General features: G+C 41.5%; 52 protein-coding genes (2 of these 52 only partly in view). 33 read left to right on the forward strand and 19 right to left on the reverse strand.

Going from position 1 to position 57,671, the window contains the following annotated elements:
* The 6 genes from BXY41_RS04945 to BXY41_RS04970 all read left to right on the forward strand — a co-directional run.
* A protein-coding gene (locus tag BXY41_RS04945) for a GNAT family N-acetyltransferase (RefSeq protein WP_104435301.1) crosses the window boundary here: on the forward strand, window positions 1-35 show its 3' portion. 484 nt of this gene lie to the left of the window's left edge; only the last 35 of its 519 coding nucleotides appear in the window; its start codon lies off the left edge, out of view; its stop codon occupies window positions 33-35.
* Between the two features lie 35 nt (window positions 36-70).
* Window positions 71-814 carry a nickel pincer cofactor biosynthesis protein LarB gene (gene larB / locus BXY41_RS04950; RefSeq protein WP_104435304.1) on the forward strand — a complete coding sequence of 248 codons (744 nt, stop codon included), beginning with the start codon at window positions 71-73 and terminating at the stop codon, window positions 812-814.
* Between the two features lies 1 nt (window position 815).
* Complete coding sequence (larC, locus tag BXY41_RS04955; RefSeq protein ID WP_104435307.1) at window positions 816-2,150, forward strand: nickel pincer cofactor biosynthesis protein LarC; 1,335 nt, start codon at window positions 816-818, stop codon at window positions 2,148-2,150.
* Between the two features lie 6 nt (window positions 2,151-2,156).
* Complete coding sequence (gene larE / locus BXY41_RS04960; protein ID WP_104435309.1) at window positions 2,157-2,978, forward strand: ATP-dependent sacrificial sulfur transferase LarE; 822 nt, start codon at window positions 2,157-2,159, stop codon at window positions 2,976-2,978.
* 27 nt (window positions 2,979-3,005) lie between these two features.
* Window positions 3,006-4,097: a DUF871 domain-containing protein gene (locus tag BXY41_RS04965; protein ID WP_104435312.1), complete on the forward strand. Its 1,092-nt coding sequence runs from the start codon at window positions 3,006-3,008 to the stop codon at window positions 4,095-4,097.
* 75 nt (window positions 4,098-4,172) lie between these two features.
* On the forward strand, window positions 4,173-4,532 hold the full coding sequence (locus BXY41_RS04970; RefSeq protein WP_104435315.1) for a cupin domain-containing protein: 360 nt from the start codon (window positions 4,173-4,175) through the stop codon (window positions 4,530-4,532).
* A 49-nt stretch (window positions 4,533-4,581) separates the two neighbouring features.
* On the opposite strand, the gene BXY41_RS04975 is transcribed toward BXY41_RS04970, so the two are convergent.
* The 9 genes from BXY41_RS04975 to BXY41_RS05015 form a co-directional block, all read right to left on the reverse strand.
* Window positions 4,582-6,942 carry an ABC transporter permease gene (locus tag BXY41_RS04975; protein ID WP_104435318.1) on the reverse strand — a complete coding sequence of 787 codons (2,361 nt, stop codon included), beginning with the start codon at window positions 6,940-6,942 and terminating at the stop codon, window positions 4,582-4,584.
* The gene (locus BXY41_RS04980; protein WP_104435321.1) at window positions 6,926-7,621 is read right to left on the reverse strand and encodes an ABC transporter ATP-binding protein; all 696 of its coding nucleotides are present in this window, start codon (window positions 7,619-7,621) and stop codon (window positions 6,926-6,928) included. The genes BXY41_RS04975 and BXY41_RS04980 overlap by 17 nt, the downstream gene beginning before the upstream one ends.
* Window positions 7,622-7,690: 69 nt before the next feature.
* Window positions 7,691-8,914: a sensor histidine kinase gene (locus BXY41_RS04985; protein WP_104435324.1), complete on the reverse strand. Its 1,224-nt coding sequence runs from the start codon at window positions 8,912-8,914 to the stop codon at window positions 7,691-7,693.
* Window positions 8,911-9,612, reverse strand: coding sequence for a response regulator transcription factor (locus BXY41_RS04990; RefSeq protein ID WP_104435327.1), 702 nt, complete (start codon window positions 9,610-9,612; stop codon window positions 8,911-8,913). The genes BXY41_RS04985 and BXY41_RS04990 overlap by 4 nt, the downstream gene beginning before the upstream one ends.
* Window positions 9,613-9,643: 31 nt before the next feature.
* Window positions 9,644-10,567, reverse strand: a complete 924-nt coding sequence (locus BXY41_RS04995; protein ID WP_104435330.1) for a ketopantoate reductase family protein — start codon at window positions 10,565-10,567, stop codon at window positions 9,644-9,646.
* 117 nt (window positions 10,568-10,684) lie between these two features.
* Window positions 10,685-11,701, reverse strand: a complete 1,017-nt coding sequence (locus tag BXY41_RS05000; RefSeq protein ID WP_104435332.1) for a saccharopine dehydrogenase NADP-binding domain-containing protein — start codon at window positions 11,699-11,701, stop codon at window positions 10,685-10,687.
* A gap of 20 nt (window positions 11,702-11,721) precedes the next feature.
* A complete protein-coding gene (locus BXY41_RS05005) occupies window positions 11,722-13,158 on the reverse strand; it encodes a methyltransferase (RefSeq protein WP_104435334.1) in 1,437 nt (478 codons plus the stop codon).
* Window positions 13,159-13,319: 161 nt separating this feature from the next.
* Window positions 13,320-14,258, reverse strand: coding sequence for an FAD:protein FMN transferase (locus BXY41_RS05010; protein ID WP_104435336.1), 939 nt, complete (start codon window positions 14,256-14,258; stop codon window positions 13,320-13,322).
* Window position 14,259: 1 nt separating this feature from the next.
* Complete coding sequence (locus BXY41_RS05015) at window positions 14,260-15,198, reverse strand: LysR family transcriptional regulator (RefSeq protein WP_104435338.1); 939 nt, start codon at window positions 15,196-15,198, stop codon at window positions 14,260-14,262.
* Window positions 15,199-15,371: 173 nt separating this feature from the next.
* On the opposite strand from BXY41_RS05015, the gene BXY41_RS05020 reads away from it, so the two are divergent.
* The 4 genes from BXY41_RS05020 (at window position 15,372) to BXY41_RS05035 (ending at window position 19,971) form a co-directional block, all read left to right on the forward strand.
* On the forward strand, window positions 15,372-15,971 hold the full coding sequence (locus BXY41_RS05020) for an NADPH-dependent FMN reductase (RefSeq protein ID WP_104435340.1): 600 nt from the start codon (window positions 15,372-15,374) through the stop codon (window positions 15,969-15,971).
* Between the two features lie 14 nt (window positions 15,972-15,985).
* Window positions 15,986-18,409 carry a flavocytochrome c gene (locus tag BXY41_RS05025; protein ID WP_104435342.1) on the forward strand — a complete coding sequence of 808 codons (2,424 nt, stop codon included), beginning with the start codon at window positions 15,986-15,988 and terminating at the stop codon, window positions 18,407-18,409.
* A gap of 207 nt (window positions 18,410-18,616) precedes the next feature.
* On the forward strand, window positions 18,617-19,459 hold the full coding sequence (locus BXY41_RS05030; protein ID WP_104435345.1) for an SGNH/GDSL hydrolase family protein: 843 nt from the start codon (window positions 18,617-18,619) through the stop codon (window positions 19,457-19,459).
* Between the two features lie 29 nt (window positions 19,460-19,488).
* Complete coding sequence (locus BXY41_RS05035; protein ID WP_104435347.1) at window positions 19,489-19,971, forward strand: hypothetical protein; 483 nt, start codon at window positions 19,489-19,491, stop codon at window positions 19,969-19,971.
* A 38-nt stretch (window positions 19,972-20,009) separates the two neighbouring features.
* Here the strand turns inward: BXY41_RS05035 and BXY41_RS05040 are convergent, their stop codons facing one another.
* Window positions 20,010-20,954: a LysR family transcriptional regulator gene (locus BXY41_RS05040; protein ID WP_104435349.1), complete on the reverse strand. Its 945-nt coding sequence runs from the start codon at window positions 20,952-20,954 to the stop codon at window positions 20,010-20,012.
* Window positions 20,955-21,135: 181 nt separating this feature from the next.
* Between BXY41_RS05040 and BXY41_RS05045 the strand changes: the two genes are divergently transcribed.
* The 8 genes from BXY41_RS05045 (at window position 21,136) to BXY41_RS05080 (ending at window position 30,804) form a co-directional block, all read left to right on the forward strand.
* A complete protein-coding gene (locus tag BXY41_RS05045) occupies window positions 21,136-21,969 on the forward strand; it encodes an ABC transporter permease (protein ID WP_104435351.1) in 834 nt (277 codons plus the stop codon).
* Window positions 21,962-22,744 carry an ABC transporter permease gene (locus BXY41_RS05050; protein ID WP_104435353.1) on the forward strand — a complete coding sequence of 261 codons (783 nt, stop codon included), beginning with the start codon at window positions 21,962-21,964 and terminating at the stop codon, window positions 22,742-22,744. The genes BXY41_RS05045 and BXY41_RS05050 overlap by 8 nt, the downstream gene beginning before the upstream one ends.
* Before the next feature lie 12 nt (window positions 22,745-22,756).
* Window positions 22,757-23,794 (forward strand): ABC transporter ATP-binding protein, encoded by a 1,038-nt coding sequence (locus BXY41_RS05055; protein ID WP_104435355.1) that lies wholly within the window; start codon window positions 22,757-22,759, stop codon window positions 23,792-23,794.
* 46 nt (window positions 23,795-23,840) lie between these two features.
* Window positions 23,841-24,947, forward strand: coding sequence for an ABC transporter substrate-binding protein (locus tag BXY41_RS05060; protein WP_104435358.1), 1,107 nt, complete (start codon window positions 23,841-23,843; stop codon window positions 24,945-24,947).
* Between the two features lie 11 nt (window positions 24,948-24,958).
* Window positions 24,959-26,671 (forward strand): adenine deaminase C-terminal domain-containing protein, encoded by a 1,713-nt coding sequence (locus tag BXY41_RS05065; protein ID WP_104435361.1) that lies wholly within the window; start codon window positions 24,959-24,961, stop codon window positions 26,669-26,671.
* 5 nt (window positions 26,672-26,676) lie between these two features.
* Window positions 26,677-28,017: an amidohydrolase gene (locus BXY41_RS05070; RefSeq protein WP_104435655.1), complete on the forward strand. Its 1,341-nt coding sequence runs from the start codon at window positions 26,677-26,679 to the stop codon at window positions 28,015-28,017.
* A gap of 188 nt (window positions 28,018-28,205) precedes the next feature.
* Window positions 28,206-28,472: a 30S ribosomal protein S15 gene (gene rpsO, locus BXY41_RS05075; RefSeq protein ID WP_104435364.1), complete on the forward strand. Its 267-nt coding sequence runs from the start codon at window positions 28,206-28,208 to the stop codon at window positions 28,470-28,472.
* A gap of 193 nt (window positions 28,473-28,665) precedes the next feature.
* A complete protein-coding gene (locus BXY41_RS05080) occupies window positions 28,666-30,804 on the forward strand; it encodes a polyribonucleotide nucleotidyltransferase (protein ID WP_104435366.1) in 2,139 nt (712 codons plus the stop codon).
* Between the two features lie 53 nt (window positions 30,805-30,857).
* On the opposite strand, the gene BXY41_RS05085 is transcribed toward BXY41_RS05080, so the two are convergent.
* Both BXY41_RS05085 and BXY41_RS05090 read right to left on the reverse strand, forming a co-directional pair.
* Window positions 30,858-31,556 carry a hypothetical protein gene (locus BXY41_RS05085; protein ID WP_104435368.1) on the reverse strand — a complete coding sequence of 233 codons (699 nt, stop codon included), beginning with the start codon at window positions 31,554-31,556 and terminating at the stop codon, window positions 30,858-30,860.
* Entirely contained in the window at window positions 31,540-32,943 is a 1,404-nt protein-coding gene (locus BXY41_RS05090) for an AAA family ATPase (protein ID WP_104435370.1), read from the reverse strand. Before BXY41_RS05090 ends, BXY41_RS05085 begins: the two co-directional genes overlap by 17 nt.
* Before the next feature lie 321 nt (window positions 32,944-33,264).
* Between BXY41_RS05090 and BXY41_RS05095 the strand changes: the two genes are divergently transcribed.
* Together BXY41_RS05095 and BXY41_RS05100 are read left to right on the forward strand one after the other, a co-directional pair.
* Window positions 33,265-33,762 (forward strand): DUF2628 domain-containing protein, encoded by a 498-nt coding sequence (locus BXY41_RS05095; RefSeq protein WP_104435372.1) that lies wholly within the window; start codon window positions 33,265-33,267, stop codon window positions 33,760-33,762.
* Between the two features lie 9 nt (window positions 33,763-33,771).
* Complete coding sequence (locus BXY41_RS05100; protein WP_104435375.1) at window positions 33,772-34,356, forward strand: hypothetical protein; 585 nt, start codon at window positions 33,772-33,774, stop codon at window positions 34,354-34,356.
* A 52-nt stretch (window positions 34,357-34,408) separates the two neighbouring features.
* Here the strand turns inward: BXY41_RS05100 and BXY41_RS05105 are convergent, their stop codons facing one another.
* Entirely contained in the window at window positions 34,409-35,473 is a 1,065-nt protein-coding gene (locus tag BXY41_RS05105; RefSeq protein ID WP_104435378.1) for a helix-turn-helix domain-containing protein, read from the reverse strand.
* Window positions 35,474-35,686: 213 nt separating this feature from the next.
* Between BXY41_RS05105 and BXY41_RS05110 the strand changes: the two genes are divergently transcribed.
* Genes BXY41_RS05110 through BXY41_RS05130 form a run of 4 tightly spaced genes read left to right on the forward strand, consistent with a single transcriptional unit; the run spans window position 35,687 to window position 38,574 of the window.
* Window positions 35,687-36,493: a DUF3784 domain-containing protein gene (locus tag BXY41_RS05110; protein WP_242980041.1), complete on the forward strand. Its 807-nt coding sequence runs from the start codon at window positions 35,687-35,689 to the stop codon at window positions 36,491-36,493.
* Window positions 36,494-36,520: 27 nt separating this feature from the next.
* Complete coding sequence (locus BXY41_RS05115; RefSeq protein ID WP_104435380.1) at window positions 36,521-36,904, forward strand: SdpI family protein; 384 nt, start codon at window positions 36,521-36,523, stop codon at window positions 36,902-36,904.
* Window positions 36,905-36,924: 20 nt separating this feature from the next.
* Complete coding sequence (locus BXY41_RS27425; RefSeq protein WP_432765496.1) at window positions 36,925-37,866, forward strand: VOC family protein; 942 nt, start codon at window positions 36,925-36,927, stop codon at window positions 37,864-37,866.
* Between the two features lie 15 nt (window positions 37,867-37,881).
* A complete protein-coding gene (locus tag BXY41_RS05130; protein ID WP_104435383.1) occupies window positions 37,882-38,574 on the forward strand; it encodes an aspartate/glutamate racemase family protein in 693 nt (230 codons plus the stop codon).
* A 25-nt stretch (window positions 38,575-38,599) separates the two neighbouring features.
* Here the strand turns inward: BXY41_RS05130 and BXY41_RS05135 are convergent, their stop codons facing one another.
* Together BXY41_RS05135 and BXY41_RS05140 are read right to left on the reverse strand one after the other, a co-directional pair.
* Window positions 38,600-39,433 carry a formylglycine-generating enzyme family protein gene (locus BXY41_RS05135; RefSeq protein WP_104435385.1) on the reverse strand — a complete coding sequence of 278 codons (834 nt, stop codon included), beginning with the start codon at window positions 39,431-39,433 and terminating at the stop codon, window positions 38,600-38,602.
* A 105-nt stretch (window positions 39,434-39,538) separates the two neighbouring features.
* Window positions 39,539-40,177, reverse strand: coding sequence for a glycoside hydrolase family 11 protein (locus BXY41_RS05140; protein WP_104435387.1), 639 nt, complete (start codon window positions 40,175-40,177; stop codon window positions 39,539-39,541).
* Between the two features lie 654 nt (window positions 40,178-40,831).
* Here BXY41_RS05140 and BXY41_RS05145 point away from each other — a divergent pair.
* The 3 genes from BXY41_RS05145 (at window position 40,832) to BXY41_RS05155 (ending at window position 46,797) form a co-directional block, all read left to right on the forward strand.
* Complete coding sequence (locus BXY41_RS05145; protein ID WP_104435390.1) at window positions 40,832-43,435, forward strand: cation-translocating P-type ATPase; 2,604 nt, start codon at window positions 40,832-40,834, stop codon at window positions 43,433-43,435.
* 109 nt (window positions 43,436-43,544) lie between these two features.
* The gene (locus BXY41_RS05150) at window positions 43,545-44,846 is read left to right on the forward strand and encodes a DUF1576 domain-containing protein (RefSeq protein ID WP_104435393.1); all 1,302 of its coding nucleotides are present in this window, start codon (window positions 43,545-43,547) and stop codon (window positions 44,844-44,846) included.
* Window positions 44,847-44,916: 70 nt separating this feature from the next.
* Window positions 44,917-46,797, forward strand: a complete 1,881-nt coding sequence (locus BXY41_RS05155; protein WP_104435397.1) for an ABC-F family ATP-binding cassette domain-containing protein — start codon at window positions 44,917-44,919, stop codon at window positions 46,795-46,797.
* Between the two features lie 57 nt (window positions 46,798-46,854).
* Here the strand turns inward: BXY41_RS05155 and BXY41_RS05160 are convergent, their stop codons facing one another.
* The gene (locus BXY41_RS05160) at window positions 46,855-48,606 is read right to left on the reverse strand and encodes a methyl-accepting chemotaxis protein (RefSeq protein ID WP_104435399.1); all 1,752 of its coding nucleotides are present in this window, start codon (window positions 48,604-48,606) and stop codon (window positions 46,855-46,857) included.
* A 177-nt stretch (window positions 48,607-48,783) separates the two neighbouring features.
* Entirely contained in the window at window positions 48,784-49,968 is a 1,185-nt protein-coding gene (locus tag BXY41_RS05165) for a tyrosine-type recombinase/integrase (protein ID WP_104435401.1), read from the reverse strand.
* 465 nt (window positions 49,969-50,433) lie between these two features.
* Between BXY41_RS05165 and BXY41_RS05170 the strand changes: the two genes are divergently transcribed.
* Window positions 50,434-50,889, forward strand: coding sequence for an NUDIX hydrolase (locus tag BXY41_RS05170; RefSeq protein WP_104435662.1), 456 nt, complete (start codon window positions 50,434-50,436; stop codon window positions 50,887-50,889).
* A gap of 322 nt (window positions 50,890-51,211) precedes the next feature.
* Entirely contained in the window at window positions 51,212-52,537 is a 1,326-nt protein-coding gene (aspS, locus tag BXY41_RS05175) for an aspartate--tRNA(Asn) ligase (RefSeq protein WP_104435403.1), read from the forward strand.
* Between the two features lie 72 nt (window positions 52,538-52,609).
* Here aspS and BXY41_RS05180 read toward each other — a convergent pair whose 3' ends face one another.
* Window positions 52,610-53,191, reverse strand: a complete 582-nt coding sequence (locus BXY41_RS05180; RefSeq protein ID WP_104435406.1) for a class I SAM-dependent methyltransferase — start codon at window positions 53,189-53,191, stop codon at window positions 52,610-52,612.
* Window positions 53,192-53,209: 18 nt separating this feature from the next.
* The gene (locus tag BXY41_RS05185) at window positions 53,210-55,018 is read right to left on the reverse strand and encodes an aminotransferase class I/II-fold pyridoxal phosphate-dependent enzyme (RefSeq protein ID WP_104435408.1); all 1,809 of its coding nucleotides are present in this window, start codon (window positions 55,016-55,018) and stop codon (window positions 53,210-53,212) included.
* A gap of 209 nt (window positions 55,019-55,227) precedes the next feature.
* Here BXY41_RS05185 and BXY41_RS05190 point away from each other — a divergent pair, with 209 nt between their 5' ends.
* The 4 genes in view from BXY41_RS05190 to BXY41_RS05205 are tightly spaced (at most 56 nt apart) and all read left to right on the forward strand, a layout consistent with a single transcriptional unit that may run on beyond the window.
* The gene (locus BXY41_RS05190; RefSeq protein ID WP_104435411.1) at window positions 55,228-55,635 is read left to right on the forward strand and encodes a Fur family transcriptional regulator; all 408 of its coding nucleotides are present in this window, start codon (window positions 55,228-55,230) and stop codon (window positions 55,633-55,635) included.
* Between the two features lie 25 nt (window positions 55,636-55,660).
* Window positions 55,661-55,972 (forward strand): AraC family transcriptional regulator, encoded by a 312-nt coding sequence (locus BXY41_RS05195; RefSeq protein ID WP_146088552.1) that lies wholly within the window; start codon window positions 55,661-55,663, stop codon window positions 55,970-55,972.
* A gap of 56 nt (window positions 55,973-56,028) precedes the next feature.
* The gene (locus BXY41_RS05200) at window positions 56,029-56,961 is read left to right on the forward strand and encodes a metal ABC transporter substrate-binding protein (RefSeq protein WP_104435416.1); all 933 of its coding nucleotides are present in this window, start codon (window positions 56,029-56,031) and stop codon (window positions 56,959-56,961) included.
* A gap of 19 nt (window positions 56,962-56,980) precedes the next feature.
* On the forward strand, window positions 56,981-57,671 hold the 5' portion of the coding sequence (locus tag BXY41_RS05205) for a metal ABC transporter ATP-binding protein (protein WP_104435418.1). The gene runs 17 nt beyond the window's last position; 691 of the gene's 708 nt are visible here — the first part of the coding sequence; it begins with the start codon at window positions 56,981-56,983; the stop codon falls past the right edge of the window.

The following is a 57,671-nucleotide window of genomic DNA, read 5'->3' on the forward strand; positions in this document are numbered from 1 at the left end:
ATATTCGGGATATACTGTTAAAAAAGCTGTTTTAAGCGCATTTAGGTACAGCAGAGGAAAGGTGAGAAGGATGGACATAAAAGAAATGCTTAACCTGGTAAAAAACGGTGAGATGGGGGTAGATGAGGCACAAAAGATCTTAAAGGATCTTCCTTATGAAGATTTGGGATATGCCAAACTGGATCATCACCGGGCTCTCCGCTCGGGCTTTGGAGAAACAGTGTTCTGTCAGGGCAAGCCAGATGAATATCTGGTGCAGATCTACAAAAAATTCTTTGAACGGGACGGAGAGGTCCTGGGAACCAGAGCGACGAAAGAACAGTTTGAGTTAGTGAAAGCGGCAGTTCCTGAAGTTACCTACGATCCTATTTCAAGAATCCTTAAGGTTGAACGGAAGAATAAAGAAAGAACCGGCTGCATAGCGGTCTGCACGGGCGGTACTGCGGATATACCGGTTGCAGAGGAAGCAGCCCAGACAGCGGAATACTTCGGTTCTTACGTGGATCGGATTTATGATGTGGGCGTGGCGGGAATACACCGCCTGTTGTCCAACCGGGAACGAATTGGACAAGCCAACTGCATCGTGGCAGCGGCCGGAATGGAAGGCGCTTTGGGAACTGTCATAGCAGGCATAGCGGAATGCCCGGTAATAGCGGTACCCACATCAGTTGGGTATGGGGCCAGCTTTCATGGATTATCAGCACTTTTAACCATGCTTAATTCCTGCGCAAATGGCATTTCGGTAGTAAATATTGACAATGGGTATGGGGCAGGATACATTGCGACACAGATCAATCGACTGGCGGTAAGATAAAATGAAAAAAATATTATATTTGGAATGTAATTCGGGAATCAGCGGGGATATGACGGTGGGAGCTCTCCTGGATCTGGGCGCGGATAAAGAAGTACTGGAAAACGCGCTGGATAGCCTTAATTTAAGTGGATACCACCTTCATTTTGGAAGAACAAAAAAGTGTGGACTTGATGCGTACGATTTTGATGTTCATCTGGAGACGGAGCGTGAGCATAGCCATGAGCATGAACACAGCCATGAGCATGAACACAGCCACGAGCATGAGCACAGCCATGAACATGAACACAGCCATGAGCATGAACACAGCCATGAGCATGAACACAGCCATGAGCATGAACACAGTCATGAACATGACCACAGTAATGAGAATCATCATTCTCATGAACACAGGAACATAGGTGATATATATAAAATTATAGACCGTCTGGCAGCGGATGAACGGGTAAAAGCTATGGCAAGACGGATGTTTGATATTGTAGCGGAGGCAGAGGCCAAAGCTCATGGTATTCCGTTGGAAGAGGTACATTTTCATGAGGTTGGGGCGATTGATTCCATTATTGACATTATCAGTGTTGCTGTCTGCGTGGATAATCTGGGAGTGGATGCAATCGTTGTTTCACCTTTGGCAGAGGGATTTGGAAGCGTACGCTGCCAGCATGGAGTGATTCCTGTTCCCGTACCAGCCACAGCGAATATCGCATCGGCATATAGTTTGAAACTGCGTCTGACCGATAATGAGGGAGAGATGGTTACCCCTACTGGTGCGGCGATTGCGGCGGCTTTAAAAACAGAAGACAGACTGCCGTCATCCTGTCAGATTCTTAAGACTGGAATGGGGGCAGGGAAAAAGGAATTTAAGCAGGCCAATGTTCTGCGCGCCATGATTCTTTCTGAGGAGGAAGATTCGGCGGGAGATGAGATGTGGGTTTTGGAGTCCAACATTGATGACTGCAGCGGTGAGGCACTTGGCCTTGCCATGGAGTCTCTGCTTGACGCAGGCGCGGCTGACGTGTGGTATACACCAATCTTCATGAAAAAGAACCGGCCCGCCTATATGCTTTCTGTCATCTGTAAAAAAAACCAGATCGAATCCATGGAAGAGATCCTGTTTATTCAGACGACAACCATTGGAATAAGGAGATGCCCTGTTAACAGGACGGTTCTGCCTCGTGAAAAGAGAACAGTGATGACACAGTGGGGAGAAGCAGAGATTAAGGTGTGTAAATATAAAGACAGGGAATTTTATTATCCGGAATATGAGAGTGTAAAAGCCCTGTGCCGAAAGAGCGGACTGGATTATCATACTATTTACCGGAATCTGCAAAGGGAGGATTAAGATCACATGGATGAAAACTTATTAAGTCTTAAGGTAAAACTGGAAGAGGCGATGGGGGAGTACGCCAAAGAAGATATCTGTCTTGCTTTTTCCGGTGGAGTTGATTCCAGTCTCCTGTTAAAAGTTGCGGCAAAAGCGGTGGAAAAGACAGGGAAAAAGGTGTATGCTGTAACATTTGACAGCAGGCTCCATCCATCCTGTGATCTTCAAATTGCTTCTAATGTGGCAAAAGAGCTGGGGGGAATTCACCAGATAATTACCGTAGATGAGCTGGAGCAGGAGGAGATTCGTTTCAATCCAGTAGACAGATGCTATTTATGCAAGAAAAAGCTGTTTTTAAGTCTGAAGGAATTTGCAGGGGAAAGAAATATTCCTGTTATTATGGATGGAACCAATGAAGATGATATGCATGTGTACCGTCCTGGGATCAGAGCTTTAAAAGAACTGGGAATCATCAGCCTTCTGGCAGAACTTCATATCACCAAGGCACAGGTAAAGGCATTAGCCGCGGAATATGGAATCTCTGTGGCACAGAGACCATCTGCTCCCTGTATGGCAACCAGACTGCCGTATAATACAGAAATAGATTATGATATTCTGGGAAAAATCGGTGAGGGGGAGGAGTTCCTCCGATCCCGTTTTAAGGGGAATGTTCGGCTGAGGCTGCATAAGGATATTGTTCGGATTGAAGTGGATCAGGATTCGTTTGCCAGTGTTTTAAAAGACAGGGATGCTGTGATCTCTTATTTAAAAGAACTTGGTTTTGCCTATATTACTTTGGATTTGGAAGGGTTTCGCTCTGGAAGCATGGATGTGGGGATTCAATAATTTGAAATTATTTACAGGGGGGATAGTATGCATAAGTTAGGTATTTCAATTTACCCGGAACACAGTACAAAAAGTGAAATAAAAAGCTACATGAAACTGGCATCAGGGTATGGTTTTAATAGAATTTTCACCTGCCTGCTGTCAGTTCGGAAATCAAAAGAAGAGATAATAAAAGAGTTTGCTGAATTTATGGAACTTGCACACCAATACGGGTTTGAAGTTGCCGTTGATACCAATCCGGCAGTATTTGCATATCTGGGAGCGACTCCCTTTGAAATAAAACCATTTGCTGATTTAGGAGTCGATATTATCCGATTGGATGGACATTTCGGAGATTTGGAAGATATTGCAATTACCAGGAATCCCTATATGATACCCATTGAATTTAATGGATCATCCAATATGGATCTGGATTTATTGGTGGAGCGGGGTGCTGATCGCTGGAATATGGTGACGTGTCATAATTTTTACCCGCAACGATATTCAGGGCTTGGTTGGAAACGTTTTCTGAATTTAACTGAGAAATATAAAAAAAGTGGATTCAGGACCGCGGCTTTTGTTTCAAGCCAGAATAAGAACACCTTTGGACCGTGGCCGGTAAAAGCAGGGCTGCCCACCTGTGAAATTCACCGTAATCTCCCTATAGATTTGCAAATGAGGCATTTGTTAGCCACCAATATAATTGATGATATAATTATAGGTAATTGCTTTGCAACAGAAGAAGAGTTAAAGCTTATGTCTGAAGTGGATTGCAGTAAAATTACGTTTCATATTGAGATAGTGAAAGACTGTACAGAATCTGAAAGAGAGCTTATATTTAAATACAGACATCTTTCAAGAGGAGATGCATCTGATTATATGATACGCTCGTCCTGGCCCAGAGAAGCGTATAGGAATAAAAGTATCCCTTGCAGAGAATTGAAAGGAGATTTCTTTCATAAAGGAGATGTGGTTGCGGTAAACGATAATCTGGCACATTACAGAGGAGAACTGCAAATTGTGCTTCAGGATATGCCAAATGATGGTGAAAGAAACCTGATCGGGAAAATACCGCGGGAAGAATGGATTCTGTTGGAATGTCTGCTGCCTGAATATGAATTTGGATTCATACATAACTGATAACTACAAGAGTGAGAGATTTTTGATCTTTCACTCTTGCAATTGTTTTTGAATAAAACAAAGGGAGAAATAAAAATGGATAAGATCAATTTAGAAGAAAAGTTTCAGCTCTTTCACGAATATTGGAGCCCCAAAATTGTTGGAGAATTAAATGAATCATACGTAAAGATTGCTAAGTTTAAGGGAGAGTTCACCTGGCATACCCATGACAACGAAGATGAGATGTTCTATGTGGTAAAAGGCGTGCTGACAGTAAAATTCAGAGATAAAGATGTATGCCTGAAGGAGGGAGAAACAATTATTATCCCCAAGGGAGTAGAACATATGCCTGTTGCGGAGAATGAAGTTCATGTGCTTTTAATTGAACCTAAAAGTACATTAAATACTGGCAACGTCACAAACAGTAAGACGGTTGTAGATCTGGAGAGAATTTAATAAATAAGGCAGATTCTGTAGAACCTGCCTTTTAAAATTTATGGTATTATTACTGTGCACTTATGGAATCTGCAATGGACATATGGCAGATGCGTTTTACTGGACCTCGTACAGCCAGAATAACGGATAATAAGACAATTGTTATGATAATGGCCATTTGTATAAATGGAACATTCCACTGCTCGCCCCAGTGAGAAGTTACCAGTTTTGCGTACAGGAACTGGTTGAGCATTAACCCGAAAATACTGCCGAAGATACAACCTGTAATCGCATAGGCAGAGGCTTCTGCAACTATCATATTTATCAGCTGGCGGTTACTTAAGCCAATGGCACGAAATGCACCATACTGCTTCATACGGGAGGAGACACTCATGGCAATGCTGTTTACAATATTGAATATGGTAATTAAAGCAATCAAAGCCATGAATCCATAGATAAACAATCCAAAAGAGTAATACGAACCTATTACGCTGCGATTACCGGAGCGTTCATCGGAAAAGGTGACATCCATACCAACTGTTCTGTGAATTTCATCAACATCAGCTTCTGTTGCGTTCTTAGATAGCTTCAAATCAATAATGGTATAATTCGTTTTACCGGTCAGCTGCCGGAATGTATTTTCAGAACAGATGATTGTTCCAATGTCGGGGGCATTGTTAAAGGGGCTGGAAGAAAGAGAACCGACGATTTTTATATCTGCCGTTTGCCCCCCTATGTGCAGAGAGACCGTATCTCCGGTTTTTATGGTATTTTGCGGTTTAAAAACAATCAGTCCGGTATTGTTTTTCTGTTGGACGGAATTGAAAGATCCATCCAGTAAATAATTCTTAGCCCATCTGAATTGATTTTCCTCATAAGAAATCAAATCCACTTTTTTTTCCTGACCATTTACCGTAATTGGTACGTTATAGGCAAACATTCTCCCGTATACCTGCTTAACCGCCGGATTTTCTTTTAATTTTTCCAATAAGCTACCAGGAACCGAACAGGTATTATTAGGGCTTACAATAGATAAATCCGGAGTCCACGGCTTCAAGGGAGTAAGGGAATGATGCATAAAATCAATTGTGACCGAAAACCCCAAAAAAAGAATAATACTGAGTGAAAAGGAAGCTACCATCAAAATAAAGTTTTTTTTGCTGGCTTTCGCATGATGGAATCCAAGAACTGTATCAATTTTAAATAGTGTTGTATTTGCCGCTTTGCGCACAGGCTGCAGAGAATTTGCATTTCCGGATACGGCTGCAAGTGGCGAAACCCCGGCAGCTCTTTTTGCCGGTGAACGAGCCGCCAGCAGAACCGTCAGGATACCAACACAGATGCCGGCCATGATACTGGGCAGGCTTATTCCAAATACCGGCATTTCAGCAAAGTATTCCGGGCTGAGAAAACGTAGTAAGGCGCACAAGATCCAAATAATAACGGCTCCCAAAGAAATGCCCGACGGTATAGCAAACTTACACCAGCCAAGGGCTTCCCTCCGGACGAATCTCATCAACTGCTTTGGGGTGGCACCGATACAGCGAATCATTCCAAAAAATTCCGTGCGCTGTGCCACATTGCTGTTTAGGCTGCTGGCAATCATCATAATGCCTGCCAGCAATACTAATAAAAATAAAACAGCAGCTGAACAATAGATTTGCATCATAAAAGAATTTCCGCTTTGACCAAGTAAGCCCAGTAACTTCGTATTTTCCGAAACCTGTTCGTCCGAAAGTCCCAGTTGAGATTTCATATCGGCAATTGTACTTCGTATATTGCTATGAGTAGAAAACTGTACAAAAAAGATGCTGTTATACTCAGCAGGCTGACCATTTGAGACTCCAGGATATAAAGAGCGAAATGCCTGGGTAGTCAGGCAAACTGCGTAGGAGTCTTCTTTCATTGTTTTAGCAGCATTTTTAGTAAAGCCAGAAATCATGAATTTATAGCTGGTTCCGTCAGGTCCATAGACTGAAATGGAATCTCCGATTTGCAAGCCAAGCATTGTCTTCGCGTTTTCGGTGACCATAGCCTCATGGTCATTCTGTGGAAAGTCTCCGTCCTGAATATCATGAGTTTGCATTTTAGTAATCCAGTCTTTATCACTTCCCACTATAATCACGTTTTTTCCTGATACAGTATAGCCTTGTTCGCCCCTGAAATTAAGGACACCGTACCAGGAAGATGCGGTTACCTCCGGCCGTGCAGAAATCAGGGTGGCTTGTTCTTCGTTTATGTTTCGAAACATCACATGCCAATTACCGTCCTCAATACGGGCCTGCATGATCTGGCTGCGTATAAACATGTCGGCCATACCAAAAATAGTTGTGACCAGAAACACCGCTAAAACAATGCAGAATACAGACATTCTGTTCTGCCTTTTATGGACTTTGGCTGAAATGGGAACAAGGTCAAGATAACTTTTCATTCTCTTTGCCTCCCAAATCCGTCAGAACCCCATCCGAAACCCGCAGCACGCGGTCTACTGAGGTAGTCAGATGATTGTTATGGGTAATCATCAGAATCGTTTGCTGATAAAGGCGGGATGCCTTGACCAGTAAATCAATTACATCCTTACTGTTTTTGCTGTCCAGATTTCCGGTGGGTTCATCCGCCAGGATCAGTTTGGGCCTTGTGATCAGAGCCCGTCCAATGGCAACACGCTGCTGCTGGCCGCCGGATAACTGGCAAGGCAAGTGATGGCGGCGTTCCAAAAGCCCTAAGACTTTTAAAATTTCATTCACAGCCGATTGATCGGGTTTTCTGTAATCCAGAAGAATGGGAAACATAATATTCTGCTCCACAGTCAATTCTGCAACAAGCTGGAAAGACTGAAATACAAAGCCGATATTACGCCGCCTGAAAATGGTACGCTGTTCTTCTTCCATTGAAAATAAATCATTTCCGTCCATATAGATATTCCCGGCAGTAGGGGTATCCAGAGCTCCGATACAATTAAGCAGCGTACTTTTACCGGAACCTGATTCTCCAACAACGGCAGCAAATTCTCCCTGTTCTAATGTAAAAGAGACATCTTTCAGGGCATTTACCTGATTTTCACCTGTTCCGTAGGTTTTTGATAAATGACGTACTTTTAAAATCTGCATATGATGAGTACCTCCTTTCAGAAGAGAATAACAGGTACATCTTACAATCGGGTGAATAACAGCTTACAGTTACGTAAGGAAGGAAATCGTAAAAACGGTCCCTTCCCCCAGTGCGCTTTGAATGGAGATGATACCTCCCTGACCCTCAACAATGGCTTTTGCCAGTGACAGACCCAGACCGATTCCCTGGGTATCCAGAGATTTTTTGCTGCGGTAAAAACGTTTGAATACGTGATGTAAATCTTCCGGTGCAATACCGGAGCCATTATCTGAAATCATGATGCGCAGCATGGCAGGGGTCCGGTTCCAGGAAACGTGGATTGTTCCACCCGAATCGGTATGATCCAAAGCATTTTTAACTATATTTCCAATTGCTTCGCTGGTCCACTGCTTATCGCAAATAAGAGTTTCTTCCGGTACTTCATCTACAATAATTTCTTTTCCCTCACGGGCTGCCCTTGTTGTCAGTTCACTGACAGACTGGGAAATTAATTCCCATAAACCACAGCTTTCTTTTCCAAACACAATACTGCCGGCGTCTAATCGGGTTATTTTCAGCATGACTTGAATCAGTTGTTCCATACGTTTTAGTGCTAATTCTGTTTTTTGGGAGTATTCTATTACGGTTTGAACATGATCCGGCTCCTCAGAAATAATTTCATGATACATAGTAAGAGCCGCAAGTGGTGTTTTCAGCTGATGTGATATGTCTGAAATAGTACTTTTTAAAAAATCTTTCGCTTTCTTCTCAGCTTCGTTTTTTGACTGCAGGATCATAGCAAGCTGATCTACACAGGCAAAGAGACGATATATGGTTCCTTCTTTCATTTGCGGCATGTGGTAAGAAAAATCGCCTTCTGTAAAATTGGTAATTACCTTTGCTGCCTGCAGATAGAGCTGCTCTCTTTTCCAAAAAAAAATAAATGATCCAGCCAAAAGCAAAGAGGACAGAATCACGCTAAAAAGCAGCATACAGTATAAGGAAATCTTATGAAATTCATCAATAAAGGGAAGAAATCTGATTGCGGTATGCTCTGTTACACCTATATCAGCAAGCAGAGCGGCTCCCTCCTGGCTGTTTGTTGTACTGGTAATGGCTTTGGCAATTACATCTTTTGAAACACCCTGTTGAAAAAGAGAAGTCACAACGGCATTGTCGTGGGATAGAAACAGACCATGCATGGCTTTTACCTGAACAGCATTCAAACTAATGACAGAAAGAAAAATCAGCAAAACAAGAGTTAAAATAAACGCGGTATAATGTTTGATTTGCTTATCTTGAAAGAGGTTCATACAGACACCTCATTCCACTGATAACCAAAACCCCGGATGGTGATTAAATGCTCCGGATGGGATGGATCAGCTTCAATTTTTTCCCGGAGCCGGCGAACGTAAACGGAAAGAGTGTTATCGTCCACAAAGTCGCCTGGATTGTCCCACAGTTCATTTAAAATCTGATTGCGGGTAATGACCCGGTTGGAATTTCTTACTAATAAGCAGATAAGACGGTATTCTGCACTGGTTAAATCTAGAGTTTTTTCATTTAACAGCACCCTGCTTCCTAAAAGATCAATCCAAATATCACCACATTCTATAACGGTAAGGTTATTTTGACCGGATTTTCCCGCCCGGCGCAGTAAGGCACGAATCCGGGAACAAAGCTCACCCAGTTTAAAGGGTTTTGTCACATAGTCATCGCCGCCGCTGTCCAGCCCGCGAATGACATTTACCTCTTCATCGGAAGCTGTTAAAAACAGAATCGGAATCGGATATCCCTGTTTTCTCACTTTTTCACATACTTCAAAACCCGTTCCATCCGGCAATGCCACATCAAGAATTAGTAAGTCGTATTGATCCATTTTAGGTAAACAGCCTATGGCTTCTTCTACGGTACGGACGAGTTCAACATCAAAGCCATTGCGCTTTAAAGAATAGTTCAATCCATCTACTAAGCTGATGTCATCCTCTAAAAGTAAAATCCGATTGCTCATCATACCTCCTCCTTTTGTTTCTGGGCTGGATTTAAGAAATATAAGTGGATTCCATATCTTTGATTTTTTTATAAAGCATATCGTTTACTGGAACAGCAAGACCGTGTTTCGCGGCAAGTCTGCGTACTGTGCCCGAAAACATCTCTACTTCCGATGGTCTGTGGGCGATCCCATCCTGGCGCATGGATGGAACTCCCTCAGGTGAAAGGGTTTTTAAAAGTTCTATGTATGCTTCCAGGTCGCCTTCTGTCAGGGTAATGCCTTCTTTTTGCGCCAGCAATATTACTTCTCTCATGGCTCCGACTAATGTATCGTATGGGGTACCTGGAGTAAGAGCCTGGGCATAATTGGCCTCATATGCCATACAGGTCTGATTGATTCCCACATTTAACATGAATTTCCCCCAGAGCCTTTTTGAAAAATCACGTTCGGTACGATAGGAGATTCCGGCGGAATCAAAATATCTGGTTAAGGCATCGAGCCGATTTTCCTGTCCCTTTATTCTGGTACCAAGACATAATTCTCCGGATCTGGTATAAGTTAAATCGGCGCCGAATTTCATGGCATCCATTCCCTGAGCGATACAATAGAGTACTTTTTCATCTCCATACCGTTTGCCTGCTATCGCTTCGCTGTCAATTCCATTCATAACTGAGATTATGGTGGTATCAGGCCCCACTGAGGAAGCCATTAGTTCCAGTGCTGATGGCAGGGCGTTGTATTTAACCGCTATAATTATCAAATCTGCAGGACATGCATTTTCAGGCGCTTTCATGGGAAAAGACCAGGGGGTCCCATTTATTGTAAAAGTCATTTTCTGATAGCGCTGGATTCGTTTCTGGTCAGCAAGAAAATAGACAGAATCAGGTCCAAAAGCAGAGTAGATCTGGCTTGCATATAACATACCCAGTGCACCCATTCCAATGACGGCAGTCTTTTTAATATCTTTGTTCATGTTTTCCCTCCCCAGGATTAAATTACCAAATTATAAGTTATAAAATTAATCTTATCATAGATGTTTTGCTTTTGGAATATGAAGATACATGATCTGGCAATCCAAAAGCAGAGTTACTTACTCTGCTTTTTTCTGAAGGGTTAACTGAAACAAGTCATTGTCTTCGATATCTTCTATATTTATAATATCTGATATTTCCAGAATCCCCTTTTTTAATGTGGGATCTGCCATTCGCTTTGCTGATTCAGCAGCAATCAGTCCGGTAAATCTTCCTTCATCATGTCCCCATGCATACAGGCTTTTCTTACCGGACTGAATAGACACGATAAAAATATCTGAACCAATTTTGGGATTCCGAAGCAATTGTTCTGCCATCTTATATATTTTTTTATTCTTCAATAATCTGAGAAATCCAAGTTTGTTTGCCCAATACAGGAATACAGTGATAATAGACTGATCGAAACCCAGATAAGTGGTAAATATCTTATCTTTAAATTTATTATTTAACATGTGCTGGTCCACAAAGTTAAAATTAAACGAATAAAATCGCTTCTGCATTGTCTCCATTTTGTTTTTTTTAGTAAATGGCTTCATATTACCATGGATGATATGACTGTAGTTTTTCGTAAAATTATCCAGAGTCCATTTTATGGCAGCATCTCCGTGTTTTTCGCCCATCCCTAAGATAAGCTGTATATCAATATATTTTTCTGTGGGATACATTTGGACAAATTTTTCGGCCAGAAGATTTGTAAGTCCAGGAGCAAGACCAATTCCCAGCAAAATTTTGCTTGTGCCCTTAAGTTTAAGTTTACGAATCTTATCAATATATTCTGAATTTGCAGTGACATCCATATAATCGATTCCGTTTTTATCACAATATTCTACCAGCAGGGTATTCTCCTGATCGACACAAACAATAACCCAGCCTACATTTTGTAGCAATGCAAAATCAATGTTAAGAATATCCATTACGCAGATTTCTGCTTTTAGCTGTTCTTTTTGAATGAACCTTTTCATTTTCTCTTCGTTTCGTCCTGCCAGGATCAAACTGTAGTTTTTCAGTTCTTTTGTAATAGACTGGCCTACCTTACCATGCCCGCCAATAATCATGATTTTACGATCTGGATTCATTTTCGCCCTCCTCTTTTGGATTATGAGTGATTTTGTATTAAACCGATAGCATGTTCTAAAAATCCTTTAATAGTTGCTAAATTTTCGCTGGAAGTTCCATTGAGAAAATCGAAAAGTGATTGATCATTATCACTATGATATTTTTCATGAGCCCTGTAGGCAGCATTTCCCTTTTCCGTCAAATAAAGTAAATAGCGTTTTTTATCTTCCGGATCATCTTTTTTTATGATTAAATCTCTCTCTGATAATTTCTGTAAAGTCTTATGAACAACCGGTCTTGTTATACCATATTTCCTCGCAAGCTCAGCACTGTGAATTCCCGGATAATCTCCAATTGTTTTAATCATGTGAATTTCTCCACGATGAAACGTCATATCCTCACTTCCAAAATTGAGAATATTCGTTTTAGAATTTGAAATACTTTCCGTTAATTCAATAAATGAGTTGATTACATCTTTTGAATTCACAGATTCATTCTTTTCCTCTTTTCGGTAAATGTAACCCTCAAACATAGCAACCTTCACCCTGTCCACTGGAGTAAGACCACACGTTTGTAATGCTGTTTCAATATCCTGAGCACCAGGAGGTAAGGGGATGCCATCCAGAAACCCGGACAGCCAGCTTAACATATTTGCAGGAACAGCGTCTTTTTCATCTGCAAACTGCCCTATAATAAACAAATAACCGCCGTCTTCTAATGAATCAGATACTTTCTTTATGAAATCAGTTAAATCACCCTCAACAAAGTTCAGAACGCCTGAGGCAATAACCATATTATAAAGTCCGCCCAAAGGGTCATGATTGAAATCACCTGAAATCACCTGGACCTTTTGCTGTACCCCATATTTCTCCACAATTTCCCTTGTAACCTTAGAAACATCCGGCGTTTCCATGACGGTTGCCTTACTGTTTGGAAAATGTTTGATCAGTTCCACATCCAGAATGCCTGCTCCGCCTCCCAGATCCAGTATGTTGAGATACTCGTTATGATCAGGAAATAACTTGTCCACTTGATTTATAAATGCCTGTACACGTCCGGAGTACATTTCAGGAATAGACAAACGGGCAAGTTCAGAAAAATCATAAGTCTCATTATTTGCGGAAGGTACTGACTTTATCTTTTCTTCCAGTTGTCCAAGAGAGGTCATCTTTTCCCGAAACAAGAGTGTATCACCAAGAAACACATTGCTGTTGCGGGATAAAAAGTTTCTTGTTTCTGGTGTATTTCTATAATATTCTTCCTGCTTATTCACCAAACCGCAGGAGACCAGTGATAACAACATAAGTTCCATATGATGCTTGTCGCAATTAATCGCTTCTGCTACAGCTTGTGCAGTCTGAGGTGTATCAAGATAGGAAAAAATATTCAAACGTATTGCAGCAAAAAGCAATTGAGCCTCCTGGTAATTGTGCATGACTTTATAATAACGCTTTGGACTGTTTTCTACTTCAGACATAAATACTTCTCCTTTATTATAATAATTATTCTTACTAATGTTATCCTAGCATACAATCGTTTTGTTTGTCAATAAAACATTATTAGTTTGCACATGAAAAGCCTACCATCGGTGATGAGGCGATTGGTAGGCTATGAGTAGGAGCATATTAAAGTTTTATATTACATACTTAATGGATGAATTCGTCCCATAAGGTTTTCCGTGCAGGCCAATTTTCCATCTAAGGTTATTACGACAGCACCCAAATCTTTCAGATTATTCACTTTATGAATGATTGATACTGCATCCAGTCCAAACAATTCTGTGGTATAAATATCACAGTCCAGGGACCGGTCGGCGACCACAGTCAGAGAAGCAATATTGCTTTCCATGGGATAGCCGGTTTTGCTGTTAAAAATATGATGGTATTTACTGCCTTCCTTTTCAAGGACTCTTTCGTAGATACCTGATGTTACAACAGACTGATTCCTTATTTTAACCAGTGCAGCCGCATTTCCTCTGGGTAAAAACGGGTTCTGGATTCCCACGTTCCAGTCACTGCCATCGGAGGGGGAGTCTCCATGCACCAGCACATTGCCGCCCATATCTACCATAGCTGAAACCGCGCCATGATCTTTAAAAAACTCCATGACCTTATCTGCGAAATAGCCCTTGGCAATGGCTCCCAGGTCTAGTTCCATTCCTTTTTTTTGCAGAAAGACGGTTTTGTTCTCCTCATTAAGCTGGATCGATTCAGGATCTAAAAGCTCCAGCACTTTTGCTATGGACTCTTTATCTGGTACATGTGCTTCTGTAAAACCGATTTTCCAAAGCTTTATTAACGGTCCGATTGCGATGTTTAAAAATGAATTCTCATTCAGACTATGTTTTTTTCCTGTTTTTATCAGTTCATACAGCTCCTCATCCACCTTTTGAGGTGCGATTCCAGCCATTTTTTTTATCATCGCAAGCTGGGAGTGATCACTGTTGGCACTAAAGATCTCATTATAACGGATCAGCATTTCTTCCGCCTTTTTTGCCAGCATTTCTGTTTCTTCTCCCTTAATAGAAAGGGAAATTTTTGTTCCCATAAGATATATAATCTTTGTATACTCTGTCATTTCATTCTCCCAGATCGGAATTGTTCTGTCCATGAATCAAAAAGGCATTTATCAGGTCATGATCAATATTGGATAGTTTTCTTTCATTGTGGTATGCTATGAAGTAGTCTAAGCTCAGTTCGTCTATGGGTATCTGATAGAGATTGTATTCCGACGGACTTTCCTTCACATAGACGCTTTCGGGAATAAAGGTGATTCCTAAATTACCTGTGGCAAGCTTTAAAATGGTATTGATCTCTGTGCTCTCCATGATGATACGGGGTTCAACCTTATAAAGGTTTAGCAATTGGTCGATTTGTTTTCTGATGGCGGAGCCTTTGGAGGTGAGAACCAGCTTTTGGCATAAGATTTTACTCATGTCGATGCTGCCTTCCGAAATGACGGCTCTATCTTCCTGATACAAATCGCTGCAGCGGGGGATCACAGCCCGGTATCTGTGTCTGCCCCAGCTGACCGAGTTTAAGTTGGGTGAAATATTCCTTGAATTTTGCCCAATCCAGAAATCCAGCTCATTGTTTTGGGTCAGCTTCTCATTTTTTTCAGGCAGACTTTCCAATAATTCAATTCTGCAGTCTGGATGCAGGGTAAGAAAATCAGGTAGAAAAAGAGGTAGAAGGTAGGTACCAAGACTGGGAAGAACCCCTATTTTTATAACCGTTTTGTCAATATCTGATACATCGGATATTTCCCTTAGCAGCTTTGCATAATTATTTTCTAATGAGGTCAGATATTGATAATAGATTTTTCCCTGTTCGGTTAACCGATAAGGCAGCTTGTTCCTGGTGATCAGTTCGCAGTTTAATTCATTTTCCACTCTTTTAATCACCTGCGTCAGATAAGGTTGAGAAATATAAAGGGATTTAGCAGCCTTGCCATAGTTACTGTATTTTAAAATGGCATCAATATAATACAGAATTTCCTGAGAAGAGATTTTCGACATTTTATTCCTTTCTTTGAGAAATAATTTGCTTTTTTGCGATTATTTTTGATTATAACAAATTTGTTATCAAACTTCAATAAATAACTATTAGATAATATAAGAACGATGTGTTAAAATTATATCAAACACATAAGTACAACTGTGAGAACTTAATGGATAGGAAGGAGATTACTATGAAATATTTAGCAATCGTGGGCACGAATTCAGATGTGTCAACTAATCGCATGCTGCTTCAATTTATGCAAAAACATTTTTCCAGTGAGGCGGAGATTGAATTATATGAGATAAAAGATTTACCAGCCTTTATGGAACCAGAGGATTCTGAAGTTCCTGAAAAGGTAGAGGAGTTATCCGAAAAAATCTTAAATGCAGACGGCGTTATTATAGCAACTCCGGAGTATGATCATGCCATACCAGCAGTTTTAAAGAGTGCTCTTGAATGGATCAGCTATACAAGTCAGGCGCTTACGGATAAGCCTGTTTTAATTGTAGGGGCTTCCCATGGTACACTTGGTTCTTCCCGTGCCCAGGCCCACTTAAGACAGATTCTTGATTCCCCTGAGCTGGCAGCCAGAATTATGCCAAGCAGTGAGTTCCTGTTAGGAAAATCACAAGCCGCATTTGATAATGCCGGAGATCTCATCTATCCGGACAAGTTAGCCGAGCTTGATGAAATTTTCAGGGAATTTGTTCTGTTTACGGATATCACGATGAAACTTTTGGCAGAAAAGGTTCAGAAGAAAAGCGCAAAAAAATTCACTTGGCAAGAGTAGGAGGATTCATATCAATGAAATTTATAGCAATTGTTGGAACGAATGCAAAAAAATCATATAATCGTAAACTCCTTCAGTTTATGAAAAAACATTTTGAGTCAAAAGCAGAAATTGAAGTACTTGATATCACAGATGTTCCCATGTTTAATCAGTCTGATAACCAGTCCTACGGTGAAGTGATCCAGATGTTTAATAATAAGATCACCGAGTGTGACGGTGTTATTATGGCTACTCCTGAATACAATCATTCCATTCCATCCGGACTTAAAAGTCTGATTGAGTGGCTGAGCTTTGATCTCCATCCACTTGCAGGCAAGCCGGTTATGATCGTTGGCGCTTCTTTGGGAACACAGGGATCTTCCCGTGCCCAGCTTCACCTTCGCCAGATCCTGGATGCACCGGGTGTGGATGCAAATGTAATGCCAGGATATGAGTTTTTACTGGGAAATGCAAGCAAGGCATTTGATGAAGCCGGTGATCTGGTTAATGAAGGAACTATCGATTTCCTGGATATCTGTTTCCTTCGCTTTATGCGTTTTGCCACCATCGCAAATCAGCTTAATGAGGAAGAGGATTTTTCCTTTACTCCTGGCGAATATGAAGTAAACGCAATCGGTCACAGCGGAAATCTTCCAATGAAGGTATCCTTCAGCGAAAAAAGAATTGAAAGCATTCATATAGATACCAAGGGTGAAACCGAGGGAATCGCAGATGTGGTATTTGTAAGAATACCGGATAAAATCATTGAAGGACAGACTCTGAATGTGGATGCGCTCTCTGGTGCATCTGAAACCAGCAACGGTGTAATTGATGGTGTTGCCAAAGCAGTGAAGCTTGCCGGAGTCAACCCTGATATACTTAAGAGACGTCCAAAACCTGCCAGCAGCCGGAACAGACAAGACGAAGAGTATACTTGTGATGTGGTAGTTGTTGGTGGAGGCGGCGCCGGACTCAGCGCGGCTGCCACTGCATTACAGAATGGCTCCAGTGTAATTGTACTTGAAAAATATCCGGCAGTAGGCGGAAATACCATACGTTCCGGTGGTCCGGTTAATGCGGCTGATCCTGAATGGCAGAGAGAGTTTGAGGAAAATCCGGGAGAAAGACATACCATCGAGTCATTGTTAGCTACCGATGAAAGCCAGATTCATCCGGAATATTTAGATGATTTCCATGCACTGAAAGAAGAGTTTGCCAAATACCAGGAGAAATTTGGGACAGGAAAAGGTCATTTATTCGATTCCCCTCTTCTTCACAGAATGCAGACCTATTTTGGCGGAAAGCGTACCGACTTACAAGGCAATACCATCTACGGACAGTACGACCTGGTAAAAATCCTTACTGACAGAGCATTAGAAAGTGTTAAATGGCTGGAAGAGATCGGCGTTGAGTATGACAAGAGCGTTGTATTTGCTCCGGTTGGAGCTCTTTGGCGCCGTGGCCATAAGCCAGTGAAAAGCTATGGTACCGCATTTATCCTTGCTCTCACAAAATATGTGGAGGAGCACTCCGGAAAGATTATCACTGACAGTCCTGTAAAAGAATTTATTCTGGAAAATGGCGAGATCACAGGAGTTATAGCAACTGGTGTCAATGGCCAGAAGATCACAGTTCATGCCAAAGCTGTTGTACTTGCAAGCGGCGGTTTTGGTGCCAATACAAAGATGTTAAAGGAATATAACACCTATTGGAGTGCCATCGATGACAACATAAGAACCACCAATTCCTTTGCTATGACAGGTGATGGAATCCAGCTTGGTAAATCAGTAGGAGCAGCACTGACAGGTATGGGATTTACCCAGATGATGCCTGTTGCAGATCCGGATACTGGTGAGCTGTTTAGTGGAATTCAGGTACCACCGGAAAACTTTGTAATCGTTAATAAAAACGGAAGACGTTTTGTAAATGAGTTCTCAGGCAGAGATGTATTAACAAAAGCGGCTATCGATCAGGGTGGTTTATTCTATCTGATTGCAGATGATGAAATCAAGAAAACCGCTGCCAATACAAGCCAGGAGAAATTAGACCGTCAGGTAGAAGCAGGTACCTTATTCAGAGCCGATACCATCGAAGAACTGGCAGTAAAAGTTGGTATGGATCCAGAAGTTCTTAAGGAGACCATTATAAAATATAATTCTTATGTCGATGCAGGCTTTGATCCGGAATTCCATAAGGATACATTCAGCCTGAAAGTGGAGAAAGCACCGTTCTATGCAACTCCAAGAAAGCCAGCGGTTCATCATACCATGGGTGGTCTTAAGATCGACACCAATACTCATGTATTAGATGAAAATGGCCAGCCAATTAAACATCTTTATGCGGCCGGAGAAGTTGCCGGAGGTATTCATGCAGGAAACCGTCTTGGCGGCAACGCATTAACAGATATCTTTACCTTTGGACGAATTGCCGGTAAGACTGCAGTGGATGAAATGAAATAATAATAAAGGCGTATAGACAAGAGCCGATGACATGCATATATAATTATGCGGTTATCGGCTTTTTCTTTTTATAATCAGATATAATTAGTTACTAAAAACAATATACAATTGTTGAAAGTTAACAAAAAGTAACGAATTTCCCTGGATCCCTATATTATTTCCTATTTATGCCGATACAAATAAAAGAATAAATAGAGGAGTGGGAGTATGAAATCAACAGTAAAAAAGATTGTTATCATTGTTTTAGCAGTATTTGCTGCATTGTTAATTGGTGGATACTTACTGATATCCAGCGCCTTGAAAAGAGACAAAGTCCAGCCTATGGATTTTACGCAGGATCTGAATTTAAAGAAACCAGACCCGGTGAAAGATCAGCCTTCGGTTTTATTTTTGGGAAACAGTATGACGTATACCAATGACCTGCCGTCTGTATTTACACAGTTAAGCCAAAGCGGTGGATTTATGGCTGATGTATATGAACTGACAGAAGGTTCCTATCGTCTGGAATATTTCGCAGACCGGGAGGATGAAGTTGGAAGCCAGGTATACGATGCACTGGAAAATTACACATGGGATTATGTGATTTTACAAGAGCAAAGCGGAATTGCCACCATGGGAGAAGAAACCATGTATTCAGCAGCCAGAACCCTTGATTCCCTGATCCGTCAGGCACAGGGAGAACCGGTATTTCTCATGACATGGGCGTTTAAAGAAGGGATTTCAATCGATCTTCTGGCAGGGCTTAAATATAGGGAGTCCAGAGATGAGATGCAGACAGAAATAGCCAGCCATTATATCAATATCGCAAAAGAACTGGATGCCTTGCTGGCTCCTGCTGGTATCGCTTTTATGAGATGTACCTCCCAGTTTCCGGAGATCGAGTTATGGGACAAAGATGAAAACCATCCGTCACCAGCAGGTACCTATCTTTCTGCCTGTGTTTTATATAACGTTCTTTATAATCAGTCACCGGAGGGACTTACATACTTTGGGGATCTGGATGAGCAGACAGCTGGAAAATTACAGCTGATTGCAGCTGGTATCAAATAGTATAAATTATAAAATTGGAGAGAATTAGTATGAAAAGCAAATGGAATGTTACAGTAAACGGAGTGAATCATGAGATTGCATTGAAACCGGGAGTTTTTAAAGCAAAGGCAGTCGTCGATGGTGTCTCAACCCCAATTAAGAACAAAAGCCTGTTTATTCGTCTGTTTGATGTTCCCCTTGATCTGGACGGAACCACAGTTCATCTGACTGCAATAGGCAGAAAAGTTGATCTGGCTGTGGATGGAGTTTATTTAAACTCAAAGGCACCTTACGTTCCTTTTGAAAACATACCGAAATGGACGTACATATTGTCTGCAATTCTGTCATTAGGAGGCTGGGCATTTTGCGGATTAATCGGTCTTTGTCTCGGTCTGCTGTCTAGCACCCTGATTATCAGCAGATCCGTTAATCCACAAAAAAAGAATCTGGCTGTATTTTCTATCTGTGTCACAGGTGTATGTTTATTGCTTGATTTGATCATATTATTTGGAGTCGCTATGATGACCATGTAAAAAGGCGCGTCCGGTTTTCCGGGCGCGTTTTCTTTCACTTAATTTGGAAAACAGGCAGCATGCTCCGTTTCATAATATTCTGTGAGAATATCCAAAAATGCTTTGGCGTATTTAGGCAGATACCGGTTTTTCTGATAAGCGGCTATCAGTGTATTATCGTTTCTGGTTTTTCCCACGGAAAGACAGACAGAAGAGGAAGGTTCTCTGTTTCTTAAATAGTGATAATAACTTTCCGGTGCGAACGCGGCACCCAGCCCCTCCATGGCCAGACGGATGGACATTTCGCTGTTACGGGTATGGAGCAGAATTTCCGGTTCCATTTCATATTCTTCAAAGAGCTTTAATGCGATTCCTCCCGTATTCTGATCAGGGTAAAGCAGAATGAAGGATTCCCCGGACAGAAGGCTTAAATCAATCCACGGATATTGAAAGCCTTCTTTTTTGATTGCTTTTTTTGCCAGTGGATTCTCGGCAGATAACACAAGAATCATTTCCTCTTTCCCAATAATCTGATAATCCAGATCAGTAGGGAACTCATGCACATTATAAAAGGTTAAGTCCACCGTATGATCCGTTAAGGTGTGTTCGGCTACAAAATTGACTTCCTCCATCATATTGACGGTGACATTTGGATAAAGCCTGTGAAATCTCATCAGTGTGGGGTCAATCAGACTGTTCCCAAGCATGATGGGGAGAGCGATGTTTAGGCGGCCGTGGTTATGGTGCATAATATCATCAAATTCAATATTCCATTCCATTCCGTACTCCACAATCTTTTCCGCATAATGAATGTAACGCTCTCCGATATAAGTGGGATAATAACCGCTTCCTACCCGGTCAAATAACCGGGTCCCAAGCTGCTGCTCCAGATTTTTTAAATATTTGCTTAAGGACGGCTGGGAAATAAAAAGCGTTTCTGCAGCTTTGCTGATGCTTTTATTTCTGGATATAGCAAGAATGTATCTGGCTTCTTTTAAATCCATGGCTGATTTCTCCTTTTTCTTGTTTGCCTATAGCTTTACTGCATAGAAAATATAGATTATATGTATTTGACGTACAGTATATCATAAATTATAATAAATGTATAGATATAAATTAATTGTACTTATAAGTAGTTATAAGAAACAGCAACGTTTGGAGTGCTGAAAGCATGGAGAGGTAAAAATGAAGAAACGCAGTGCATTTGTAATGATAATTCCCGGGCTGGTGATTCTGGCAGTATGTCTGTTCCTTCCGCTTTTGAGAGTATTGATTCCGTCTCTTCATACAGGAGAGTATCCCTTAAGCGCATACGTATCATTTTTCCAGGATGAATATTATCGAAAAATCTTTGTAAGAACGGTAAAGGTTGCGTGCCTGACAACCGGATTCTGCATGGTACTTGGAGTTCCCACCGCATATTTTATCAGCCGGTGCGGGAAAAAATGGAGAGGGATCCTGTTGTCTGTTTCCATATTTCCCATGATGACCAACTCTGTAATCCGAAGCTTTGCCTGGATCAATATTTTAGGGAGCAACGGTCTGATTAACCGGATACTGGTTACAGCGGGGATTGTGGAAAAACCCCTTAAGCTGCTTTATACAGACTTCGCCATTATTATTGGTTCGGTTTATTTATTTCTTCCCCTTATGATCGTAACTGTGGCTGGTGTCATGGAGAATATTGGTGATGATATGATGGAGGCGGCTTTAAGTCTTGGAGCAAACAGAATCCGTGCTTTTATGAAGGTGATTTTCCCCATGAGCCTGCCGGGCATCATTGTGGGCGGGATTTTGGTTTTTACTGGTACCTTGACTGCTTATACCACTCCCCAGCTGTTAGGCGGAAATAAAAATATGGTACTTTCCACATTTATTTACCAGAGAGCCATGAGTGTGGGAGACTGGGATGGCGCAGCCGTTATTTCCCTGATCATGATTGTTGTAACACTTGCTGTAATCAAAGGATTTAATTCACTGGCAGCAAGACTGGACAAGAGAGGAGGAGACCATGCGTAAAAATAAAATGCTCACTGTTTTTGCCGTTCTCGTGTTTTGCTTTTTAATATTGCCCCTGATTATTATAACAGTTACCGCTTTTGGCAAAGGCAGTGCAATTACCTTTCCCATCGAATCCTTTTCTGTGAAATGGTTTATAAAGGTTTTTACCACAAAATCCTTCCGTATTTCATTTTTAACCAGTCTTGAGATTGCCATGCTGGCGACTGTCATTGCCCTGCTGGTGGGAATACCGGCAGCCTATGCTCTTGCCAGATCCGGATTAAAGGGTAAGAACCTGATAAAATCCGTATTTCTTTCCCCCACCATAGTTCCGGGAATCGTAATCGGCTTTGTCCTTTATCAGTTCCTGGTTTTAACTTTGAGAGTGCCGGTATTTATGGGATTATTAGCCGGACATTTTATGGTGACTCTGCCCTATGTGATCCGGGTGGTAGGTTCCAGCCTTGAGCAGTTTGACTTTTCCACAGAGGAAGCGGCATGGAGCTTGGGCTGCGGAAAGCTCCGTGCATTTTTCCGGGTTGTACTTCCTAATATTACCTCCGGAATCTCTGCTGCCTTCATGCTGGCATTTATCAATTCCTTTAATAACATACCGGTATCCATGTTTCTTTCCGGACCGGGAGTATCCACCTTTCCGGCAACTTTGATGAATTATATTGAATATAATTATGACCCTACGGTGTCGGCAGTATCCGTATTATTGATGGCGGTTACAGTTCTTATGATGGTAATTGTAGATAAAACACTGGGAATAGCCGCCCTGGCGAAATAGGAGGAATGTGATATGGCATATATGACACTGAAGGATATTGATGTCCGTTATGATAAGAAAAAACAGGTGTTAAAAGGATTAAATCTGGAAGTAAAGGAAGGGGAACTGGTGTCATTATTAGGTCCCAGCGGATGTGGAAAAACCACCACTCTTCGTGTTGTGGCAGGATTTATAGAGCCTGAGAGCGGAGTATTTTCCCTGGACGGGGAAGACTTAACAAAGATTCCGGTTCATAAAAGAAACTTTGGTATTGTATTCCAGAGCTATGCACTGTTCCCTCATTTAAATGTTTATGATAACGTAGCTTTTGGTTTAAAAATGAGAAAGCTTGATAAACAGCAGATTGACCAGAAGGTTAAAAATATTTTGGAAGTCTGCGGTCTTTCAGAATTTGAAAAACGTTTTCCCCAGCAGATGTCCGGCGGGCAGAGACAGAGAGTTGCCCTTGCCAGAGCTCTGGTAATTGAGCCAAAGCTTTTACTCCTTGACGAGCCCCTCAGCAATTTAGATGCAAAGCTCAGGATCAACATGCGTATGGAGATTAAGCGGATTCAGAAAAAGCTTGGGATTACCACCTTATTTGTCACCCATGACCAGGAAGAATGTTTCTCCATCTCTGATAAGGTAGCGGTTATGAATCAGGGAATCATTGAGCAGTTTGATACACCGGAGAATATTTATCAGAGACCGGAAACGGAATTTGTCGCCAGATTTATCGGTTTTGAAAATTTCCTTACGTTAAATAGAGAAGGAAATGTATATAAAACCCAGGCTGGTACAGTATTTACAGTAGAGTCTGACAGAACCGGCGATTCTCTGGCAGGTACAATCAGGCCGGAAGATATCAGGATTGCAGGCGAGTCGGAAGAACGGAATGTTCTTACTGGAACAGTAGGCGTCCGGACATTTTTAGGAAAAAGCTATCAGTATGAAGTGCTGACAGCGGAAGGCAAGTTCCTGGTAAGCAGACCGGCAGAAGAGGTTTATGAAGAGGGCAGTAGCATCCGTCTGTATCTTCCTGAATCAAAGCTCATTCTTGTAAATAAGTAACAACGGCAATAAAGCCGGCAAATGATAAAAAGAGAGGATTAAAATTATGAAAAAAGTATTGGCATTATCTTTATGTGCAGCCATCGCACTGTCAGGCTGCGGAGCTGCTAAGAGTACAGGAGAAAGCACAACAGCAGGAACTGGCACCACAGCAGAACAGAGCACTGCCGCAGAAAAGAGCGCAGCTGGCAAAGATAAGAAACTGGTGTTATCCACTTACGGATTAAGCGAAGATATTTCAGAAGAAGAAGTATACAAACCATTTGAAGATGAGTTTGGCTGCAAAATTGTAACAGAGACAGGAAGTACCAATGAGCGCTATACAAAGCTGTCTGCAGATTCTCAGAGTACCATTGATGTAATCGAGTTATCCCAGGCAATGACTGCAAAAGGAATCGAAGAAGGATTATTTGAGACCTTGGATTTATCCAAGATTGAAAACAGCAAGAACTTAATCGGAACAGCAAAAACCATGGCAGATTCCGGACAGGGTGTTGCCTATACCATTAACAGCATTGGCATTATGTATGATCCGAAAGCGGTTGGATTTGAAATCAACAGCTTTGATGATCTTTGGAAAGCAGAATTAGAAGGAAGCGTTGCGATTCCGGATATCACCACTACCTTTGGTCCTGCCATGGTTTATATGGCAAGCGATCATGCAGGCGTTGATGTTACAACAGATAAGGGAGAGGCTGCATTTAAGGCACTGGAAGAATTAAAGCCCAACTTGGTTAAAACTTACGCAAAATCTTCTGACTTAATCAATATGTTTACCTCTGGTGAGATCAAGGCAGCAATTGTTGGAGATTTCGGCGTTCCGACCATCAAACAGGCAAATCCGGATCTGGTGTATGTAACTCCTGATGTAACTTATGCAAACTTCAATACCATCAGCATTACCAAGAACTGCAAGGACAAAGAACTGGCTTATGCATATATCAATTACCGCTTAAGCAAGGAGCTTCAGGACAAGACAACCAAGGCACTTAATGAGGCACCAACCAACAATCAGGTAACGGTTGATGAAGAAAATGCAAAAAATATGACATACGGAAAAACTGCAGAAAATGCAAAGGTTCTTGATTATTCCTTTGTAAACCCACTTTTAAAAGACTGGATTGACCAGTGGAACCGTATTATTAACAGCTAAGGAATGAGAATATGAAGGTTGACTTACTGATTCAGAATGGATGGGTCTACCGGACATACAGGCAGTGTTTTGAAAAAGCAGACATTGCAGTGGTGGGGGAAAAGTTTTATGACGTTTCCCCTGCTTCCTGTTATGAGGCAGACCATGTGGTAGATGCAAAGGATAACTATATTATACCGGGACTGATTGATATCCATATGCATATGGAGAGCTCCATGATCGGACCAGCGGAATTTTCCAGAGCGGTTCTTCCCTGGGGTGTCACGACAATAGTCGCAGATCCTCATGAGATAGCCAATGTATTTGGAATGGAAGGTATCAGTCGGTTTATGGAAGTAAAAACGGATCTGGATATCTATTATGCCATCCCTTCCAGTGTTCCGGCAGCAGGTGAGGCATATGAGACAACCGGCGGTGTCGTGGGAGAAGAAGAGGTTTTAAAGCTGTTAGAAGATGACCGGGTCATCTGCCTGGGAGAAGTGATGAATCACAGGGATTTAATTTCCCCGGAAGATACAAAGATAAAACGCCTGATTCAATTATGCCAGACAGCCAGCCGGGATATTAAGATTGAAGGCCATTGCCCATCTCTTACAGGAAGGGATCTGGCAGCTTTTATAAGAGGCGGAGTGGATGCAGATCATACCCAGCAGACGCCTGAGTCTGTCCTGGAAAAAACGGATCTGGGTATGTTTCTGGAGCTTCAGGGGAAATCCTTAACCCATGATGTGGTATCTGCCGTTGTGTCCAATGAGCTTTATGAAAATGTGGCACTGGTGACAGATGATGTCATGCCGGATCATCTGGTAACCGGACATTTAAACAGGATTCTTCGTCTGGCAGTGGAACAGGGAATGCCTGCAGAAAGGGCCGTTTATTGCAGTACTCTGACTCCAGCCAGAAGAATGGGACTAAATGACCGGGGGATGATAGCACCTGGGAAACTGGCTGATTTTATTATTTTAGAAGATCTGATCCATTTCAATCCTCTGGCAGTTTATAAAAAGGGAAAGCTTTATGAGTCCCCCTCAAAGGAAGAAAAAACCAGATATCCCGATGAGTTCTACCAGTCTGTAAAATGCCGGATTGCTTTAGAATCAGACTTTAAACTAAACCGCTGTAACATAAAGGACGGGGTGGCAGTGGTGTCAGTCATGCAGGTACAGGAGTATGGAACCAGAATCTGCCATGTTAAACGCAGGATTGCAGTAAAAGATCACTGCCTTTGCTGGCAGGAGGCAGGGTTGTGCCTTGCTGTAGTTTACGAAAGATACGGCAAAAACGGTAATGTCTCCTACGGTCTGGTAGAGAATGGATTAAAACTTCCAGGCGCTGTGGCAACCACCTGGAGTCATGACAGCCACAACCTTCTGGTTCTTGGAAATTCACCAAAGGATATGCTTCTGGCGCAGAATCGTGTGGTTCACATGCAGGGAGGTTATGTAACAGCCAGAGAGGGAGAAGTAACCGCTTTTGTCAATCTTCCTGTAGGCGGAATTCTCTCTGATGAGGGACTTTATAAGCTTTCCAAAAGCCTGGGTGAGGTTCGCCGGGAGATTGAAGATATGGGCTATCAAAACAGCAATGTGATCATGTCCATCTCAACCTTAACTCTGCTGGTTTCTCCGGAGTTAAAGCTCAGTGATAAGGGATTGTTTGATACGAAAGACAGGCAGGGAATTCCCCTGGTGGAAAAATACGAGTATGAAAAAGGAAAAGGTTGAAAAGTGTGAGAACGGTAATCGTAAATGCTACAGTAGTAACCATGAATCAAAAAGGGGAAATCTATAATCCGGGTTTTGTGATGTTTGAAGATGATGTGATCACAATGACAGGAGAAATGAAGGACTTAAAGGAAGATGCCAGCCTGGCGGATGCAACACGGCTGGATGCCAGAAACGCAATCGTAATGCCCGGCATGATAAATCTTCATACCCACATGGGAATGATTCCGTTCCGGGGTCTTGGAGATGACTGTAAGGATCGTCTCCGTGTCTTTCTGATTCCCATGGAGCAAAAATCCATGGATGAAGAACTGGTGTATCTCTCTACCCGTTATGCAGCCGCAGAAATGCTTCTTTCCGGTGTTACAACCGTTATGGATATGTATTATTACGAAGAAGAGGCTGCAAAAGCCATGGATGAGATGGGGCTCAGAGCAATCGCCGGGCAGACCGTTATGGATGAGGGAGCCTGTGATTTTGAGGACCCGTCGGAAGCCATTGCTTACGGGGAGAACTTAATTAAAAAATATAAAAACCACCCGAGAATTACCGCCTGTATTGCGCCCCACGGCACCACCACCTGTTCTCCAGATCTATTAAAAGAGGCATACAGAATTGATTCTTTCTATAAAGTACCATTCACCCTTCATACGGCGGAAATGGATTATGAGATGGAATATTTTGAAAAAGAAAAAAACATGACTCCGGTCAGCTTTTTAAACAGTATCGGAGTACTTGGGAAAGAAACACTGGCTGCACACTGCATTCATATGACAGAAGAGGATTTAGATCTTCTGAAAGAAAACAACGCGTCCGTTGCCCACTGTATCGGGTCCAATACAAAAGCCGCCAAGGGAGTTGCTCCAGTGAGCGGTATGAATCAGAGAGGGATTGCGGTTGGACTTGGAACAGACGGCCCCGCAAGCGGAAATACGCTGGATATACTGACCCAGATGAAACTGTGTGCAGATTTTCATAAAAATGAAACAAAAGACAGAAGTGCGTTTCCTGCAAAAGACATTGTTGAGATGGCCACCATAAGGGGAGCAAAAGCCCTGGGGCTTGATGGCATAACCGGATCTCTGGAACCGGGAAAGCAGGCAGATCTGGTGGTGATAGAGACGGATTCTGCCAATATGTTTCCTGTCTATGATCCTTATTCGGCTCTTGTTTACAGCGCCAATCCGTCCAATGTAGATACTGTTTATGTGGCGGGAGAATGTCTGGTAGAAGGAAAACGATTGAAAAAAAGCAACATGGAAGAGATTCGAAAATGCCTCCTAAACAAAATGAAACAGACGGATTTTGGAAAATATATGGAGCTTAACCGGGATTTGGATCTGTAAATAAAAGTCAGCTGGTATCAGATTTTAAGATCCGGCAACAATATAAAAAGAGGATATAAGTATTTGACAACTATATGCCCCTGTGGTAAACTATATCAGTATGAATACGCGCCGGTACCCGGTATTTCGGACACTCCATCCATTGCTTGGTACAAGGTGAGAATCTTAAATTTAAGGAGGAAATCAACATGATTTCAAAGGAAAAGAAAGCAGCTATTATTTCTGAATATGGCAGAAAGCCTGGCGATACAGGTTCACCGGAAGTTCAGATCGCAATTCTGACAGAGAGAATCACAGAGTTAACAGATCATCTTCAGCAGAATCCAAAAGATCATCATTCCAGAAGAGGTCTTCTGATGATGGTTGGACAGAGAAGAGGTCTTCTTGATTACTTAAAGAAAACCGATCTTGAAGGATATCGTACTTTAATTGAGAAGTTAGGAATCAGAAAATAATAACCATTTAGGGTGGAGAACTTCTCCACCCTATCTGTCTATTAAGAAAAGGATGTTAAAAGTAGAAGTATCCCCCGAGACCGCTGATGTACGCGTAAAAATAAGACCTGAAACATGGGATTTTTTACGCGCAGATCAGTAGTTTCGGCATCTTCTACTGTTAATATAAATTTATTTTTAAGGAGATACCAGTATGTATAAGAGTTTCAGTATGGAGCTTGCAGGCAGAACACTGACCGTTGAAGTGGGCAGAGTTGCCAAGCAGGCAAACGGTGCAGCATTGATGCACTATGGAGATACCGTTGTATTAGCAACTGCAACTGCATCCGATAAACCCAGAGACGGAATTGATTTCTTCCCTCTGAGTGTAGAATACGAAGAAAAATTATATGCAGTCGGAAAGATTCCGGGAGGCTTTAACAAGAGAGAAGGAAAGGCATCTGAGAATTCCATTTTAACCTCACGTGTGATTGACCGTCCCATGAGACCGCTGTTCCCTAAAGATTACCGCAACGATGTAACTTTGGATAATATCGTTATGTCAGTTGATCAGGACTGCTCACCGGAATTGACCGCCATGATCGGTTCTGCTATTGCAACCAGCATTTCTGATATTCCATTTGATGGTCCATGTTCTTCCACACAGGTAGGGCTTGTTGACGGAGAATTGGTGATCAATCCAACTCAGGCACAGAAGCAGGCTTCTGACATGGCTCTTACTGTTGCTTCTACCAGAGAGAAAGTAATTATGATTGAAGCCGGAGCCAACGAGGTTGCGGAAGATGTTATGATTCAGGCAATTTTTAAAGCTCATGAGGTAAACCAGGAGATCATTAAGTTTATTGATACCATCGTTGCTGAGTGCGGAAAAACAAAGCATGAATATACCAGCTGCGCAGTACCGGAAGAATTATTTGCAGCCATCAAAGAGATTGTAACTCCTGAAGAGATGGAAGTTGCTGTCTTTACAGATGAGAAGCAGATCAGAGAAGAGAACATTCGGAATATCACCAAGAAGTTAGAAGAGGCTTTTGCTGAAAAAGAAGAGTGGCTGGCTGTACTTTCTGAAGCCATTTATCAGTATCAGAAGAAGACTGTCCGCAAGATGATCTTAAAGGATCACAAGCGTCCGGATGGCCGTGCCATGAATCAGATCCGTCATCTGGCAGCAGAGATCGATCTGCTTCCAAGAGTACACGGTTCTGCGATGTTCACCCGTGGACAGACTCAGATTTTAAATATCTGTACTCTGGCTCCATTATCTGAAAGCCAGAGACTGGACGGCATCGATGATATGGAAACTTCCAAGAGATATATGCACCACTATAATTTCCCATCCTTCTCTGTAGGAGAGACAAGACCTTCCAGAGGACCGGGACGCCGCGAGATCGGTCATGGTGCACTGGCAGAAAGAGCTCTTGTTCCGGTTCTTCCTTCAGAAGTGGAATTCCCATATGCAATCCGTACCGTTTCCGAGACCATGGAATCCAACGGTTCCACTTCTCAGGCCAGCATCTGTTCTTCCTCCATGTCCTTAATGGCAGCAGGTGTGCCCATTAAGTCAGCAGTAGCAGGAATTTCCTGTGGTCTGGTTACCGGAGATACAGATGATGATTATGTGGTTTTAACTGACATTCAGGGTCTGGAAGATTTCTTTGGAGATATGGACTTTAAGGTAGGTGGTACCCATAAGGGAATCACTGCCATTCAGATGGATATTAAGATTCACGGTTTAACAAGACCAATTATTGAAGAAGCAATCCGCACCACAAGAGAAGCCAGACTTTACATTCTTGATGAGATTATGGCAAAAGCCATTGCAGAACCTCGTAAAGAAGTTGGAAAATATGCTCCTAAGATTGACCAGATTTCCATTGATCCTCAGAAGATCGGTGATGTAGTGGGCAAGCAGGGCAAGGTAATCAACAAGATTATCGAAGAAACCGGCGTGAAGATCGATATTTCTGATGATGGAAGTGTTTCTGTATGCGGAACCGATCAGGCGATGATTGACCGTGCAAAACAGATTATCAAGAGCATCGTGACTGATATTGAAGCAGGACAGATCTTTACTGGTAAAGTAGTAAGAATTATGAACTTCGGTGCCTTCGTAGAACTTGCTCCTAACAAAGACGGTATGATTCATATTTCCAAGCTTTCCGATAAGAGAGTTGCGAAGGTGGAAGATGTAGTAAACATCGGAGATATGGTTACTGTAAAAGTTATGGAAGTAGATAAGATGGGCAGAATCAACTTAAGCATGAAGCCAGGCGATTTAACTGCAAAAGCAGAAGAGCCAAAGGAAGCGAAAGAAGAAACTGTAACAGAATAAAAGCTGTTTAAATAACAGGCAGCAGACAGGATCCAACTGTCTGCTGCCTGTTATCAATTCCCCGGAAATTCCTGAAAGAGAAGATGAAAGTTACTGTGGCGGTTTAAAGAATTGGTGCCCTGGCTGATGAATTCCCAGGTATCTCTGTAATCGCCGGGAACCGTAAAATCATTACCGGAAAGTAAGGAGATGAAGGCAGAAGGGTTTGAAGAGTAGCGGTCTGCAAAGGCGTCTGCATAATTGACTTTTTCTTCATCAGTCAGATTTTTTTTGCTGTTATGAAAGATATGCTCCAGATTTCTGGAGAAGTAGTAGATAGAGTAGGGGATGGTACCAATTTTTCCAGTAAGGGAAAGCCGGGATAATATCTGGGATTTTCTTGCATTGCGGTTAATTACAGTTTCCGGAGATCGGGTTTCAATGTGATCGTTAAAATACAAGATTTCCGCCTGATCTGCGTAAACCACCTGATCCTCCCTGATAAATGCACCATCCATATCAACCAGATGTATTACTTTTAATATATCTTTTTTGTCGAATCCATAACGTTTTCGTTCTATATCAATGTGCTGATTCACGGTTTTTACTGCATTTTGGGCATTTACCGACCAGTTACTGGTTAAATCCCCATGTACAATATGAAACCTGACGTCTTCCTTCTGAAAAATCTGTTTCAAAACAGGGCTCAGGGTTCCTTCGTCCGTGGGTCCTTCTGCAATAAAAAGAATGACTTTTTTAGTCTTGTTTATCATAGAAAACCGCCTTTCCGGCACGCCGGAATGCGCGTCCAATTTCTACACTGTCTGTTTCTTCATAAATCTCCTCAGGCTGTCCTCCAAGTGTGATACTGCGCAGATACATATCCCGCAGGTTGTTGTTGCTTTTTACATTCTGAAGCCGGATATACCGGTTGGACGGATTTGCAGTGGAAAAAAGAATGCTTCTTTTGTGGATCATCTCCAGCGGTCTTAAATTGTGTGACGTAAAAATAAGCTGGCCTTTTGCCCCTTTTTCGAATACAGATAAAATCTCCCCTAACAGATATTCATAGATTCCAGCATCCAGTTCATCGATAATCAGGCACATGGAAGGGTGGTTATAGACGCACATCAGGACGTTCAGAACAGAGATAATCTTAATGATCCCTTCGGATTCATACTTAAGAGGGATTACAACTTCACCACGTTTTGATATCAGCTGAATCCGGTAGCCGGGTGCGCCGTTTTCCCGAAGCTGTTCCCCAAAGTTATGAATTCCTATGGTCAGCCCTGGAATGAGTGAGGTTAAAACCGAATTCATCTCTTCGATAATCTGGGTAACAAGCTGAAACTGATCCTTGCTGATCACCGAAGGATCATCAAGGCGGATGGTTAAATCACCTTTTGCAATCCGGTTTCCCAGGTTTAAACGAAACGCAAATGGAAGCCTGGAACTGGTGGTGATGGAACCGGAATGAGCGCTTGAAATAACAAACAGATTAAAGGAAGCGTATTGGTATAATGCCTCTATCACTGACAGGTAATCTTCAGTGACCTCTTCCGGTGCTGACTGAAATATGCTTCTGCTTTCCTGACTGAATAAAAAGGAGGAAGTGTTTTTCTGAGCCAGCTTTTTTGCCACGCTTAAGTTAATCCGGATGTCTTCCCCGCTTTTAGCCAGGGCTTCGTAACGGTATTTGGGTGTAAAGACAGGCCCGTTTGATGATGAGGAATAATCAATTAAAGTTTTCTTATTTTCAAACCGGGTTCCATTCCAGACAGCTGTACTTAAGGTTTCTCCGGATATCTCCATGGGAAAACTGTCACCTCTTATGAACTCTGCCGTATATTCCGCCAGAATGGACTTGTCAGAAAAACGAATCAGAAATTTCACTGTGATGCTGCAGCTTCCTGATTCTTCGGAAATATAGTGAACCGTGTCTTCCGGCAGTGATTTTCCAGCTAAAAGCATCTGAATGATGTCCATGGCTTCGATTACGGCAGTTTTTCCCGAACCATTTTGTCCATATATACCAAGCAGATCTGCTTTATCTGTAAAATAGTTTTTTTCTGCATGGGCTGGCATCTCAATCTTTCCATAATGTGTATTTTTTAAATCGGTTAGCTGGATTTCGCTGATCCGGACAATCGCTTCTGGCATAGATACCTCCTCTAAAAATTTTTGTTAATTTTATAGTAACATAAATAAAAGAAAACTCAATGTAAAAAATAAATATCGATACAATTTGTATCACTTTATATTATTACACATTTAAAAACTTATGATACATGCAGATTACTATTTGATAATTAAATCAGTGATTGTCTGACCATTAATAGTGAATAGTGAAAAAAGACAAGATTATACCAAAAATTACATACAGCGTGCTAATTATTACATATATCTACATTTTGTAACAATTTTATGTATAATGAATAGGTAATTAATTAGTGATAACCTTAAACCTTAGGAGGAGTATTTATGACAGAGGAACAACAGAAACTATATGAGAGGAAAGCGGAATTATTTGTAGGAGAGAATTATGGATATTACGAAAAACAGTGGCGTGGCAGAATGATGCAGCAAAACTTCTGCAGCTGGAACTGGGCGGCATTCTTTTTCCCCTTATATTGGCTGGTATACAGAAAAATGTATTTGGAAGGTTTTTTATTTGGGGTTATCACTTTATTTGCAGCTATCATTCCAGGAAGTAGACTGATTCTGCATATATTAGTTGGTATTTACGCCAACTCTTATTACCGAAAGAGAGAATTAAAAGTTCTGGCACAAACCAGACAATTGACAGAATGGGAAGCAATCCAGTACATAAAAAAACTAGGTGGTACCAGTGTTTTAGGCATCTTCGCTGCCTTACTGATAACAGTTTTTGTTGCCTTTACCGGTATCATTTTATTTCCTACTGGAGAGAAAGAAATTAATTTACAGTCTGTACGGTACAAAACCTTGATGATTCAATAGGATGGAATAATGAAAAAATATAGAATAAATATCTTCTGTTTACTGATCTTATTAATACTCTTTTCAGCTGCATTATTATTTACTAAAAATAATGTATCCAAAGAAGCCGGTTCTTTAAACATCAATGCTGGAGTACAGGATGCGATCAATAATTTGGATCAATACGCGGATTATTTTAAGGATAATCAATGGAATGCGGAAATTGTAACATATGATGATAAAGAGTGTTTAAACATAAAATTTGCTTCTGATGTGGAAGCTTTATATGGACCGGATTTAATAAAAATCAATAATAAGATTTTGTATCAGTATTATGGCAAGGAATATATCGTAAATTTAGAAATTAATAATATAGATCTGACAAAAAAGACTGCAAGGGTATCAACGGAATATAATGGAGGATATGGCACAACGGTTTGTTATTATCTCCCGGATTTTTATGACATGAAACCTGATTGGGGAGATTATTTGCAGGCAGACTTAGATATTAAAAAAATCATATCAAAGGAAGAACTAAAGGAATTATACTGTACAGCAGAACAGATGAAAGAAATGATAAATAATGAATATATGCGGCAAAATCAAACTAAATGAAAGCCTGACTCCATAGGAGCCGGGGAATATGTTCTCCCGGCTCTTAAGCTTTTTACCTTACCAGCGCAGACTGGTATTTTTTTATTAGTTCCTTAAATTCTTCATTAGAATGAAGGTAAGAATACTGATCGCCGTCTTCGAGTTCACTAAGAATTACTTTCATCAATTTTTTTCGAATTTCTGCCGTATGACTGGGCATTGAAATGTGCCGGTACAGGAGGGAGTTATTGAGCTCCCCAGGGTGAAGCAGAGAGGCCAGCATGGAATTCAGAAGGGTTATACTTTCGGAAACATTTTTCTGGTCAATTGCGGTTTGAAGGGGAGCTGCGTAAGTATCATACTCCTGTAAACAGAATAACTCTGCCAGTTTGGCTGATCGTTCTGATATTTTAGTTGCGTCCTGAGAATGTCCTTCCTTTAGTGCAATATCAGATAGTTTTATTAATAAAAGTTGTATCTCCTGAACTGCCATAAGCAGTCTTCGTTCTAATAATTCTCCTGCTTTCTCTGTTTTTCCCTGAGTAATTAAAATCTCTGCCATAAGAGGAAGCTTATCAATGGCGCTTTGTTCAGGCAGCAAATCCAACAACTTCTGAGCTTTGTCAGATTCCCCTATTCTTGTATAATGGGAAGCAAGCATAAAATTTGCCTGTCTGCGGGTTTGCTCATCGCCATATTTTGCAGCCTGCTCATAAAGGGATATAATATGACTGCTGTATTTCATTTTTTCCCCGGAACTCATGTCAGTCATCAACATGGCACCATCTAATAACGCTGCAGCAGTATGAATAAAATGACCGCATGTTGGATATTCACGAATCTTTTCCATCGTCAGGAGAAATCCGGTTTCAAATCCTTCCTTATGAATCACATCCATAATCGCTTTGCAGATCTGACTGACTTCTTCTTTGTCAGGTTCTGTATCAAAACATAAAAGAGTATTGATATCAATCTTTAAAAGCCGTGCCAGTGCAGGCAGCAGGGTGATGTCTGGGGAGGTGCTTCCTTTTTCCCATTTGCTTACGGCAGGGGCAGATACTCCAAGATAATCAGCTATTTCCTCCTGGGTTAGCCCGGCCTCTTTTCTTTTTTCCCGAATCACACTATTTAATGGCATTGGTTTGTCCTCCGGTTTGATCAAACATATGATACTGTAATCGTATCAGATCTGCTTTCAGACTTCAATGGAGTATTAATTAATCTGTTCTAGAGAAATTTAACCCCAGGTTAAGTCCTCATTATTCAAATCAGACCAATTTCTCAAAAATAAAGAATCAAATGACTTGAACTTATCTGCTATTTGTAATATTCTGATAATTAGGAGACTAAAATGTTTCAATTAATTCCAGGTACAAAATATCATGGGGGACAGGAGGTTGATGCAATGTTTGTTGTATGGGTTATTTTTATACTGTTGTTTGTTATGTCAGCCGTTTTACTGACAGGACGTGGTTCATTTCTCATTGCAGGGTATAATACGTCAAGCCCTGAGGAAAAGGAAAAATATAATTCACAAAAGTTGTGCCGGACGATGGGGGTTTCTATGTTACTCATACTATTCGCGACTGCAGGACTTTTTTTCATACCCTTAGACAGCGTTTACCGTACTCCCTATTTTATTTTTTATTTTATCTTCTTAATCGCTGATATCGGGATAGCCCTTTATATTTCCAATACCCGGTGTTATAAGGCGGGGTATGAGAATAAGAAAGATATACGTAAAAGCAAAAAAGAAACGTTATTTGTTGCTGCCGGTATCTTTATTGTTATGTTTCCAGTTCTGCTTTTGGTGAGTATCACGTTGTACCGGGCTTCATTACCACCTGTTTATACAATCGGCGGTGATACCCTGAAGATATCATCCTTTTATGGTGAAACCATTCCCCTTGACGGAATAAAAACCATTACACTGGAAGAAACCATGCCTTTTGGATTAAGTAAGAAAAATGGTTCTGATTTAGGTTCCATTTTAAAAGGCCGGTTTGATGCGGACGGAAATACTGCCCACGTATATATCGATGCTTCCAGGCCTCCTTTTATCCTGATTGAAACCGAAGAAGGACTGCATATTATAAATGATCAGAGCCGGGAAAAAACGGAGGCACTTTACACGCAGTTGAAGTCACTAATAAAATAGCCTGAATTTCAGATAGGAGAGTCGCGTATGGGTTTCTGGATTTTTATGACTGCAATGAATCTGGTATTACCTTTTATTATGATCGTGATTGGCTATATTTTTTTAAAAAATCCTCCCAAGGAAATAAATCATTTGGTGGGATACAGAACTACCATGTCCATGAAAAACAAAGACACCTGGGAGTTTGCTCACCACCATTGCGGAAAAAACTGGAAGATCATTGGCCTTTCCATGCTGATTCCATCTGCCTTGGTAATGTTGTTTTTCATTGGAAAAGATATAAATACAATAGGTGAATTTGGTTCCGTAGTGATGGGAGTGCAGACAGTTATCCTGCTGGCTTCTCTGATTCCAACGGAAATCGCATTAAGAAAGAATTTTGATAAAGATGGAAATCGTATACAGATGTGAAAACAAAGGAGAATATTATTATGACACAGGCACTGGTACATATTGCGCTGGTAGTAAAGGATTATGATGAAGCAATTGATTTTTACACAAAAAAACTGCATTTTAATCTGATCGAAGATACGTATCAGCCGGAGCAGGATAAACGCTGGGTTGTGGTATCTCCGCCCGGCGCTTATGGGACCACGGTTCTGCTGGCAAAGGCCTCGAAACCGGTACAGGAACCCTTTATCGGCAATCAGGCTGGAGGAAGGGTATTCCTGTTTTTGGGGACGGATGATTTTTACAGGGACTTTGAAGAGATGAAGCAGCTTGGAATTACATTTATTCGGGAACCCAAGGTCCAGGATTATGGTATTGTGGCTGTGTTTGAAGACCTGTATGGTAATCTCTGGGATCTGGTTCAGTTTCATGAAGGACACCCCATGGCTGACAGAGTAGTGAGAAAAGAGACTGCATTGGCTGATACAATCAAAGATCAGACCAGTCGCGCTCTATGGGAAGTGAAAAACGTAATTGATTGTGTTCCCGATGAATTGTGGAATAAGGAATACTGTAAAATGCCGTGCTGGAAACATATTTATCATATGCTGCATTCCCTGGATCTGTGGTTTATCAATCCCAGAGATAAAGAATATGGGGAACCGGAGATTCATGAGAAAGATTTAAACAATCTGGATGCGGTCTCAGTTAAACAGCTTACAAGAGAAGAAATAAATCACTATTATGAAAAGATAAACCGTAAGCTTGCCGATTATCTTCTGAAACTCACCGATGACGAATTAACCTGTATGCCAGGGGATTGCGAATACAACAGATTTACCCTTGTTTTGGCACAGTTTCGGCATTTGCATACCCACATGGGCATGGTAATGGGATTTATCATTGCAGATACCGGCTTGTGGCCAAGAGTATTAGGTTTGGAAAATCCGGTTCCAACAGAGGAATACAGCAAATACTTTTAAACGAGGAGATGGATTATGAAAACAATTGGTATCATAGGAGGTATGAGTTGGGAAAGTACAGTTACCTATTACCAGATCATGAATGAGACGGTAAAGCAGGAGCTGGGAGGCCTTCATTCAGCAAAGATTTTATTATACAGTGTGGATTTTTCAGAAATCGAGCGTTGTCAGGCGGAAGGAGACTGGGAGAAGAGTGGGGATATATTAGCTTCGGCAGCGGAGTCTCTTGAAAAAGCAGGAGCTGATTTCCTTGTAATTGCGACGAATACCATGCATAAAGTGGTACCACAGATACAAAAGAGAATTCACATTCCTATTGTACATGTTGCAGAAGTGACAGCGGAAGAATTGAAGCAGAATCACATCACCACAGTGGCTTTGCTGGGAACGAAATATACCATGACCCAGGAATTTTATAAAGAAAAGCTGGAAAATGCCGGCATTCAGGTACTTATTCCTGAAGCCAGTGAGATTGAAGTAGTAAACAGTATTATATTTGACGAATTATGTCTTGGTTCTATTTTGGAAACATCGAAGGAGCGGTATTTACAAATTATTGAGGGGCTTAAAAACCGCGGGGCACAGGGAGTGATACTGGGCTGTACGGAAATCGGACTTTTAATCAGGCAGGAGGATACGGAATTGCCTGTATTTGATACAACCAAAATACATGCGGTCAAAGCAGCAAAGCTGTCATTAGAGGTGTAGCTGTGATAAAAAAGCAGGGACAGAATTACCCTCTGTCCCTGCATACACGAAGCCCCATATCAGCCCCTATACCGTTTGGTTCGAATTTTCCCCGGTAGGATATCCTGCAGCTGGTAACATCGCCCACCCAGCCGCCTCCTTTCCATACCCGGTAAAATCCATTTGGAATAGTGGAATCCTGATACCAGTCAAAACACCATTCCCGAACATTCCCGGACATATCAAAGATTCCCAGTTCATTGGCTTTTTTACTACCAACAGGGTGAGTCTGATTTTCATTGGCCTCGATATCCGGCCAGTACCAGTCTCCCTTTAAATACTCTTTTCCTGCATTTCTCCAATACCATACGGTCTCTTCCTCATCAGAACTTCCGCTATATATAAATTTCCGGCTATTTAATCCTCCGCCTGCGGCATAAGTCCATTCGGCTTCGGTTGGAAGGCGGTATCCATTGGCTCCTTCCACTGTTGTAACAGCCCATCTCATATCATCATAATCGCAGACGTTTTCCGGATCCGGATTTTGTTTGTCAATTTTATAATAGGGAATCAGCCCTTCCTTTTCACTTCTCCTGTTGCAATATTCAATACTGTCATACCAGCTTACCGAATCAACAGGCAGATGGCGGCCTTTAAAAGCGGAAGGATTACTTCCCATTACCTCAGTCCATTCCTCTTGTGTTACCTCGTATTTTCCTATGTAAAAGTCCTCAATTGCGGGCGCTTTCTGGGTAGTTCCGGTTGAGACTGCAATGGCAGTCCCGCCTTCCACCAGTACCAGTTGTTCCGGTTCTTTTTTTGAGCATCCCCAGGAAAAAACAGCGACAGCGAACAAAAGCAAGACCAGCTTTTTCCTCATAGACAAGTCCCTTTCTAAGTCTTTTTTCCGATCTGGTTCTATAATATTTGCATAGTATGTAGGTAAGTATATATTAATAAACGGCTATTAAAAATGCAGACAGGATTACCAGACGGTTACATTTGCATAACCACTGCTTTGATATCCTTCTACACAAAAGGCCTGATAGGACCAGGAATTACCTAAGTTCATGCCCTTGCTTCTCCATGCATTTACATGATTTCCGAAGTTGATCTGAGCATTGCCGCCAGTCGGTCTTTTGGACTGTCTGACACTCCAGTACTGTGGAAATGTCTGATAACCGTCAATGGAAGGAGCGTTATAACGCATGGTTGTATAGATGTCATAATTGGCTCCATCGCTGTTTACGGTTCCCTTATAAGTTCCGGTAGGTCTGTAGGTTCCCCAGCTGTCAACTACATAGTATTCAATCAGGGAATTCCTTGTCCAACCATAAAACGTTAAATAACTGTTGCCTGATGGTGAAAATGCACCAGCATTGTAATTGACCACTCTGTTGGGAGTTCCGGCACTCCATCCTTTTCCAACAACGAAGTTTCCGCAGTTTGTCCAGTTAACGCTGAAATTTCCCCCGGAACCATTTACCATATTAACGGTTCCGCCTCCGTCGGTATAATCCTGCCAGTAATCGGTAGCTGCAAACGTTGTAAAGGAAAATATTCCGGAAAAACAAATGGCTGCAGTGGTAATTAACGATAAGACCTTCTTGCTTAATTCATTCATATAAAACCCCTCCTGTTTCATATACAGATTGATACACTTACCTACATACGATATAAATATTAACAGAGACCTCCTTTCATTTTTAAACGGTTTCATAAGTATCTTGCTTTGTGGATTTTATCTGCGGTTGAGAATCAACCTTGTAAATGAATTCATGTAAAAAGACTAGATTAACTGGTATGATATTATAGAAAATAATTTTATATTAAGCATGATATCAGATAAAAATAAGAAAGTAAATTCAAATATTAAAAAAATGAAATATTTGGTTAATTTAACTAATACATTCAGAGACAATTTTGTGAATAAGAGACAATTAAAATTTATTATACACATATATTAAAATGAAATCACTTGACAGACGAAACATACCCGGGTATAATCATTACTCATGAAGCTTTTGGTATTTGATTATAATTGAATGATTGGTTAAAAGGGAGTAGTTTAAATGTACCGTCAACATCCTGGCTGTAAGAATACAGTCTGGCGGTGCGTACCAGATTATGGTTACCAGACTTTTAATGTGCTTGTTCTGAATTTTTTCAGAGGGCTCATTAGAAGTCTTTTTTTTACTCTTTTATATCAGAGATAATCAGACTGAAGTTACACATTTTTGATGCGGGACACCTTAGGGTGTCAGAATGGAGGATAAGTTTGAACGAGTGGTATCAGAAAAGCGAAAATGAGATATTAAAGGAGCTTCACACACAAAAAGAAGGATTAAGTTCCGGGAAAGCGTCTGCTCTCCTTCAGGAAAAAGGGGAAAATATTCTGGAGGAAGGAAAGAAAAAAAGTACCATTGAAGTATTTGCAGAACAGTTTAAGGATCTGCTGGTAGTAATATTAATTGCGGCGGCTGTTATTTCCATGCTGTCAGGAAATGTGGAAAGTACCATTGTAATTATGGCAGTTATTATTCTCAATGCTGTTTTAGGTACGGTTCAGCATGAAAAGGCGCAGAAATCCCTTGCCAGCTTAAAATCCTTATCCTCACCCAATGCAAGGGTCATGAGAGACGGTCAGAAAACAGAAGTTGCTTCCAGAGAAGTTGTGCCTGGAGACATCCTGATGCTGGAAGCCGGTGATATGGTAGTGGCAGACGGAAGAATATTAAATAATTATTCTCTCCAGGTAAATGAAAGCTCCCTGACAGGAGAGTCCACCAATGTGGATAAAGAAGATGGGGCACTGGAGCTTTCCGTCCCTTTGGCAGACAGAACCAATATGGTGTATTCAGGAAGTCTGGTAACCTACGGAAGAGCGGTGGTTGTAGTAACCGATACCGGCATGAATACAGAAATCGGTAAGATCGCCAGCCTGATGAATGCAACAAAGGAAAAGAAGACTCCTCTTCAAATCAGTCTGGATCAGTTTTCCAGCCGCCTTGCCATGGTTATTATGGTCATCTGTGCCGCCGTGTTCTTATTAAGTCTTTACCGCAAAATGCCTCTTCTTGATTCCATGATGTTTGCGGTGGCTCTGGCAGTTGCAGCGATTCCGGAAGCGTTAAGCTCCATTGTTACCATAGTTCAGGCCATGGGCACTCAGCGTATGGCAAAAGAAAATGCAATTATTAAGGAACTTAAAGCAGTGGAAAGTCTTGGCTGTGTTTCAGTAATCTGTTCTGATAAAACCGGAACACTGACTCAGAATAAGATGACTGTCCAGGAAATTTACTTAGATGATCAGATCTTTAAACCAGAGGAACTGGAATTAACCAATCAGCTTCACCGTTATCTGCTTTATGATGCAGTGCTGACAAACGATTCCACCATTGCTGACGGCAAAGGAATTGGAGATCCTACCGAATATGCCCTCCTTGAGATGGCAGGTAAAATATCTGTGAGCCACAATACCATACGGGATCTCATGCACAGGCTGGAAGAGCTTCCCTTTGATTCAGACCGTAAGCTGATGAGTACCAAATACAAGCTTCACGGTGTTCCTACTATTTTGACAAAAGGAGCGGTTGATGTTCTGTTAGACCGGACCATAAGCATCCGTACTTCTCAGGGAATCAGAGATTTGACAGAAGCAGATAAAGAAGCTATTTTAAAACAGAATCAATTGTTTTCCGAAAATGGGCTTCGGGTATTGGCCTTCGGCTATAAAGAAGTGGAAGAGTCCCATGTACTTTCCCTTCATTCTGAAAATAACTTTATATTCCTGGGTCTTGTCTCCATGGTGGACCCGCCCAGAGAAGAATCAAAAGCTGCAGTAGCAGATGCTAAAAATGCAGGAATCAGACCGGTCATGATCACCGGAGATCATAAAATAACGGCAACAGCCATTGCAAGACAGATCGGCATTTATGAAGAGGGAGATTTAGCAGTGACAGGGGCGGAACTGGATGGAATGACAGATGAGGAGCTGGATGAAAAAATCGTAAACATCTCCGTATTTGCAAGGGTTTCCCCAGAAAATAAGATCCGGATTGTGGATGCATGGCAGAGAAGAGGCAATATCGTTTCCATGACTGGGGACGGGGTGAATGATGCTCCGGCACTTAAGAAGGCAGATATTGGAGTTGCCATGGGAATTACAGGTACGGAAGTATCAAAGGATGCTGCTTCCATGATATTATCAGATGATAATTTTGCCACCATCATAAAAGCTGTGGCAAATGGAAGAAACGTATACCGGAATATTAAGAATGCCATTCAGTTTTTATTGTCAGGCAATATGGCTGGTATTTTCTCAGTCCTTTATACCTCCATTATGGGATTACCCATCCCATTCGCACCAGTTCATTTATTATTCATTAACCTGTTAACGGATTCACTTCCTGCTATTGCAATCGGTATGGAGCCGGCTGAACACGGTCTGCTGAGCCAGAAGCCAAGAGACCCCAAAGAAAGCATACTGACAAAAGATTTTATGACAAAGGTTATGCTTCAGGGAGCTCTCATATCCGTTTGTACCATGATCGCGTTTCAATTGGGATTAAGACAGTCAGGGGCAGCGGTTGCCAGTACCATGGCATTTGCTACGCTGACTCTGGCACGGCTTTTCCATGGATTTAACTGCAGAAGCAGCCATTCCATCTTCCGTCTGGGATTTAAAGGCAACTGGTATAGTCTGGGAGCGTTTGTTTCGGGATTTGCTTTACTGAGTGTGGTACTGTTTGTTCCTGTCATGGGAAAACTGTTTTCTGTATCACCGTTAAGCGGATTTCAGGTTGGTATTGTTTACGGGCTTGCCATCATCCCTACTGTGGTCATTCAGCTGACAAAAGTGATGAGAGAAATTGTAAAATAATGCAGAAAAAAAGAGGTTTTGACTCAAAAAAAGAGTTGAACCTCTTTTTTATTAATGATAAAATAATTTCGTAACGAAAACTTAACATAGGAGAGGGAAACAAAACGACATGACAGGACAACCTTCATTGAGATTCAGAAATTACGGCCCGTTATCCAGACGGACCAAATTCCAGATTCTTGCCCTGGTGCCGATTTATTTTATTGTTGCAGGATTATGCCTGCAGCCGTTTGATGAAATCTGTAGGGGAATCATCACCATCGTACAGGAGCCGGATTTCCTGATTACGGATTACATTGCCATAGGTGGCATAGGAGCTGCGTTTATTAATGCAGGTGTATTAACGTTATTAAGCATTGCAATCGTATATTTTCTGGGGATGGATATGAGCGGTCATACCATTACCTCAAGCTTCCTCATGTTTGGCTTCTCGCTGTTTGGGAAAAATATCTTAAACATCTGGGCCATTATGATGGGAATCTGTTTATATTCTTATTATCATAAAACATCCATAACACGTTATATCTATGTAGGGTTTTACGGAACCTGTCTGTCTCCGGTTATTACCCAGATCATGCAGATAGGTAATCTGCCCCTGTCGGTCCGACTGGTTTTAAGTATTCTTGTGGGTATGAGCATCGGGTTTGTGCTTCCGCCTCTTTCTACCCATACTCATTATGCCCATCTGGGTTACTCCCTTTATAATGTGGGGTTTGCCTGTGGAATCATTGCCACGATTATTGTTTCTCTGATGAAATCCTTTGGGATCAGGATAGAGGAACGTCTGATCTGGTCGACTGGGCAGAATTTATTGTTTACCAGACTTTTGATTGTTTTATTTTTCGGAATGATACTATTTTCCTTCCTATTATCCACCCAGGTTTGGAAAAGATATGTAGAAATCTTAAAATCCTATGGACTCAGCGGAACTGATTATGTTAAAACCGAAGGGTTTGCGCCTACGCTTCTTAATATGGGGATTAACGGGATTGTCTCCACTCTGCTTATTATTTCGGTGGGGGGTGATTTAAACGGTCCCACCATAGGGGGGATTTTTACCATCGTTGGATTCAGTGCAACCGGAAAGCACACCCGTAATATTCTTCCAATCATGATCGGCGTGATTATTGGTGGGTATACGAAGAGATGGAGTATTACAGATCCAAGCGCCCAGCTTGCCCTTCTTCTTTCTACCACACTGGCGCCCATTGCCGGTGAATTCGGAGTGGGGGCTGGAATTCTTGCCGGATTTTTACACTCCTCAGCGGCTCTTAATGTAGGAATTGTTTACGGTGGGATGAACCTTTACAACAATGGATTTGCAGGAGGCCTTATTGCTACCTTTCTGGTACCTGTACTGAAATCGATCCGGGATCGAAAGGCACATGCAAAAACCCATGTCTCTCTTTAATGGCAGGGTGCTTGTATAATTTCGGTTATGTGATAGAATAAGACAAAAAGATAAATTGAGGAATGATAATATGCTGTACCAGATTATTGAAGGAACGGTTTCGGCGGGCGGAAATGTGATTCTTTCTCATATAAATTTTGAAATACGCGGCAGTGAAAAAATAGCTGTGGTTGGAAGCAATGGAGCCGGGAAAACCACTCTTTTAAAGCTGATCGCAGGAGAACTGGAGCTGGACCGGGATGATAAGCATCAGAACTGCGGTATTACAACAGCCAGAAAATTAACCATTGGATATCTAAAGCAGCAGGCATTTACAGAGAAGGATCGGACGGTGGAGGAAGAGATATTCTCTTCCTGCTCTTTTTCCAATGAGTACTCACAGGAACGATATGAATACGAGCGGGAATATGATATCCTGTTTACCGGATTCGGATTTCAAAAATCAGATAAAAAGAAAAAGCTGTCAGAATTTTCAGGAGGAGAGCAGACTAAGATTGCTCTGATCAGGCATCTTCTTTTAAAACCCGATATTCTTTTGTTAGACGAGCCTACCAATCATCTGGATATTCAGACCATACAGTGGCTGGAAGAATATTTAAATGGTTATGGAAAAGCAGTAGTTATGGTATCCCATGATCGCTTCTTTCTGGATCAGACGGTTTCTGTGATCTATGAACTGTCAGGCAAAACGCTCACCCGTTATGCAGGCAGCTACACCCAGTACAGGGAAGAGAAGAAAAAGAGAATCCGGCTGCAGACAAAGGCTTATGAGCGGCAGCAGGAAGAGAAGAAACGGCTAAATGACCTGGTGGAGCGCTTTAAACACAAGCCCAATAAAGCCGCATTTGCCCGGGCAAAACGAAAGGCGGCGGAGCGGCTGGTACCGGTAGAAAAACCGGAGGAAGATGAGGTCTCTCTTTTTGTAGAACCCATATCCCCCGCTATTTTAGGCAGTAAGTGGGTATTTGAATCAGAACATTTAAAAATCGGTTATGAGAAACCTCTTGCAGAACTTACATTTCGCATTCGGAGAGGACAAAAGATTGGTATTCTTGGACCAAACGGCGCAGGGAAAAGTACTCTTTTGAAAACGGCTGCTGGTCTGATCCCTGGTTTGTCCGGAGATTATTCCCTGGGAAATCAGATCACCATCGGCTATTTTGACCAGCTGTCTTCTGAGATTCAATCGGATAAAACCGTAGCAGAACATTTCCATGACTTATTTCCCGTAATGACAGAGAAAGAGGTAAGAAGTATTCTTGGTGCTTATTTGTTCGGAGGAAAAGAAGCTGGTAAACGTGTGGATGTTCTTTCGGGAGGTGAAAAAGCCAGGCTTGTTCTGGCGGAGCTTTTACAGAGCAGACCGAATTTTCTGATACTGGATGAACCAACCAATCATATGGATATCAAGGCAAAGGAAACCTTGGAATCTGCATTTCAGGCTTATACCGGAACTATTTTGTTTGTATCCCATGACCGCTATTTTTTGGACCGGGTAGCGGAGTCCATGCTGATCTTTGAGGAACAATCGGTTTTTTATTATCCATTTTCTTACGGTCATTATCTGGAGCGCACAAGGAAAGCAAAAGGGGGAGGCATCGCAGCCCAGATCAAAGCGGAGGAGCAGGCTTTGATTGCCGGAATCAGAGCAGTTCCAAAAGCGGAAAGGCACCGGCTGAAGGAGATATCCAGTGAGGAGGCTTATTCTGACTGGAAAATGAGACTTGTGACAGAGCGGCTTTTACAGGCAGAAGATCAGGTAAAAGAATTAGACAGTGCCTGTGAAAAACTGATCAATGACTGGCAGGAGTCTCCGGATTTCTGGTCAGGAGATGAGTGGAGTGAGGCCGCATTCTACCAGGGGTTACTGGAGCAGAGGGATGAGGCCTGGGAAATCTGGACATCACTTTGCCTGGAATGGTTTGATGAAGCTTTGGCTGTGGAAATTTAAAAGGAGCAGGTCAGGAATCACAATGAATTCCTGACCTGCTCCTTTTGATATGTATAATTAATATTTATCGAAACTGTCCATGCTTCTGGCAGTTGGGTATGATGTCTGTTTATATTCATAGGAGGAGAATGTCTGCTCACTCTTTAATCTGAATTTGCTGACCTCCTGCTGAAGTGTAACGGATTGAGCCGCCAGCTCTTCACTGGATGCAGAACTTTCTTCTGCAGTTGCCGCGTTGGTCTGGACAACAGAGGATACCTGGGAAAGACCCTGGTTAATCTCTTCAATTGCGATCACCTGCTGAGCAGAGGCGTTTTCGATTTCCTGAATCGCCTGTTCTACCAGCTTGGATTTTTCAGAAACTTCTTTCAGAATTCTTGCAGCCTCACTTGCCATATGTCCGCCTTCCGATACAGCTTCCACGGAGTGCATAATGAGAGTTGCAGTTTCCTGAGCAGCTTCTGCGGATTTAGTGGCAAGATTGCGTACTTCATCTGCTACCACAGCAAACCCTTTTCCAGCATTGCCAGCGCGGGCTGCTTCAATGGCAGCGTTTAAAGCAAGAATGTTTGTCTGGAATGCAATATCTTCAATTACCTTTGTAATATTAGAAATTTTCTCAGAAGCGGTGCTGATCTTTTCCATGGCACCATTTAAATTCTGCATGTGGCTGTTGCTTTCCTGCACACCGGTACCGGTCTGATGTACATAGCCGGCTGCAAGGCGGACATTGGTTGCGTTCTGATCTGCCTGTCTTGCCACGGTTGCAATGGAAGCATTTAATTCTTCAACAGTTGCCGCCTGTTCGGTGGAACCGGAGGCAAGAGCCTGTGCTGCGGAGGATACCTGCTCTGCGCCGGTATTGACCTGCTCTGCAGCGGTACTGATCAGAAGAAGAGTTTTATTTAAATCGTTTTCAATCTTACGAAGTGCAAGGCCAAGAATATCTTCGTCGGAACGAAGGGGAACTTCCTGAGTAAAGTCACCATTGCTGATTTCTTCGGCAACCAATACCTGTTTGCGGATTCCATGAATCATTTCATTAAAGGCACTTGCAAGCTGCCCTGTTTCATCTTTGGAATCAATTTCATTTAAGTCTACATCTACATGTCCCAAAGCAATCTTTTTAGCGGCTTCAACTACCTGAGTGATGGGTTTGCTGATCATTGCAGAAATTCTTAAGCTTAAGTAAAGGGCGGCACCAGCTCCAGCTGCTACGATAATTATAAGAGTCAGGGTAAGAATTCCTGCAGTCCTGTCATTATTCTGGCTGGTATCCTGGGCAGATTCCATACGCTTTTCAACCAGCTGATTAAAATCATCAAATATTTTTGCAATTTCATCTTCCTGCTCTGTTAAGATAGCCAGTGCCTCTTTGGAATTGCCCTGTTTTGCAGCTGCAATTGTTTTATCAATGGCAGGTGTATAGGTATCTGTAAACAGCTGTCTTAATTCCTCTGCAATAAGAATCGTATTTGGGTTTGTGATACTGGCCTTATATATATCAAAGCTTTTTAAAAATGTTTCCTTGTGGGAATTGTATGTCTGTTCCAGCGTTTCTAATTCTTTTGCATCACCGGCATAGACAATCATTCCACGGGAGTCAGCGCGTATCTGGTTTAAGCTGGTTGAGGCATTGATCAGCTCTTTTAAAGGCGCTGTCTGGTGTTCATATAAATATGAATCCATAGTATTGATACGAACCATGCCGAAAATTCCGACAATTCCCACAAATAGTATGATGGCTATCATACTGATAAAGGCTGTGAGAAGCTTTCTTGTGATGCTGAAATCCTTGAATTTCTTCATACTGAATTCCTCCTGAGTTTATCTTTTTAGTAAAGGTTTGATCTGATCTGGCATGCTCCCAATGAATTCTTACAGATGTATTATGAATATTAAATGTGGTCTCTCCCCCCCATACATTCATAGATCCAATTTGTGGACACAAAGTTTCGCAGTTTAACCAAAACTGTGTCATATTCATTAGAAATCCGCATTTTTACTAGAAAGTTGACTCTCATTGACGGAGTTTATGACGGCGTATTGTCCGGTTTCCATACTGGCTAAATGCATATTGTTAAATCGGTCAATTGCTATTTTTTTCTGTTCCATTAAAGAATGAGCATAAATGTTCATGGTAATGGAAACATTGGAATGCCCTAGTATATCACTGATTGTTTTAATATCAACATTGAGTTCCAACGCACGGGTAGCAAATGTATGGCGTATGGCATGAAATTTACGGTCAGGCACACCTGCTTTTTTTAGTATTTTTTTATAAAGTTTCTGGAATGCCCTTGGATCAATAGGAATTTCGCTGCCAGTCATAAAATAGCATGTTTCTTTGCCCGAACGTTGATAATATTCTTTAAATAATGCAATGAGAAATGATGGCAAAGGAATCTTTCTTGAAGAAGTTCTGCTTTTTGGTGTACCAATTAAAAGCAAAGTTTTATTATCGTCATCAGAAAAGTTCTTTGTACGGCTAACCGTGCGATTAATAAACAGGGTTTCATTTTCAAAATCAAAATCACACCATTTTAAGGCACAAAGTTCTCCCAGACGTATTCCTGAGTAAAAACACAGGATAATCCCCAGTGTTCGTTTATCTGGACAGCCTAAAACTGCTTTTTCGATGAGACACTGCTCTTTCATTGTAAATACCTGTACTTCGTTTTGCTCCGGCTTCGGAAATTTTATGTAATTCAATAATTTAATTGAATCAGGATTATTTTTCAATATTTCTCTGAGGGCAGTTTTATAGACTGCCAGTATCTTTCTTTTATAAGATTGGGAGATAGAATTGTCATCATTCATAAATTTTACAAATTCTGAAACCGTATCTTCTGTTAATTGATAATAATTACAGCTTGTATAAAAAGGAATAATATATTTTGTTACACAATGGTAATAGCTTTCATATGTAGAAGGTTTTACTCTTTTAACAAGATCGCTGTCCAACCAAAACTCAAAAAGTGATGATGCGCTTGCCAGAGTTTTCACCTCTTTTTTAATTTTAATTCCATTTTCCTGATAAGATTTGATACTATCTTTCACTTCACGGTAGCTTTTTCCATAAAAATATTGATATTTTCCATCGATCTTTAATTGCCGGCCTTCCCAACGACCATCTTTGCGTTTATAAATGTTTTCTCCTCTACGAGGCATATTGATATTACTCCTTTTCGGGTGACGAGTTTTTTGACGGCGAATAGTTTTTATTCAACTTAAAATGCAATAAATTTTTTCTCAATGATTCTGTAAATTCAATTATTAATGTTGTTTTTGTTTGTATTGACAAACAATAATGTCGTATTATATAATGGATCGTGTCGAAATTAGTCTGAAAATGGTGGCGTGGTTTTGGTTAAACTGCGCCTTTTTCATTAAATATAGTAATATATTTATAAAATTAACACATATAAAAAATAGGTTTTAGTATACTCAATTGATATCCATTATCAGTATACAAAGACTGATTTACATCGGAACAAATCATATAATCAGATATCATTATAACGATTTTTTGGAAATTTGCTATATCTAAATTTTACCATTTTTTTACTTTTACCATTATTTATTTCATGATATGATTGAATCAGTAGAAGGAATACGGAGAAGGTATTGAAAATCATGGAGACGCAGGTTAAATTTTACGATAAGGCAGAAGATGAGAAGCTGAAGTTTGCAGTTATTATTTCCAGAAATCAGGGAAAATGGGTTTTTTGCAGACATAAAGACAGAGATACATATGAAGTGCCGGGAGGACACCGGGAAGAGTCTGAAAATATCAATGATACTGCCAGGAGGGAACTTTGGGAAGAAACCGGTGCAGTGGAATTTGATATGATTCCACTGTGTGTATATTCTGTATGCGGTGAGACCAGGGATGGAGAGTATTTGGGGGAAGAAAGCCTTGGTATGCTTTACTTTGCTGAAATATATTCCTTTGAAGAAGAGCTCCATCATGAAATTGCAGAAGTAATCATTACAGAGCAGATGCCAGAGAAATGGACCTATCCCCATATTCAGCCATTGCTGATGGAAAAGTATAAGGAAATTGCATTTGACATGTGTCAGGATCTGTGATAATCTGTTACCTATTAATATAACTTAAGAGGTGGCTATGATGAATCGTAATCAACAATTTTCCATGTTGAATAGGGACGACGATTGATAGCGCTTGTATCTTTGAATGCTCATGGGTACAGGCGCTTTCGTTGCTGTGCCTATGTGGAAAGAATAGAATTCGGAACCGCATTGGTGGATAGTACTGATCCGTGTGGTTCTATTTTTTTACCCATACGGCAGTCATGAAGGGTGGTGATCGTGTGGGACATATGGATGATGTCCTTATGGATGGAATGGGATGGTTTAAAGTTGCATTCTATGAATCCTGGAGGAAAAAATATTGAAGAATATAGTTGGAATGATTGAAAAAGGAACCGTTGAGGCCGGGGATCTGGCAAATCATCTGAATGAAAAGATAAAAATTCATGGAAGTATCTATAAAATAAGAAAAATGAGCGGGTTTGCATTTATCCTGTTAAGAACCAAAAGAAATGTGGTCCAATGTATCTACAGCAATGAATTTTCTCTGTTTGAACTGGAAGAATTGACAGAAGAGAGCTGCGTGATTGCAACCGCACAGGTGATTCCGGAAGAAAGATCGAAAGCAGGTTTTGAGCTTCGGCTTCTTGAAATGGAGATTTTATCAAAACCCGATCAGCAGAGTCCCATTGTGATTAATAATAAACGAGTGGACACTTCCCTTGAAAATCTTCTTAATTTCAGACCTGTTACTCTGCGCAATGAGAAAGAACGGGCCATATTTTTATTACAGGAGGGAATTACCCTGGGAATTCGTGAGTTTTTAAAAAAGGAGAATTTTACAGAAATCCACTCACCGAAAATTGTTCATGCAGGCGCAGAGGGAGGAGCGAATATTTTCCGCTTCGATTATTTTGGCAAGGAGGCATATCTTGCCCAGAGTCCTCAGTTTTATAAGCAGATGATGGCGGGAGTCTATGAACGGGTATTTGAAATTGCTCCGGTATTCCGGGCAGAAAAGCATGATACCTCAAGACATCTCAATGAATATACAAGCGTGGATTTTGAGATGGGATATATTAAAAATTTTGAAGACATCATGGAAATGGAAACGGCTATGCTACGTCATGTGGTAGAGGTGCTGGAATCCGATTATGAAGAAGAACGGCGGATATTAAATGTAAAGCTGCCTTATATTAAAGAAATTCCATCAATTAAATTTATGGAGGCAAAAGAATTAATTTCCGCAAAATTTAACAGACCAATCCTGGATTTTGATGATTTTGAACCGGAAGAGGAAAAATTACTTTCCCAGATAATAAAAGAAGAAACAGGGAGTGATTTTGTATTTGTCACCCACTATCCAGGCAGGAAAAGACCATTTTACGCCATGGACAGCATAGAAAATGTAGAAGAAACAGAAAGCTTTGACTTACTGTTTAAAGGACTTGAGATTACCACAGGCGGACAGAGAATTCATAACTATGAGCAGCAGTTAAGTAAAATGAGGAAGCGGGAAATGAATACAGAATTATTTGAAAGCTATCTGATGATGCATAAATACGGCATGCCGCCCCATGGAGGCCTGGGACTTGGACTGGAACGTTTTACCAGCAGATTACTGGATCAGGATAATGTACGTCTGTCTTCTCTTTTTCCAAGAGATTTAAACAGGGTAACACCATAAGAAATTTTTTAATACAGTTTCATAAGCTGCGCCACTGAATCAGGCGTGCTTATGAAACTGTTTCTTCTATAATTATAGGGTGTAGCGGTAAATGGCATTAAAGCGGTCATTTCTATAAGGATCATAAAAGCCGTCGCTGATTTCCCAGCCTTCAAATTCATCCTTTGTAAACAGAAGATGTTCCTCGCGGTGAGAACGAATGGGAAGTTCGCCAATGAGCACACTTTTTTTCGCAACTCTTAACAGCTCGCTTGTGGCCTTTTTTGCATATTCCTTATTATCAAAATAGAGATAAACACCATAACAGATCACCTTATCAAAGGTATGATCTTTAAAGGGTAAATCGGCAGCTTCTCCGGTGAGGACGGAATTGTGCAGTATCTCGATGTGTTTTTTAACCAGTGTATGGGAATAATCCATTCCTGTGTAATCGCAGTCCAGGTATTGGGCAAGGGCACCTGCGCCGCAGCCAACTTCTAAAACCTTGTCATTTTTTTGTATATCCAGCCGTTTGGTTATCTGACGTGCCACTTCCTCCATATCTACCTGAGTTGCTTCGTAGCCGTCAAAGGCCAGTAAATCATTTCCCTCTGCTTTTCCTTTTCTTACCCAGATCTGCTTCCATGTTTCGTTTGCTGTTTCCTGTGCATTCATTTTAACTACCTCCTGAAATTATCGTAATATATGTTTTAGTGCGTCACATAGGCGCTTGTTATCTTCTTTATTTCTGACTGCGATCCGGATACATTCTCTTCCTTCCATACCTGGTTTGTGGGAGAGATCCTTTACAAGAATGTTGTAACGGTTTAAAAGCAGTTCGGCGATCTGATGGGCAGAGCATCCGTCCCTTACCTCACAGAGTATGAAATTGGCCTGGGACGGGTACAGGGTCAGCTGTCTTATGGAACCCAGTAAGCTAAACAATTCGTCTCTCGTTTCCTGAAATTGTTTTAGGGCATCCCGGTAATCCCCCTGATATTTTTCAAATATCTGAAGAAAATATTCTGCAAGAGAATTAATATTCCAGATGGGAAGCTCCTTTCGTACAAGAGCAATGATATCCGGATCTGCGCAGGTCAGGATTCCAAGCCGCAATCCTGGTACACCATAGGATTTTGAAATACTTTTTATCAGAACCAGATTCTGATTGGCGTTTAAGATCTCCGGTGTCATAAAAGATGGTTCCTCTTCTTTATCAGAAAAATCCAAAAAAGATTCATCTAAAATCAGCAGAGCATTCCGATCCTTGCAAAACTGAGCCAGCTTCTGAACGTCTTCTTTCTTTATGTAGTTTCCGCTGGGATTATCCGGATTTACTAAAACCAGTGCGGATAGTTCCTTATCGCTGTAAAAATCCATAAGATCCTCAGCTGTATAGGAGAAATCTCTGGAGGATACGGTATAAGGGATGACTGAGGCGGCACAGTTTTCATATTCGGAAAAAGAAGGACGTAAAACTCCCACTGGTTTTTCAAAGCTGCGAAGAAGCGGCTTTATCAGTTCTGTGGCGCCATTTCCGGTCAGTACCTGGTTTTTATCAAGTCCCAGGGATTTAGCAGCAAGAAGGTTGTTAATATCAAGTCCGGAAGGATAGCTGGTAGTAAGGATTTCAAAGCTGGCCTTGATCTCTCCCATAAGACGGCTGTTTGGGAAATAAGGATTTACCAGATAGCAGAAATCCAACAGTCCCGGATAGCGCCAGTACCCGCCGTAGCGTTCAGACAGGCGGAGCAGTCTGCTTTGGGAGTCTGTGAAAATGGATTCTGCAATATCTAAATCCTGTTCGTCATCAATTTCGTACCAGAAACCATTTTCCAGACGGGAAGCTTTTAAATCGTGATCATCCAGAAGGGAAATGACTTTCAGTACCTGCTCATAGTAGGCGTTATTACCCAATGCCTTGCTGTATGCCTCCAGGAAGGGGACATAATGGGTGGAGGAGAAGTTCTGGCTGAATTTGTAGATATTGACCGTTTTATAGTAGGAATGAATGTCTTCGAAGCGGAAGTCTTTTCTGGTTAAGAACTTCATGATATTGTCCTGCTGATCAATCAGTACAACGGTGCCGTCCATCCAGCTTTCAAAGGGGGCGGTCAGAGCCAGATTGGGGCGGGGGTCTTTAATAATCTGGGTTAAAACTTCCTGTTCAAATATTAAGTCCGATTCCAGAAGCAGGGTGTCATCTTCCAGGAGACAGTCCTTGGCAAGATAAAGGGAATAGATGTTGTTGGTGGTTTCATAAACCGGATTATCAATAAACACTACCGTTGTCCGGAGGGAAAGGGATTCCACAAAGGAACGCAGAAGTTCCCCCTTATGACCAGTCACAAGAATAATTTTCTCCAGGTCATATTGGTCAAGCTGCCTTAACATTCGTTCAATTAGTGGAATCTTGTTGACAGGTACCATACATTTGGGCTGATGTTCGGTTAACTGTTTTAGTCGCCGTCCCATACCGGCAGCCAGAATGATTGCTTGCATAGGCTCCTCCTTTTTGTGTTCAAAAAGTAAAATATTTCTAAATTTATGAACATAATAGCAGTTTAAAAACTGATTGTCAAGTGTGAAGACAGGGAAAAGAAAAATTTTATCAGTGGAAACAGGAAATGGTTTTCAATTTCGCCTTGACATTTAAAGGGAGAGTGCTATAATATGAAAATGATTTCTGATTTCGAAAATAGGGGATGAATATGGCAGAACGTGGAAGATATCGGACCAGGCAGCAGGAAATGATTGTGAGCTGCTTAAAGAAACAAAAAGAAATATTCTGTACCGTGGAAGAATTTATGGAACGTCTTAAAAGTGATGGTATCCACGTTGGACAGACTACCGTATACCGGGCTTTGGAACGTTTATGTGAGGATGGCGTGGTTGTGAAGATTCCGTCTGTTGACGGATCGAAGGCCCAATTCCGATATATTGGTGAGGAAATAAACAGGAATGTGGGAAAGCTGGTCTGTTTAAAATGCGGCTCCATGATTCCTTTAGAATGTTCCAGACTGGATGAGTTTTACCATCATATCCATGAGGACCATGGATTTAAGCTGGACCAGAAGCACATGGTGCTTTATGGTTATTGCAGCAGATGCCAGCAGTAAGCTGACAGAAAAGGAAGGATTTATTATGAAAGGCAGATTAAATCCCAGACAATGGGCAGCCCTTATGACAGCTTTGATTCTCACCGTAGTTTTTCTGGGCTCGTCGATATTTGTATTCACTCATCTTTCCCATGACTGCACAGGCAGACATTGCAGAGTCTGTCAGGAGATCGAAGTATGTATTTCGGCGCTCAGTGTAATTTTTGAAGCGATTGGAACAGCTGCAGTAATCGCTGTCTCCTTGCCAATTATAAAATATATCATGCTGCCTTATCTGGCAGGACTGTTTCTCTGTCCGGTTTCTCTTGTGGATTTAAAGATCCGTATGAATAATTGAATCGGTTGATACATACGGAAATCTGAATGAAACAGAAAAATCGGAGGTTTTTATTAATGAATAGAGTAACGAAAGCAATTCTGTTAGCAGCGGCAGCCTCTGCATTGCTGTTATCTGGATGTGGTCAGAAAAAAGAAGTAAATGACAGCGGAAAGCTGAATGTAATGGCAAGTTTTTATCCTATGTATGATTTTGCCGTTAAGATCGGCGGCGATAAAGTTAATGTTACAAACATGGTTCCTGCAGGAACAGAGCCTCACGACTGGGAGCCGGCGACAAAGGATATTACTGGTCTGGAAAAAGCAGATGTATTTGTATACAGCGGAGCTGGAATTGAGCACTGGGTGGAAGATGTGTTAAAGAGTCTTAAAAATAACAATCTGACTGTTACTGAGGCATCTTCAGGAATCTCCTTGTTGAAGGGGGAGGAACAGGAAGAGGCACAGAGTGAGGAACATGAGCATGGAGAATTCGATCCTCATGTGTGGTTAAGCCCTGTAAATGCAAAGAAAGAGATGGAGAATATTAAGGATGCCTTTGTTAAGGCAGATCCGGCTAATGAAGCATATTACCAGGCTAATTATGATACCTATGCCAGTAAATTTGATGAACTGGACAAGAAATATAAAGATACGTTAACTCCGCTGCCCAATAAATCGGTAGTCGTTGCCCATGAGGCATTTGGGTATCTTTGCAATGCCTATGGACTGACGCAGATGGGCATTGAGGGATTGACACCGGATTCTGAACCGGATCCGGCAAGAATGGCGGAAGTCATAGACTTTGTAAAAGAAAATAAGGTAAAAACCATATTCTTTGAAGATCTGGTCAGCCCCAAAGTGGCGGAGACCATTGCAAAAGAAACAGGCGCAAAAACAGAGGTGTTAAATCCGTTAGAAGGACTGACTGACGAACAGTTAAAAAATGGTGATGATTATTTTTCTGTTATGGAGAAGAATCTGACTGTTTTAAAAGAAGCGCTGGAATAAAAAGAACAGGAGTAAGAATGTGAACGCGATTGAAATGAAGGGACTGACATTTTCCTACGGAGGAACAAGGGTTTTAAACGGAGTGGATTTAGCCGTTCCCCAAGGCGGTTTTGCCGCGCTCACCGGTGACAACGGAGCTGGAAAAAGTACACTGATCCGGATCCTGTTAGGCGAGTTGTCCTTAACCGGAGAAGCAGGAAGCTTTAAACTGCTGGGAAAGGATATCCGCCAGTTCAGTGACTGGAAGGACGTGGGATACGTTCCCCAAAATGGAATGGATACTTACAAGGACTTTCCGGCCTCTGTTGAAGAGATCATTCAGGCGAATTTATACAGCCAGATCGGACTGTTTCGTTTGCCAGGGAAAAAAGAGAAGGAAAAAGTGACGGAAGCTCTTTGTGAGGTGGGAATGGAACCATATAGAAAACGCCTGATCGGGAAGCTGTCAGGCGGTCAGCAGCAGAGAGTATTGCTGGCAAGAGCCCTGGTTAACAAGCCCCGTCTGTTAATTCTTGACGAGCCCACCACCGGTGTGGATGAAAAGAATACGGAAGAATTTTACCGTCTGATCCTAAACTTCAATCGCAATGATCACATGACTGTTTTTATGGTAACACACGACAGGAAGCGGCTTGCCGGACTGGCAGATACTATTTTTCGGCTGGAGAACGGCGTGATGAGACAAATAACAATTCCGGGGGAGGCTGACT

The sequence above is a fragment of the Lacrimispora xylanisolvens genome (assembly GCF_002934545.1).
Lineage (GTDB): Bacteria > Bacillota > Clostridia > Lachnospirales > Lachnospiraceae > Lacrimispora > Lacrimispora xylanisolvens.

Excerpts from the sequence above, each read along its gene's own strand:
- larB (WP_104435304.1), top strand. The coding sequence starts at position 71 with ATGGACATAAAAGAAATGCTTAACCTGGTAAAAAACGGTGAGATGGGG.
- larC (WP_104435307.1), top strand. The coding sequence starts at position 816 with ATGAAAAAAATATTATATTTGGAATGTAATTCGGGAATCAGCGGGGAT.
- larE (WP_104435309.1), top strand. The coding sequence starts at position 2,157 with ATGGATGAAAACTTATTAAGTCTTAAGGTAAAACTGGAAGAGGCGATG.
- BXY41_RS04965 (WP_104435312.1), top strand. The coding sequence starts at position 3,006 with ATGCATAAGTTAGGTATTTCAATTTACCCGGAACACAGTACAAAAAGT.
- BXY41_RS04970 (WP_104435315.1), top strand. The coding sequence starts at position 4,173 with ATGGATAAGATCAATTTAGAAGAAAAGTTTCAGCTCTTTCACGAATAT.
- BXY41_RS04975 (WP_104435318.1), bottom strand. The coding sequence starts at position 6,942 with ATGAAAAGTTATCTTGACCTTGTTCCCATTTCAGCCAAAGTCCATAAA.
- BXY41_RS04980 (WP_104435321.1), bottom strand. The coding sequence starts at position 7,621 with ATGCAGATTTTAAAAGTACGTCATTTATCAAAAACCTACGGAACAGGT.
- BXY41_RS04985 (WP_104435324.1), bottom strand. The coding sequence starts at position 8,914 with ATGAACCTCTTTCAAGATAAGCAAATCAAACATTATACCGCGTTTATT.
- BXY41_RS04990 (WP_104435327.1), bottom strand. The coding sequence starts at position 9,612 with ATGAGCAATCGGATTTTACTTTTAGAGGATGACATCAGCTTAGTAGAT.
- BXY41_RS04995 (WP_104435330.1), bottom strand. The coding sequence starts at position 10,567 with ATGAACAAAGATATTAAAAAGACTGCCGTCATTGGAATGGGTGCACTG.
- BXY41_RS05000 (WP_104435332.1), bottom strand. The coding sequence starts at position 11,701 with ATGAATCCAGATCGTAAAATCATGATTATTGGCGGGCATGGTAAGGTA.
- BXY41_RS05005 (WP_104435334.1), bottom strand. The coding sequence starts at position 13,158 with ATGTCTGAAGTAGAAAACAGTCCAAAGCGTTATTATAAAGTCATGCAC.
- BXY41_RS05010 (WP_104435336.1), bottom strand. The coding sequence starts at position 14,258 with ATGACAGAGTATACAAAGATTATATATCTTATGGGAACAAAAATTTCC.
- BXY41_RS05015 (WP_104435338.1), bottom strand. The coding sequence starts at position 15,198 with ATGTCGAAAATCTCTTCTCAGGAAATTCTGTATTATATTGATGCCATT.
- BXY41_RS05020 (WP_104435340.1), top strand. The coding sequence starts at position 15,372 with ATGAAATATTTAGCAATCGTGGGCACGAATTCAGATGTGTCAACTAAT.
- BXY41_RS05025 (WP_104435342.1), top strand. The coding sequence starts at position 15,986 with ATGAAATTTATAGCAATTGTTGGAACGAATGCAAAAAAATCATATAAT.
- BXY41_RS05030 (WP_104435345.1), top strand. The coding sequence starts at position 18,617 with ATGAAATCAACAGTAAAAAAGATTGTTATCATTGTTTTAGCAGTATTT.
- BXY41_RS05035 (WP_104435347.1), top strand. The coding sequence starts at position 19,489 with ATGAAAAGCAAATGGAATGTTACAGTAAACGGAGTGAATCATGAGATT.
- BXY41_RS05040 (WP_104435349.1), bottom strand. The coding sequence starts at position 20,954 with ATGGATTTAAAAGAAGCCAGATACATTCTTGCTATATCCAGAAATAAA.
- BXY41_RS05045 (WP_104435351.1), top strand. The coding sequence starts at position 21,136 with ATGAAGAAACGCAGTGCATTTGTAATGATAATTCCCGGGCTGGTGATT.
- BXY41_RS05050 (WP_104435353.1), top strand. The coding sequence starts at position 21,962 with ATGCGTAAAAATAAAATGCTCACTGTTTTTGCCGTTCTCGTGTTTTGC.
- BXY41_RS05055 (WP_104435355.1), top strand. The coding sequence starts at position 22,757 with ATGGCATATATGACACTGAAGGATATTGATGTCCGTTATGATAAGAAA.
- BXY41_RS05060 (WP_104435358.1), top strand. The coding sequence starts at position 23,841 with ATGAAAAAAGTATTGGCATTATCTTTATGTGCAGCCATCGCACTGTCA.
- BXY41_RS05065 (WP_104435361.1), top strand. The coding sequence starts at position 24,959 with ATGAAGGTTGACTTACTGATTCAGAATGGATGGGTCTACCGGACATAC.
- rpsO (WP_104435364.1), top strand. The coding sequence starts at position 28,206 with ATGATTTCAAAGGAAAAGAAAGCAGCTATTATTTCTGAATATGGCAGA.
- BXY41_RS05080 (WP_104435366.1), top strand. The coding sequence starts at position 28,666 with ATGTATAAGAGTTTCAGTATGGAGCTTGCAGGCAGAACACTGACCGTT.
- BXY41_RS05085 (WP_104435368.1), bottom strand. The coding sequence starts at position 31,556 with ATGATAAACAAGACTAAAAAAGTCATTCTTTTTATTGCAGAAGGACCC.
- BXY41_RS05090 (WP_104435370.1), bottom strand. The coding sequence starts at position 32,943 with ATGCCAGAAGCGATTGTCCGGATCAGCGAAATCCAGCTAACCGATTTA.
- BXY41_RS05095 (WP_104435372.1), top strand. The coding sequence starts at position 33,265 with ATGACAGAGGAACAACAGAAACTATATGAGAGGAAAGCGGAATTATTT.
- BXY41_RS05100 (WP_104435375.1), top strand. The coding sequence starts at position 33,772 with ATGAAAAAATATAGAATAAATATCTTCTGTTTACTGATCTTATTAATA.
- BXY41_RS05105 (WP_104435378.1), bottom strand. The coding sequence starts at position 35,473 with ATGCCATTAAATAGTGTGATTCGGGAAAAAAGAAAAGAGGCCGGGCTA.
- BXY41_RS05110 (WP_242980041.1), top strand. The coding sequence starts at position 35,687 with ATGTTTCAATTAATTCCAGGTACAAAATATCATGGGGGACAGGAGGTT.
- BXY41_RS05115 (WP_104435380.1), top strand. The coding sequence starts at position 36,521 with ATGGGTTTCTGGATTTTTATGACTGCAATGAATCTGGTATTACCTTTT.
- BXY41_RS27425 (WP_432765496.1), top strand. The coding sequence starts at position 36,925 with ATGACACAGGCACTGGTACATATTGCGCTGGTAGTAAAGGATTATGAT.
- BXY41_RS05130 (WP_104435383.1), top strand. The coding sequence starts at position 37,882 with ATGAAAACAATTGGTATCATAGGAGGTATGAGTTGGGAAAGTACAGTT.
- BXY41_RS05135 (WP_104435385.1), bottom strand. The coding sequence starts at position 39,433 with ATGAGGAAAAAGCTGGTCTTGCTTTTGTTCGCTGTCGCTGTTTTTTCC.
- BXY41_RS05140 (WP_104435387.1), bottom strand. The coding sequence starts at position 40,177 with ATGAATGAATTAAGCAAGAAGGTCTTATCGTTAATTACCACTGCAGCC.
- BXY41_RS05150 (WP_104435393.1), top strand. The coding sequence starts at position 43,545 with ATGACAGGACAACCTTCATTGAGATTCAGAAATTACGGCCCGTTATCC.
- BXY41_RS05155 (WP_104435397.1), top strand. The coding sequence starts at position 44,917 with ATGCTGTACCAGATTATTGAAGGAACGGTTTCGGCGGGCGGAAATGTG.
- BXY41_RS05160 (WP_104435399.1), bottom strand. The coding sequence starts at position 48,606 with ATGAAGAAATTCAAGGATTTCAGCATCACAAGAAAGCTTCTCACAGCC.
- BXY41_RS05165 (WP_104435401.1), bottom strand. The coding sequence starts at position 49,968 with ATGCCTCGTAGAGGAGAAAACATTTATAAACGCAAAGATGGTCGTTGG.
- BXY41_RS05170 (WP_104435662.1), top strand. The coding sequence starts at position 50,434 with ATGGAGACGCAGGTTAAATTTTACGATAAGGCAGAAGATGAGAAGCTG.
- BXY41_RS05180 (WP_104435406.1), bottom strand. The coding sequence starts at position 53,191 with ATGAATGCACAGGAAACAGCAAACGAAACATGGAAGCAGATCTGGGTA.
- BXY41_RS05185 (WP_104435408.1), bottom strand. The coding sequence starts at position 55,018 with ATGCAAGCAATCATTCTGGCTGCCGGTATGGGACGGCGACTAAAACAG.
- BXY41_RS05190 (WP_104435411.1), top strand. The coding sequence starts at position 55,228 with ATGGCAGAACGTGGAAGATATCGGACCAGGCAGCAGGAAATGATTGTG.
- BXY41_RS05195 (WP_146088552.1), top strand. The coding sequence starts at position 55,661 with ATGAAAGGCAGATTAAATCCCAGACAATGGGCAGCCCTTATGACAGCT.
- BXY41_RS05200 (WP_104435416.1), top strand. The coding sequence starts at position 56,029 with ATGAATAGAGTAACGAAAGCAATTCTGTTAGCAGCGGCAGCCTCTGCA.